The 54,788-nt window shown below is 70.7% G+C and carries 53 protein-coding genes and 1 tRNA gene (2 of these 54 running past the window's edge); 29 read left to right on the plus strand and 25 right to left on the minus strand.

Annotated features, from left to right (window positions below; translation table 11 throughout):
• The 4 genes from ACZ7L4_RS16335 to ACZ7L4_RS16350 form a co-directional block, all read left to right on the plus strand.
• Window positions 1–621 carry the 3' portion of an energy-coupling factor transporter transmembrane component T gene (locus tag ACZ7L4_RS16335; RefSeq protein WP_472103031.1) on the plus strand. Its footprint begins 513 nt before the window's first position, so the window shows 621 of its 1,134 coding nt (coding positions 514–1,134); its start codon lies beyond the left edge, outside the window; its stop codon occupies window positions 619–621.
• Window positions 618–2,258, plus strand: a complete 1,641-nt coding sequence (locus ACZ7L4_RS16340) for an ABC transporter ATP-binding protein (RefSeq protein ID WP_472103033.1) — start codon at window positions 618–620, stop codon at window positions 2,256–2,258. Before ACZ7L4_RS16335 ends, ACZ7L4_RS16340 begins: the two co-directional genes overlap by 4 nt.
• Complete coding sequence (locus ACZ7L4_RS16345) at window positions 2,255–3,100, plus strand: ECF transporter S component (protein WP_472103034.1); 846 nt, start codon at window positions 2,255–2,257, stop codon at window positions 3,098–3,100. Before ACZ7L4_RS16340 ends, ACZ7L4_RS16345 begins: the two co-directional genes overlap by 4 nt.
• A 215-nt stretch (window positions 3,101–3,315) precedes the next feature.
• A complete protein-coding gene (locus ACZ7L4_RS16350) occupies window positions 3,316–3,726 on the plus strand; it encodes an aggregation-promoting factor C-terminal-like domain-containing protein (protein WP_422407075.1) in 411 nt (136 codons plus the stop codon).
• Between the two features lie 180 nt (window positions 3,727–3,906).
• Here the strand turns inward: ACZ7L4_RS16350 and ACZ7L4_RS16355 are convergent, their stop codons facing one another.
• Complete coding sequence (locus tag ACZ7L4_RS16355) at window positions 3,907–5,076, minus strand: steroid 3-ketoacyl-CoA thiolase (RefSeq protein WP_472103036.1); 1,170 nt, start codon at window positions 5,074–5,076, stop codon at window positions 3,907–3,909.
• Between the two features lie 255 nt (window positions 5,077–5,331).
• Between ACZ7L4_RS16355 and ACZ7L4_RS16360 the strand changes: the two genes are divergently transcribed.
• Window positions 5,332–6,576, plus strand: a complete 1,245-nt coding sequence (locus ACZ7L4_RS16360; RefSeq protein WP_472103038.1) for a cytochrome P450 — start codon at window positions 5,332–5,334, stop codon at window positions 6,574–6,576.
• Here the strand turns inward: ACZ7L4_RS16360 and ACZ7L4_RS16365 are convergent.
• A complete protein-coding gene (locus ACZ7L4_RS16365) occupies window positions 6,573–8,600 on the minus strand; it encodes a bifunctional glycosyltransferase 87/phosphatase PAP2 family protein (RefSeq protein WP_472103040.1) in 2,028 nt (675 codons plus the stop codon). The two genes, ACZ7L4_RS16360 and ACZ7L4_RS16365, sit on opposite strands and share 4 nt — an antisense overlap.
• Before the next feature lie 357 nt (window positions 8,601–8,957).
• Here ACZ7L4_RS16365 and ACZ7L4_RS16370 point away from each other — a divergent pair, with 357 nt between their 5' ends.
• A complete protein-coding gene (locus ACZ7L4_RS16370; protein WP_472103042.1) occupies window positions 8,958–10,343 on the plus strand; it encodes an MFS transporter in 1,386 nt (461 codons plus the stop codon).
• Between the two features lie 94 nt (window positions 10,344–10,437).
• Window positions 10,438–11,124, plus strand: coding sequence for an O-methyltransferase (locus tag ACZ7L4_RS16375; RefSeq protein WP_472103044.1), 687 nt, complete (start codon window positions 10,438–10,440; stop codon window positions 11,122–11,124).
• Here the strand turns inward: ACZ7L4_RS16375 and ACZ7L4_RS16380 are convergent.
• On the minus strand, window positions 11,109–11,525 hold the full coding sequence (locus ACZ7L4_RS16380) for a hypothetical protein (RefSeq protein WP_472103046.1): 417 nt from the start codon (window positions 11,523–11,525) through the stop codon (window positions 11,109–11,111). The two genes, ACZ7L4_RS16375 and ACZ7L4_RS16380, sit on opposite strands and share 16 nt — an antisense overlap.
• A gap of 77 nt (window positions 11,526–11,602) precedes the next feature.
• Between ACZ7L4_RS16380 and ACZ7L4_RS16385 the strand changes: the two genes are divergently transcribed.
• Window positions 11,603–12,037: a DnaJ family domain-containing protein gene (locus ACZ7L4_RS16385; protein WP_472103048.1), complete on the plus strand. Its 435-nt coding sequence runs from the start codon at window positions 11,603–11,605 to the stop codon at window positions 12,035–12,037.
• 25 nt (window positions 12,038–12,062) lie between these two features.
• Window positions 12,063–12,383, plus strand: a complete 321-nt coding sequence (locus ACZ7L4_RS16390; RefSeq protein ID WP_472103050.1) for an antibiotic biosynthesis monooxygenase family protein — start codon at window positions 12,063–12,065, stop codon at window positions 12,381–12,383.
• Window positions 12,384–12,763: 380 nt separating this feature from the next.
• On the opposite strand, the gene ACZ7L4_RS16395 is transcribed toward ACZ7L4_RS16390, so the two are convergent.
• Both ACZ7L4_RS16395 and ACZ7L4_RS16400 read right to left on the minus strand, forming a co-directional pair.
• Window positions 12,764–13,231, minus strand: a complete 468-nt coding sequence (locus ACZ7L4_RS16395) for a hypothetical protein (RefSeq protein ID WP_472103052.1) — start codon at window positions 13,229–13,231, stop codon at window positions 12,764–12,766.
• A 5-nt stretch (window positions 13,232–13,236) separates the two neighbouring features.
• Window positions 13,237–13,878: a hypothetical protein gene (locus ACZ7L4_RS16400; protein WP_472103054.1), complete on the minus strand. Its 642-nt coding sequence runs from the start codon at window positions 13,876–13,878 to the stop codon at window positions 13,237–13,239.
• Between the two features lie 126 nt (window positions 13,879–14,004).
• Between ACZ7L4_RS16400 and ACZ7L4_RS16405 the strand changes: the two genes are divergently transcribed.
• On the plus strand, window positions 14,005–14,559 hold the full coding sequence (locus tag ACZ7L4_RS16405; protein WP_472103056.1) for a GNAT family N-acetyltransferase: 555 nt from the start codon (window positions 14,005–14,007) through the stop codon (window positions 14,557–14,559).
• On the opposite strand, the gene ACZ7L4_RS16410 is transcribed toward ACZ7L4_RS16405, so the two are convergent.
• Window positions 14,486–16,558, minus strand: coding sequence for a DHA2 family efflux MFS transporter permease subunit (locus ACZ7L4_RS16410; protein ID WP_472103058.1), 2,073 nt, complete (start codon window positions 16,556–16,558; stop codon window positions 14,486–14,488). The two genes, ACZ7L4_RS16405 and ACZ7L4_RS16410, sit on opposite strands and share 74 nt — an antisense overlap.
• Window positions 16,559–16,815: 257 nt before the next feature.
• Between ACZ7L4_RS16410 and ACZ7L4_RS16415 the strand changes: the two genes are divergently transcribed.
• Window positions 16,816–17,646 carry a peptidoglycan-binding domain-containing protein gene (locus ACZ7L4_RS16415; protein WP_472103060.1) on the plus strand — a complete coding sequence of 277 codons (831 nt, stop codon included), beginning with the start codon at window positions 16,816–16,818 and terminating at the stop codon, window positions 17,644–17,646.
• Window positions 17,647–17,728: 82 nt separating this feature from the next.
• Here ACZ7L4_RS16415 and ACZ7L4_RS16420 read toward each other — a convergent pair whose 3' ends face one another.
• Window positions 17,729–18,406, minus strand: coding sequence for an HAD-IA family hydrolase (locus ACZ7L4_RS16420; RefSeq protein WP_472103062.1), 678 nt, complete (start codon window positions 18,404–18,406; stop codon window positions 17,729–17,731).
• A 164-nt stretch (window positions 18,407–18,570) separates the two neighbouring features.
• Window positions 18,571–19,317, minus strand: coding sequence for a DUF4142 domain-containing protein (locus ACZ7L4_RS16425; RefSeq protein ID WP_472103064.1), 747 nt, complete (start codon window positions 19,315–19,317; stop codon window positions 18,571–18,573).
• 247 nt (window positions 19,318–19,564) lie between these two features.
• Between ACZ7L4_RS16425 and ACZ7L4_RS16430 the strand changes: the two genes are divergently transcribed.
• The 4 genes from ACZ7L4_RS16430 (at window position 19,565) to ACZ7L4_RS16445 (ending at window position 24,825) form a co-directional block, all read left to right on the plus strand.
• A complete protein-coding gene (locus ACZ7L4_RS16430) occupies window positions 19,565–20,236 on the plus strand; it encodes an HNH endonuclease family protein (protein ID WP_472103066.1) in 672 nt (223 codons plus the stop codon).
• Window positions 20,237–20,342: 106 nt separating this feature from the next.
• Window positions 20,343–21,977, plus strand: coding sequence for an alkaline phosphatase D family protein (locus ACZ7L4_RS16435; protein ID WP_472103068.1), 1,635 nt, complete (start codon window positions 20,343–20,345; stop codon window positions 21,975–21,977).
• A gap of 373 nt (window positions 21,978–22,350) precedes the next feature.
• Entirely contained in the window at window positions 22,351–24,270 is a 1,920-nt protein-coding gene (locus ACZ7L4_RS16440; RefSeq protein ID WP_472103070.1) for an FAD/NAD(P)-binding protein, read from the plus strand.
• Between the two features lie 96 nt (window positions 24,271–24,366).
• Window positions 24,367–24,825 (plus strand): DoxX family protein, encoded by a 459-nt coding sequence (locus ACZ7L4_RS16445; protein ID WP_472103072.1) that lies wholly within the window; start codon window positions 24,367–24,369, stop codon window positions 24,823–24,825.
• Window positions 24,826–24,917: 92 nt separating this feature from the next.
• Here ACZ7L4_RS16445 and ACZ7L4_RS16450 read toward each other — a convergent pair whose 3' ends face one another.
• Entirely contained in the window at window positions 24,918–25,433 is a 516-nt protein-coding gene (locus ACZ7L4_RS16450) for a superoxide dismutase family protein (protein ID WP_472103074.1), read from the minus strand.
• A gap of 256 nt (window positions 25,434–25,689) precedes the next feature.
• Between ACZ7L4_RS16450 and ACZ7L4_RS16455 the strand changes: the two genes are divergently transcribed.
• On the plus strand, window positions 25,690–26,322 hold the full coding sequence (locus ACZ7L4_RS16455; RefSeq protein ID WP_472103076.1) for a DedA family protein: 633 nt from the start codon (window positions 25,690–25,692) through the stop codon (window positions 26,320–26,322).
• Here ACZ7L4_RS16455 and ACZ7L4_RS16460 read toward each other — a convergent pair.
• A complete protein-coding gene (locus ACZ7L4_RS16460; protein WP_472103078.1) occupies window positions 26,310–26,561 on the minus strand; it encodes a DUF2277 domain-containing protein in 252 nt (83 codons plus the stop codon). The two genes, ACZ7L4_RS16455 and ACZ7L4_RS16460, sit on opposite strands and share 13 nt — an antisense overlap.
• A gap of 132 nt (window positions 26,562–26,693) precedes the next feature.
• Between ACZ7L4_RS16460 and ACZ7L4_RS16465 the strand changes: the two genes are divergently transcribed.
• Complete coding sequence (locus tag ACZ7L4_RS16465) at window positions 26,694–27,086, plus strand: hypothetical protein (RefSeq protein ID WP_472104036.1); 393 nt, start codon at window positions 26,694–26,696, stop codon at window positions 27,084–27,086.
• A 24-nt stretch (window positions 27,087–27,110) separates the two neighbouring features.
• Here ACZ7L4_RS16465 and ACZ7L4_RS16470 read toward each other — a convergent pair.
• Window positions 27,111–27,182 (minus strand) — tRNA-Val (locus tag ACZ7L4_RS16470).
• Window positions 27,183–27,352: 170 nt separating this feature from the next.
• Between ACZ7L4_RS16470 and ACZ7L4_RS16475 the strand changes: the two genes are divergently transcribed.
• From ACZ7L4_RS16475 to ACZ7L4_RS16485, 3 genes are all read left to right on the plus strand, one after another.
• On the plus strand, window positions 27,353–28,783 hold the full coding sequence (locus ACZ7L4_RS16475; protein WP_472103080.1) for a hypothetical protein: 1,431 nt from the start codon (window positions 27,353–27,355) through the stop codon (window positions 28,781–28,783).
• A gap of 92 nt (window positions 28,784–28,875) precedes the next feature.
• Window positions 28,876–29,388 (plus strand): DUF4383 domain-containing protein, encoded by a 513-nt coding sequence (locus ACZ7L4_RS16480; protein ID WP_472103082.1) that lies wholly within the window; start codon window positions 28,876–28,878, stop codon window positions 29,386–29,388.
• 15 nt (window positions 29,389–29,403) lie between these two features.
• Window positions 29,404–29,616 (plus strand): FmdB family zinc ribbon protein, encoded by a 213-nt coding sequence (locus tag ACZ7L4_RS16485; RefSeq protein WP_472103084.1) that lies wholly within the window; start codon window positions 29,404–29,406, stop codon window positions 29,614–29,616.
• Window positions 29,617–29,780: 164 nt separating this feature from the next.
• Here the strand turns inward: ACZ7L4_RS16485 and ACZ7L4_RS16490 are convergent, their stop codons facing one another.
• From ACZ7L4_RS16490 to ACZ7L4_RS16500, 3 genes are read right to left on the minus strand one after another with little or no spacing between them, the layout of a single operon-like run.
• Window positions 29,781–30,584 (minus strand): HAD family hydrolase, encoded by an 804-nt coding sequence (locus tag ACZ7L4_RS16490; protein WP_472103086.1) that lies wholly within the window; start codon window positions 30,582–30,584, stop codon window positions 29,781–29,783.
• Window positions 30,581–33,070, minus strand: coding sequence for a phosphoribosyltransferase (locus tag ACZ7L4_RS16495; RefSeq protein ID WP_472103088.1), 2,490 nt, complete (start codon window positions 33,068–33,070; stop codon window positions 30,581–30,583). The genes ACZ7L4_RS16490 and ACZ7L4_RS16495 overlap by 4 nt, the downstream gene beginning before the upstream one ends.
• A complete protein-coding gene (locus ACZ7L4_RS16500; protein ID WP_472103090.1) occupies window positions 33,067–34,239 on the minus strand; it encodes an HpcH/HpaI aldolase/citrate lyase family protein in 1,173 nt (390 codons plus the stop codon). Before ACZ7L4_RS16500 ends, ACZ7L4_RS16495 begins: the two co-directional genes overlap by 4 nt.
• A 220-nt stretch (window positions 34,240–34,459) precedes the next feature.
• Between ACZ7L4_RS16500 and ACZ7L4_RS16505 the strand changes: the two genes are divergently transcribed.
• Window positions 34,460–35,320 carry a TerD family protein gene (locus ACZ7L4_RS16505; protein ID WP_472103092.1) on the plus strand — a complete coding sequence of 287 codons (861 nt, stop codon included), beginning with the start codon at window positions 34,460–34,462 and terminating at the stop codon, window positions 35,318–35,320.
• Here the strand turns inward: ACZ7L4_RS16505 and ACZ7L4_RS16510 are convergent.
• From ACZ7L4_RS16510 to ACZ7L4_RS16535, 6 genes are all read right to left on the minus strand, one after another.
• Window positions 35,307–36,050, minus strand: coding sequence for a TerD family protein (locus ACZ7L4_RS16510; protein WP_450809618.1), 744 nt, complete (start codon window positions 36,048–36,050; stop codon window positions 35,307–35,309). The genes ACZ7L4_RS16505 and ACZ7L4_RS16510 overlap by 14 nt on opposite strands.
• Window positions 36,051–36,163: 113 nt before the next feature.
• Window positions 36,164–37,309 carry a DUF475 domain-containing protein gene (locus tag ACZ7L4_RS16515; RefSeq protein ID WP_472103094.1) on the minus strand — a complete coding sequence of 382 codons (1,146 nt, stop codon included), beginning with the start codon at window positions 37,307–37,309 and terminating at the stop codon, window positions 36,164–36,166.
• Between the two features lie 70 nt (window positions 37,310–37,379).
• Window positions 37,380–37,955 carry a TerD family protein gene (locus ACZ7L4_RS16520; RefSeq protein WP_399233232.1) on the minus strand — a complete coding sequence of 192 codons (576 nt, stop codon included), beginning with the start codon at window positions 37,953–37,955 and terminating at the stop codon, window positions 37,380–37,382.
• A gap of 104 nt (window positions 37,956–38,059) precedes the next feature.
• Window positions 38,060–38,635, minus strand: coding sequence for a TerD family protein (locus ACZ7L4_RS16525; RefSeq protein ID WP_472103096.1), 576 nt, complete (start codon window positions 38,633–38,635; stop codon window positions 38,060–38,062).
• A gap of 131 nt (window positions 38,636–38,766) precedes the next feature.
• On the minus strand, window positions 38,767–39,225 hold the full coding sequence (locus ACZ7L4_RS16530) for a peroxiredoxin (RefSeq protein WP_266720040.1): 459 nt from the start codon (window positions 39,223–39,225) through the stop codon (window positions 38,767–38,769).
• Between the two features lie 173 nt (window positions 39,226–39,398).
• Window positions 39,399–39,830: a DUF3052 domain-containing protein gene (locus ACZ7L4_RS16535; RefSeq protein ID WP_266720038.1), complete on the minus strand. Its 432-nt coding sequence runs from the start codon at window positions 39,828–39,830 to the stop codon at window positions 39,399–39,401.
• 433 nt (window positions 39,831–40,263) lie between these two features.
• Between ACZ7L4_RS16535 and aceE the strand changes: the two genes are divergently transcribed.
• Window positions 40,264–43,011: a pyruvate dehydrogenase (acetyl-transferring), homodimeric type gene (gene aceE / locus ACZ7L4_RS16540; RefSeq protein ID WP_472103098.1), complete on the plus strand. Its 2,748-nt coding sequence runs from the start codon at window positions 40,264–40,266 to the stop codon at window positions 43,009–43,011.
• Window positions 43,012–43,096: 85 nt separating this feature from the next.
• Here the strand turns inward: aceE and ACZ7L4_RS16545 are convergent, their stop codons facing one another.
• The 3 genes from ACZ7L4_RS16545 to ACZ7L4_RS16555 form a co-directional block, all read right to left on the minus strand.
• Window positions 43,097–43,408: a small hydrophobic protein gene (locus ACZ7L4_RS16545; protein ID WP_450809614.1), complete on the minus strand. Its 312-nt coding sequence runs from the start codon at window positions 43,406–43,408 to the stop codon at window positions 43,097–43,099.
• 105 nt (window positions 43,409–43,513) lie between these two features.
• A complete protein-coding gene (locus ACZ7L4_RS16550; protein ID WP_472103100.1) occupies window positions 43,514–43,888 on the minus strand; it encodes a peptidase inhibitor family I36 protein in 375 nt (124 codons plus the stop codon).
• A gap of 214 nt (window positions 43,889–44,102) precedes the next feature.
• A complete protein-coding gene (locus tag ACZ7L4_RS16555) occupies window positions 44,103–45,713 on the minus strand; it encodes an MFS transporter (protein ID WP_472103102.1) in 1,611 nt (536 codons plus the stop codon).
• Between the two features lie 101 nt (window positions 45,714–45,814).
• On the opposite strand from ACZ7L4_RS16555, the gene ACZ7L4_RS16560 reads away from it, so the two are divergent.
• From ACZ7L4_RS16560 to ACZ7L4_RS16590, 7 genes are all read left to right on the plus strand, one after another.
• Complete coding sequence (locus tag ACZ7L4_RS16560; RefSeq protein WP_472103104.1) at window positions 45,815–46,465, plus strand: TetR/AcrR family transcriptional regulator; 651 nt, start codon at window positions 45,815–45,817, stop codon at window positions 46,463–46,465.
• A 137-nt stretch (window positions 46,466–46,602) separates the two neighbouring features.
• On the plus strand, window positions 46,603–47,814 hold the full coding sequence (locus ACZ7L4_RS16565) for an alpha/beta hydrolase (protein ID WP_472103106.1): 1,212 nt from the start codon (window positions 46,603–46,605) through the stop codon (window positions 47,812–47,814).
• Window positions 47,815–47,890: 76 nt separating this feature from the next.
• The gene (locus ACZ7L4_RS16570; RefSeq protein WP_472103108.1) at window positions 47,891–48,766 is read left to right on the plus strand and encodes a DUF4429 domain-containing protein; all 876 of its coding nucleotides are present in this window, start codon (window positions 47,891–47,893) and stop codon (window positions 48,764–48,766) included.
• An 81-nt stretch (window positions 48,767–48,847) separates the two neighbouring features.
• Window positions 48,848–50,224, plus strand: coding sequence for a sensor histidine kinase (locus ACZ7L4_RS16575; protein ID WP_472103109.1), 1,377 nt, complete (start codon window positions 48,848–48,850; stop codon window positions 50,222–50,224).
• Window positions 50,225–50,239: 15 nt separating this feature from the next.
• Window positions 50,240–50,917: a response regulator gene (locus tag ACZ7L4_RS16580; protein ID WP_472103111.1), complete on the plus strand. Its 678-nt coding sequence runs from the start codon at window positions 50,240–50,242 to the stop codon at window positions 50,915–50,917.
• A 153-nt stretch (window positions 50,918–51,070) separates the two neighbouring features.
• Window positions 51,071–52,201: an alpha/beta hydrolase gene (locus tag ACZ7L4_RS16585; protein ID WP_472103113.1), complete on the plus strand. Its 1,131-nt coding sequence runs from the start codon at window positions 51,071–51,073 to the stop codon at window positions 52,199–52,201.
• Entirely contained in the window at window positions 52,198–53,427 is a 1,230-nt protein-coding gene (locus ACZ7L4_RS16590) for an acyltransferase family protein (protein ID WP_472103115.1), read from the plus strand. The genes ACZ7L4_RS16585 and ACZ7L4_RS16590 overlap by 4 nt, the downstream gene beginning before the upstream one ends.
• Window positions 53,428–53,482: 55 nt before the next feature.
• Here ACZ7L4_RS16590 and ACZ7L4_RS16595 read toward each other — a convergent pair whose 3' ends face one another.
• Together ACZ7L4_RS16595 and ACZ7L4_RS16600 are read right to left on the minus strand one after the other, a co-directional pair.
• A complete protein-coding gene (locus ACZ7L4_RS16595; RefSeq protein WP_472103117.1) occupies window positions 53,483–54,529 on the minus strand; it encodes an aldo/keto reductase in 1,047 nt (348 codons plus the stop codon).
• A gap of 5 nt (window positions 54,530–54,534) precedes the next feature.
• Window positions 54,535–54,788 carry the 3' portion of a MerR family transcriptional regulator gene (locus ACZ7L4_RS16600; protein ID WP_450809604.1) on the minus strand. The gene runs 220 nt beyond the window's last position, so 254 of the gene's 474 nt are visible here — the last part of the coding sequence; its start codon lies beyond the right edge, outside the window — the gene reads right to left on this strand; it ends in the stop codon at window positions 54,535–54,537.

Below are 54,788 nucleotides of genomic sequence, written 5' to 3' on the forward strand. Positions count from 1 at the left end.
ACGTTCGCCCCGAACCTGGTCGCGGACGTCCGCAGGCTGCGGGCGGCGCGACGGCTTCGCGGCCGCCCGGACAGCGGTCTGCGCGGGCTGCTCCAGGTCGGCCTGCCGGTCCTGGAGGGCGCGCTGGAGCGCTCGGTCTCGCTGGCCGCCGCCATGGACGCGCGCGGCTACGGCCGCACCGCCGAGGTCCCACGCGCGGTCCGCCGCGCGACGGCCGCGCTCACCCTTGGCGGCCTGATCGGGGTGTGCGCGGGAACGTACGGACTGCTGGCGTCCGCCGGCTCCGGCTACGGACTTCCGGTGCTCCTTGCCGGGGTCGCCGCCGCGCTCGGCGGGCTGTGGCTCGGCGGCCGCCGCACGGTCCGCACCCGCTACCGGCCCGATGTGTGGGGCGTCCGGGCCTGGCTGGTCGCGGCGTCGGGGGCGACGGCCGCGGCGACGATGATCTGGGCCGGAACGCAGAACCCGGCGGCCCTGCAACCCCCCGTGGTCCCGCTCGCGGCGCCGGAACTGCCGCTGTGGCCCGCGTCCGGCATCCTGCTCGGCCTGCTCCCGGCCTTCCTCGCACCTGTTCCCGACAAGCCCGTTCCCGACAAGCCGACGGAGGCGTCGTCGTCATGATCCGCTTCGAGGACGTCTCCGTGACGTACGACGGCGCGCAGGCGCCCACGGTCCGCGGCATCCACCTCCACGTGCCCGAGGGCGAGTTGATGCTGCTCGCCGGCCCGTCGGGGGTCGGCAAGTCGACGCTCCTCGGTGCGGTGAGCGGGCTCGTGCCGCACTTCACCGGGGGCACGCTGGCCGGGCGGGTCACGGTGGCAGGCCGCGACACCCGTACGCACAAGCCGCGCGAACTCGCCGACGTCGTCGGCACGGTGGGCCAGGACCCGCTCGCGCACTTCGTGACGGACACGGTGGAGGACGAACTCGCCTACGGCATGGAGTCGTTGGGCCTGACGCCGCCGGTCATGCGCCGCCGCGTGGAGGAGGCCCTCGACCTCCTCGGCCTCGCGGACCTGCGCGACCGCCCGATCTCGACGCTCTCGGGCGGCCAGCAGCAACGCGTCGCGATCGGCTCCGTCCTCACCCCGCACCCCCAGGTCCTCGTCCTCGACGAACCGACGTCCGCCCTCGACCCGGCAGCGGCGGAGGAGGTCCTCTCGGTCCTGCAACGCCTGGTCCACGACCTGGGCACGACGGTCCTGATGGCCGAACACCGCCTGGAGCGCGTCATCCAGTACGCGGACCAGGTGGCACTGCTGCCGGCCCCGGGCGAGCCCCTCCAGGTGGGCACCCCGTCCGAGATCATGGCGATCTCCCCCGTGTACCCCCCGGTGGTAGGCCTGGGCCGGGTGGCGGGCTGGGACCCGCTGCCCCTGACAGTGAGAAATGCACGTAGGGCAGCGGGAGCTCTCAAGGAGCGGCTCCGACAAGGCCAGGTCCGGCAAAATCAAGCCCCTGCGGCGATTGAGCAGCGGGGCCCGGGGCAGCGCCCCGCGACCGCAACCCCTCTGGCCGCAACGAAAAACCTGGCCATACGCAGAGGCCGCATCGAAGCCCTCCGCCACATCAACCTCACGGTCACCCCCGGCGAGGTACTCGCCCTCATGGGCCGCAACGGCGCAGGAAAATCCACCCTCCTCTCCACCCTGGTCGGAATGATCAAGCCGACCTCCGGCACGGTCACGGTCGGCGGAGCCACCCCGCACAAGACCACCCCCCGCGACCTCATCCGCAAAGTCGGCCTCGTCCCCCAGGAACCCCGGGACCTGCTCTGCGCGGACACGGTGGCGGCCGAGTGCACCGCCGCGGACAAGGACGCGGGCGCCGCCCCCGGCACCTGCCGCGCCCTGCTCACCGACCTGCTCCCCGGAATCGCCGACGACACCCACCCCCGGGACCTCTCGGAGGGCCAGCGCCTCACGCTCGCGCTGGCCATCGTGCTGACGGCGGCCCCGCCGCTGCTGCTCCTCGACGAACCGACCCGCGGCCTCGACTACGCGGCGAAGTCCCGCCTCGTCGCGATCCTGCGCGACCTCGCGGCCGAGGGCCACGCCATCGTCATGGCGACGCACGACGTGGAACTGGCGGCGGAGCTGACCCACCGCGTGGCGATCCTCGCGGACGGCGAGATCGTGGCGGACGGCCCCACCCCCGACATCGTCACGTCGTCCCCGTCCTTCGCCCCGCAGGTCGCGAAGATCCTGGCGCCGCAGCGCTGGCTCACGGTCTCCGAGGTACGGGAGGCGCTGGCATGACGGCGGCCACGACGCCACCGGCCGCCACGGGCCGAGCGAACCCGGTACGCCTCGGCCCCCGCTCCATCGCCGCGCTGCTCCTGGTCAGCGCCGTGGGCGTGGTCGGCATCGGCTGGCCGCTGATCACCGGCCCGGGGTCCCAGGTGAACGCGCACGCGGCGGACGCACCGTGGCTGTTCGCGGCGCTGCTCGTGCTGCTGGTCGCCGTGGTCGCGGCGACGATCTCGGAGTCCGGGATGGGCCCCAAGGCGGTGGCGATGCTCGGCGTGCTGGCCGCCGCGGGCGCGGCGCTGCGGCCCATCGGCGCGGGGACGGCCGGCCTGGAGCCGATGTTCTTCCTGATGGTCCTGAGCGGGCGGGTCCTCGGTCCCGGCTTCGGCTTCGTCCTGGGGTCCCTCAGCATGTTCACCTCGGCGCTGCTGACCGGGGGCGTGGGGCCCTGGATGCCGTTCCAGATGCTGTCGATGGGCTGGTTCACGATGGGCGCGGGGCTGCTGCCGGGCGTCCGGTCGCTGCGCGGCCGGGCCGAACGCGTGATGCTCGCGGCCTACGGCTTCCTGGCGGCGTTCGCGTACGGAACGATCATGAATCTGGCGGGCTGGCCGTTCATGAACGCGCTGGCCTCGTCCGTGGCGTACCAGCCGGATGCCGCCCTGCACGAGAACCTGGCCCGCTTCCTCGCCTACTGCGCGGCCACCTCGCTCGGCTGGGACCTGGGGCGGGCCGCGCTCACCGTCGTCCTGACGCTGGTCGTCGGCGGCGCCGTGCTCAAGGCGCTGCGGCGGGCCACGCGGCGGGCCGCCTTCGAGGCCCAGGTCACATTCGACGACCCGCGGGCGTGAGGCCACCCACATGACCCACGTCACGTACTAAGCGGGACCGTAGTCCTGCGGCGCACCCGCCTTAGGCCACACAACGGACATTTAGCCCACACGCCACCACATCCGACTTTCCTTAGTAAACACCGACATTGCTTAAGCCCCCGGTGTTTGTTTCTGTGGAGCAACCGCAAGGCGCCAAGCCCTGCATCCCCCTGCCTCCCACGGAAGGTTCCGTTTTGACCGCCACGCTCCTGCGCCGCATCGCCACTCCGAAGAAGGCCATCGCCGGCGTCACCCTCGCCGCCGCCACGACCGGTTTCCTCTTCGCATCGGCTCCGGCCCAGGCCGCGTCGACGTCGGGTTCGGCGAAGGCCATCGCCCAGCAGAAGATCTCGAACTCGGCGGAGTTCAGCTGCTTCGACAAGATCGTGTCCCACGAGAGCGGCTGGAACCCGAACGCGACGAACGCGTCCACCGGTGCGTACGGCCTGGTCCAGGCGCTTCCGGCCAACAAGATGGCGTCGTCCGGCTCCGACTGGAAGACGAACCCCGAGACCCAGATCGACTGGGGCGTCAAGTACATGAACGACCGCTACGGCAGCGCCTGCGGCGCGTGGTCCCACTGGCAGTCCAACGGCTGGTACTGATCGCCTCCGGCGCTCAACCGGTCACATCCCCTGCGGCGCTTCCCATCAAGCCCCCGCGGCGATTGAGCGGTGGGGTCCGGGGCAAAGCCCCGAGTCGTCAACCCCGTGTGGGTTGCGGTCTCGGGGCTCCGCCCCGGACCCCGCTGCTCAATCGCCGCAGGGGCTTGATTTGCTGCACCGCTACAGCCGCTGGATGATCGTGCCGGTCGAGAGCGCGCCGCCCGCGCACATCGTGATCAGCGCGAACTCCTTGTCGCGGCGCTCCAGTTCATGCAGCGCCGACGTGATCAGCCGCGCCCCCGTCGCCCCGACGGGATGACCGAGGGCGATCGCGCCGCCGTTCACGTTGACCTTCTCCAGGTCCTGCTCGAAGACCTGCGCCCAGCTCAACACCACCGAAGCGAACGCCTCGTTGATCTCGACGACGTCGATGTCCTTCAAGGCCATCCCCGCCTTGCCGAGCACCGCCCGCGTCGCGTCGACCGGCCCGTCCAGGTGATAGTGCGGGTCCGCCCCCACCAGCGCCTGCGCCACGATCCGCGCCCTCGGCCTCAGCTTCAGCGCCCGCGCCATCCGCTTCGACGCCCACATGATCGCGGACGCCCCGTCGGAGATCTGCGAGGAGTTGCCCGCCGTGTGCACGGCCGTCGGCATCACCGGCTTGAGCTTCGCGAGGCCCTCCATGCTCGTGTCGCGCAGCCCCTCGTCACGGTCGACGAGCCGCCACATCCCCTGCCTCGCGGCCTGCTCCTCCTCCGTGGTGGGCACCTGCACCGCGAACGTCTCGCGTTTGAACCGCTCCTCGGCCCACGCGGTGGCGGCCCGCTCCTGGGATATGAGCCCGAGCGAGTCCACGTTCTCCCGGCTCAACTCCCGCCTGCGCGCGATGCGTTCGGCGGCCTCGAACTGGTTCGGAAGATCCACGTTCCACTCGTCCGGGAACGGCTTGCCGGGCCCGTGCTTCGACCCCGAGCCGAGCGGCACCCGTGACATCGCCTCGACGCCACAGCTGATCCCCACGTCGATGACGCCCGCCGCGATCATGTTGGCGGTCATGTGCGAGGCCTGCTGGGAGGAGCCGCACTGGCAGTCGACCGTCGTCGCGGCCGTTTCGTACGGCAGACCCATCGTGAGCCACGCCGTGCGCGCCGGGTTCATGGACTGCTCGCCCGCGTGCGTGACCGTGCCGCCCACGATCTGCTCGACGCAGTCCGGCTGGATGCCGGTGCGGCCGAGGAGTTCGCGATAGGTCTCGCCCAGCAGATAGGCGGGATGCAGATTGGCCAGCGCGCCGCCGCGCTTGCCGATCGGGGTGCGTACGGCTTCGACGATGACGGGCTCGGCTGCCATGACCTACGTCCTCTCCAGGATTCCCGGACCAGCGCGACCAGAACTGGACGAACCACACGACGGACCCCGTGCGCACGAAACTAGAACGCGTACCAGTTCTGCTTGCAGTCTCATCGCCCTTACCCCCGGTACGCAAGGGGCGTGCACGCACATCGCACCGAACCGACACGACCGGGGGCCTTGCTACTTCTAGAACCCGTTATTACCTTCACAGCCACAACTGACGGATCGTCAGACCACCACGGGAGTGACTCCATGCCGTGCCCCGCGCTGCCCGACGGGTTCGACTTCACCGATCCCGACCTCCTCCAACACCGCATACCGCACCCGGAGTTCGCCGAGCTCAGGCAGGCCGAACCGGTCCGCTGGATCGAGCAGGAACACGGCATCTCCGGCTTCGACGACTCCGGCTACTGGGCCGTGACCCGACACGCGGACGTCAAATACGTCTCCACTCACCCGGAGATCTACTCGTCCAACATCAATACCGCCGTGATCCGCTTCAACTCCTCGATCGAGCGCGACCAGATCGACGTACAGAAGATGATCATGCTCAACATGGACCCGCCCGAGCACACCCGGGTGCGCCAGATAGTGCAGCGCGGGTTCACGCCGCGCGCCATCCGGTCCCTGGAGGAGAAGCTCAGGAACCGCGCCCGCGACATCGTCGACGCGGCGGTCCAACAGGCGGGCCCAGACGGCGCGTTCGACTTCGTCACCAATGTCGCCGTCGAGCTGCCGCTGCAGGCCATCGCCGAGCTCATCGGCATCGAGCAGAAGGACCGCTCCAAGGTCTTCGACTGGTCCAACAAGATGGTCGCGTACGACGACCCGGAGTACGCGATCACCGAGGAGATCGGCGCCGAGGCCGCCATGGAGATCGTCGGCTACGCGATGAACCTCGCGGCCGACCGGAAGAAGTGCCCGGCCAAGGACATCGTGACGCAGCTGGTCGCGGCCGAGGACGAGGGCAACCTGTCCTCCGACGAGTTCGGCTTCTTCGTGATCCTGCTCGCCGTCGCCGGCAACGAGACGACCCGCAACGCCATCACCCACGGCATGCACGCCTTCCTCACCCACCCCGACCAGTGGGAGCTCTACAAGCGGGAGCGCCCGAGCACCACGGCCGAGGAGATCGTGCGCTGGGCGACCCCCGTCGTCTCCTTCCAGCGGACCGCCACGCAGGACACCGAGCTCGGCGGACAGAAGATCAAGGCGGGCGACCGGGTCGGCCTCTTCTACTCCTCCGCCAACCACGACCCCGAGGTCTTCGAGAACCCGGACACCTTCGACATCACCCGCGACCCGAACCCGCACCTCGGCTTCGGCGGCGGCGGCCCGCACTTCTGCCTCGGCAAGTCCCTGGCCATCCTGGAGATCGACCTGATCTTCAACGCCCTGGCCGACGCGGTCCCGGACCTGCGCTTGGCGGGCGACCCCCGCCGCCTGCGCGCGGCATGGCTGAACGGAGTGAAGGAGCTCCAGGTGGCAACCGCTTAGAGCCCCTGCGGCGATTGAGCAGCGGGGTCCGGGGCAGCGCCCCGCGACCGCAACACCGGCCCCGCCAAAGAGGCCCGCGGCCCCGACAACACATACGTAAGGCCAAACCCGACACCAACGACCACCGCACCCCCCACCGCGTCCAACACCCAATGGTTCCCCGTCGCCACGATCGCGGACACCGTGAACAGGGGGTGGAGAAGGCCGAGCGCCTTCATCCACCACCTCGGGGCGAGGGCCACGATCACGACGCCGCACCACAACGACCAGCCGAAGTGCAGCGACGGCATCGCCGCGTACTGGTTGGTGACCGCGGTCAGCGTCCCGTAGTCCGGCTGGGAGAAGTCCTGCACGCCGTGGACCGTGTCGATGAAGCCCAGCGTGGGCATCAGGCGCGGCGGCGCGAGCGGGTACAGCCAGAAGCCGACGAGGGCCAGAACCGTCGCGAAACCGAGGGAGGCGCGCGCCCACCGGTAGTCCGCGGGGCGGCGCGCGTAGAGGACCGCGAGGACGGTCAGCGGCACCACAAAGTGAAAGGACGTGTAGTAAAAATCGAAGAAATTGCGGAGCCATCCGACCGATACGACCGCATGGTTCGCCCAGTGCTCGATGTCGATGTGCAGGAACTTCTCCACTGAGTGCACCTGCGCCCCGTGCTCCTCGGCCCGCTCCCTGCCGCCCGCCGCGACGATCCTGACCTGCTGGTACGCGGAGTATCCGACGCGGATCAGGAGCAGTTCGAGCAGCAGGTTGGGACGGGCGAGCGCGCGCCGCCACACCGGCAGCAGCGGCACCCACTCCCAGCGCGCGGGGGCCGGCTCCGTATAAATGGTGGGCCGCACGGCGCCGAAGGCCGGATCCGCGCGCCGCAGGAAGGGGACGGCGCAGGCCGCCGCGAGCACGGCGACCAGCACGAGGTTGTCCCGCAGCGGCGCGAGCACCGGCAGCTTCGGCAGTATCGCGGAGGCCGGAAGCGTCATGACCAGGACCACGGCGACCGGCCACACCGCCCGGTCCGCGGTCTTGGACCCCACGCGGCCGACGACGGCGAGCAGCACCCACAGGAGCTGGTGCTGCCAGGTCGTCGGGGACACCGCGACCGCGACACAGCCGGTGATCGCGACGGCGAGCAGCAGCTGCCCGTCGCGCGCGTACGCGATGGAGCGGCGCAGGCCGAGCACGGCCACGGCGGCGCCGAGGGCCAGGAAGAGGGCGATCTCCAGCGGCCCCGAGAGGCCCGATCGCAGCAGCATGCCGTGCAGCGACTGGTTGGCGACGGCGGCCGGATCGGTGGCGAGCCCGGCGCCCGCCACATGATGCACCCAGTACGTCCACGAGTCCTGCGGCATGGCGAGCCAGGCGACGCCCGTGCCCGCGGCGAAGGCGGTCCCCGTCGCGACGGCGGCGCGTCCGCGGCCCGTGAACCAGAGGAGCGGGGCGAACAGCAGCACCGTCGGCTGGAGCGCGGCGGCGACGCCGATCAGCGCGCCGGACGCCACCTGCCCGCGTACCGCGAAGCAGCCGAGCAGCACGAGCAGGACCGGCAGGATGCTGGTCTGGCCGAGCGTGAACGCGTTGCGCACCGGCAGCGACAGCATGAGCAGGCTGATCGCGACGGGCGCCGCGAACTGCGCCGTACGCCGGGAGACGGGCCGCGGCAGGGCGTGCGCGGCGACCACGCCGAGCGCGACGACGAGTGCCAGCGAGCCGAACGTCCAGCCCCAGCCGAGCGCTTGCTCCGCCGCGCGCGCGAGCGGCTTGAGGACGAGCCCGGCGAACGGGGGCCCGGTGAACCGGTCGGGCGCGTCGTACAGCGAGCCGCTGACGTGCAGCACCCCTTCGGGGCCGATCCAGGTCTCCAGATCGGTGAGGCGCTCACCCGGAGGAGCGCTCAGCACCGCCACGAGTTGACGCGCGCCGAGCACGCCCGCGATCAGCCACAGGCCGGCGCGCAGCACGCCGAGCCGCCCCGTCACCGGATCCGTGGATCCCGGCGCCACTCCTCCGTGCTCCGCGTTCGCCACGCCTTTCGGACCTCCCGCTCAACTCGGCCGGTTCACCGACATACACCGCACTCCCGGTAAGACGCAGGCAACTGCTCCTTCACCTGTCTGTCCACCGGGATTTGACGGATAGGCAGTGTCTTCGGCCACTTTGTCCCGGCCTTCACACGTGCGGTTCCGCGACATAGATCACAAGAATTTGCATCAGCACCGTGTGAAGGCTTCGACGTTTTCCCAGGCCGGAGGGGGTTTCCTTACGGGGAGAAGTTAGCTGAACACTACCCGTTACGGGCGCGGGCGCCCCTATGGTCGATGCGTCGGCCGTTCCGCGTGAACGGCCGTTGCTCTTGTCCCCGACGAAAGGAAGGCGAAGGACCCGTGTCCAGCGCTACTTCCATCGCCCCCAGTACCGGCGGGTCCTTCGCCCCCACGAAGGACCGCACCTCATCCGAGCCCACCACCACCGACCCCGCGCTGGTCAAGCGCGCGGTCAAGGCGGCAGCCCTCGGCAACGCGATGGAGTGGTTCGACTTCGGCGTCTACGGCTACCTGACCGCGACGCTCGGACACGTCTTCTTCCCTGCGGCCTCGAGCACGGCACAGGTCCTTTCCACGCTCGGCACCTTCGCCGCCGCCTTCCTCGTGCGCCCCATCGGCGGCGCCTTCTTCGGCCCGCTCGGCGACCGCATCGGCCGCCAGCGCGTCCTCGCCATCACCATGATCATGATGTCGGCGGGCACCTTCGCGATCGGCCTGATCCCGTCGCACGGCGCCATCGGCATCTGGGCGCCGGTGCTGCTGATCGTGGCGCGCATGGTGCAGGGCTTCTCGGCCGGTGGTGAGTACGGCGGCGCGTGCACGTTCATCGCCGAGTACGCGCCGGACAAGCGCCGCGGCTTCTTCGGCTCGTTCCTGGAGCTCGGCACGAACGCCGGTTACGTCGCCGGTGCCGCGCTCGCGACGGTGCTCACGACGACGATGGCCACCGACGACCTCTACAGCTGGGGCTGGCGCATCCCGTTCCTGATCGCGGGCCCGATCGGCCTGGTCGGTCTCTACGTCCGGATGAAGCTCGAGGAGACCCCGGCGTTCAAGAAGCTGGCGGACGAGGCCGAGGCGAAGGAGAAATCCAACCCGAAGCCGAAGCTCAAGGAGATGTTCGTCGGCAACGCCAAGCCGATGTTCCTGTGCATCGCGCTGGTCCTGGTCTTCAACGTGACCGACTACATGCTGCTCTCCTACATGCCGACGTTCCTGAGCGAGGAACTGCACTACGACGCCACGCACGGCACGCTGATCCTCATCGGCGTCATGCTGCTGATGATGGTCGTGCAGCTCCCGATGGGCCTCGCCAACGACCGCTTCGGCCACCGCTGGGTGATCGGCATCGGCTGCGCCGGCTTCCTCGCGCTGTCCGTCCCTGCGATCCTGCTGATCCAGCAGGGCTCCACGTGGGCGATCGCGCTCGGCCTGGCCGCGCTCGGCCTGCTGCTCGTCTCCTTCACCTCGTCGATGCCCTCGACGCTGCCCGCGCTGTTCGACACGAAGGTCCGCTACGGCTCCCTGGCCGTCAGCTTCAACCTGTCCGTCTCGATCTTCGGTGGTACGACGCCGCTGGTCGTGGCCTCGCTCATCGCGGCCACGGGCAACCTGATGATCCCGGCGTACTACATGATGGCCGCGGCCGTCATCGGCGGTATCGCGGTGTGGCGCATGAAGGAGTCGGCGGGCAAGCCGCTGCCGGGCTCGCCGCCGGCGGTGTGACGCACACGTAGTCCTTGAAGAGGGCGGGTCCGGAGCGGTGAACATCGCTCAGGACCCGCCCTCTTTCGCGTTCCCCCTGCCTACGCTGACGGCCATGACGACTCAACCGGCACAGCCTGAGCCCGAGTCCGCGGCCGCCGTCGACGCCTACCTCGCAGACCTCCTCGCCCCCGCCGACGAGGCCCTGGCCGGGGCCCTCGCCGACAGCGAGGCGGCGGGGCTGCCCGGCATCAACGTCTCGGCCACCAACGGGAAGCTCCTGCACCTCATCGCCCGGATCCAGGGCGCCCGCCGGATCCTGGAGATCGGCACACTCGGCGGCTACAGCACGATCTGGCTGGCCCGCGCGCTGCCCGCCGACGGGGCGCTGATCACCCTGGAGTACAGCGACCGGCACGCCGAGGTGGCCCGCGCCAACATCGCCCGCGCGGGCCTGGACAAGGTGGTCGAGGTCCGGGTGGGCGCGGCGCTCGACTCGCTGCCGCGCCTCGCCGATGAGGGCGGCGACTTCGACCTCGTCTTCATCGACGCGGACAAGGTCAACAACCCGCACTACCTGGAGTGGGCGCTGCGGATGACGCATCCGGGCAGCGTGATCGTCGTCGACAACGTGGTGCGCGGCGGGCGCGTGACGAACGCCGACTCCACGGAGGGCGACGTCGTCGGCACCCGCGCCGCGCTCCAGCTCCTCGCGGACCATCCGAGGCTGGAGGCGACGGCGATCCAGACGGTGGGCGCCAAGGGGCACGACGGGTTCGCGCTGGCCTATGTGAGTTCGTGACAGAAGCCGACGTGCACGCTGCGCGGCCCGCTCCGGTCGGCCACCAGCACCTCGCCGGAGGAGCCGCGCGGCAGCGTCACCACCCCGCCGTACGCGACGGCTTGTCCCATCCCCTGCCGCCCCTGGCCCTGCGGACCGAACCGGACCCGTACCTCCGAGGCGGGGTCGTCCTGCGAGCCGCGCAGCCAGAACAGGACCCAGTCGCCCTCCGGGCCGCACCGGAACTCCAGGTGCACCCGCGACACGAACAGCCAGTCCTCGGGGATCACGAGCCGGCACACGCTCGCGTCGCGGCCGACCCGCAGGACGGATCCCGGCTCGCTGCGGGCCTCGGCCATGGCCATCGCGGCCGTCGCCCCCTCGTCGCCACCGGCCATGGTGGCCATGGTCAGTTCGAGCACAGCGCTACCCCCACCACCGTCGTGCCTTCGTGGCTCGCAGCCTAGAGCGCCTCGATCCGCTCTGGGACACTTGCTTCATGACCGAACGCAAACCGCCCGGAGTCAGCTTCGAGTCATTCGTCGACAAGCAGATCCGCGACGCGGAACGACGCGGCGACTTCTCCTCGCTGCCCGGCGCGGGCAAGCCACTCGAATCCTCGGCCGACTCCACGTACGACGAGAACTGGTGGATCAAGGGAAAGCTGGCCCGCGAGGGCTTCTCCGTCCTGCCGCCCTCGCTCGCGCTGCGCAAGGAGGCCGAGGACACCCTGGCGGCGCTGCCGAAGGCGCCGTCGGAACGGGTGGTGCGCGAGAGGCTCGCGGAGCTCAACGACAAGATCCGCGACATGATGTTCAAGCCGCCGCCGGGCCCGCCGCTCGGCCTGAAGCCGTACACGGCCGACGAGATCGAGGAGATCGTGCGGGAGTGGCGGCAGGCGCGGGAGTCACGGTCGGGGCGCGAGTCGGCCTGAGAGGTCGCTGAGGCACGATGGGCACATGAGCATCGTGAAGATCAACGCACTCACCGTCCCCGAAGAGCAGCGGGAAGTCCTCGAGAAGCGCTTCGGCGCGCGGGCCGGCGCCGTCGAGAGCTCGGACGGGTTCGAGTGGTTCGAGCTGCTGCGCCCCATCGAGGGCACCGACCAGTACCTCGTCTACACCCGCTGGCGCGACGAGGCCGCGTTCCAGGCCTGGATGGAGGGCCCCATGAAGGCCGCCCACCAGGGCCCGCAGACCGGCGACCGCCCCAAGCCGGCCGCGAGCGGCTCCACGGTGTGGTCCTTCGAGGTGGTCCAGCAGGCCGCCCCGAAACAGTAGCGCCTCCGGCGCCTCCAACCGGATCGGTCCGTGACGCCAACGCGGCGTCCCGGAGCCCGGAGCCCGCGGGGAGCACCGCCCACTTTCCCACCCACCCGCCCCCTCCGGGGGCTCCCGCCCCGGACGAGGCGGAGGTCAGCAGAAGCGGGTGGGCGGAAGGGCCGTCCCCGGAAGCGGCGCCAGAGCCCGGGAGCGAGACGGGCCCGCCAGGCACGGCCCGCCAGACACGCGGCGTCGACCGCCAAGCGCGCGGCACCCACTCACCACGAGGCCCGGCACCCGCCCGCCAAGCGCGCAGCTTCCGCCCATCACGGGCGTGGCACCCGCACGTCAGGCACCCCGCGGCGGTTCGCTGCGGGGTGCCTGACGGGGTGCTCAGGTCAGAGTTTCAGGAGCCGTTCCGTCGTCTCCCGGTAGTCCCGGAGGGCCAGGCGGAGGCGTTCCGTGTCCTCCGTCGAGCCCTGCCAGGTCGTGCGCAGGGTGCGGCGGTGGCTCGCGAGGGTTTCGGTGAGGCGGGCCGTCAGGTCCTCCAGGACGTGGTCGGCCTCCTCCACCGAGGCGCGCGGCTCGTCGACGAAGCCGGTGAGCGCGTGCCGCAGCCGGCCCTCGAGTTCCTCGCGCTCGCCCGTGGGGACGAGGTCGCCGCGTCGTTCGCGCACGGGGGTCCCGACAGCCCGCTCAGGACCCGGTGCCAAGCCGCCCCTCTTCTCGGCCTCGGTCGGCCGCTCCGGGTGCAACGCGACCCCCTCGTCGTCCGCGGCACGCCTCGTGGGAGCCGCCGACCTCTCCGGATCCACCGCGATCCCCTTGTCGACCCCGTCCGCCGCGGCACGCTCAATGTCTGTCATCGGGCTCAACTCCCCTTCGCCAGGCGCCCCTTGAACGCGCCGGGGCGCTTGTGTGTCGGCCGGTCGGTGGCGCGGGCGCGGGGCGTCGCGCGGTCCGGGCCGACCAGTTCGTCGAAGAGCGGCCGCGCCTCGACCATCGCCTCGCGCAGCTCCTCCGTCCCGGTCCCGCTCTCCTCCGCGCGGCCCGTGCGGGCATGCGCCGCGCGGTGCACACGCCGGTACCCGTGCACGTGCGCGCCGTGGTGGACGGAGAGCGCGTCGAGCTGCTCCTCGTAGTGGACGCCGTCCGGGAAGCCGCGCTCGTGCGCCAGGTCGGCGAGGAGCGTGTCGGCCTCGGCGACGGCGACGTCCGGGGACTCGACGAAGCGTTCCTGGGCGTCGGCCCAGCGCGCCAGGTACCGCTCGCGGACGACGGGGTCCAGCGGCTGCTCGCGCAGCGCACCGTGCCGCTTCACGCGCTCGGTCAGCTCCCGCTCCGCCGCCCTGGTGTCACCGTCGTGCCGCGCCACGGTCCGCTCGTACTCGGGCCCGAAGCGGCGCCGCAGGCCGCGCCCGCCGCGGGGCGCGGTCCGCGCGGCGAAGATCCCCGCCGCGACGACGACCACGACCCCCACCACGATCAGAGCGATGATCAAGCCTGTGGACATGACTGCCTTCCCTCAACTGTGGCTGTTCCACGCCGGGTTGCCCCGCCCGACGGCCTGAAACAGATCCGAACCGGCCACGCCGAATCCCAGTTGCGCCCAGCCACCCCACCGGCCTCACCATGTCCCATGAACACCACGTCCTGGACCGTCTCCCCCGAGCCGTACGACTCCCCCGCGGCTGCCGCGCTCTGGCGCGCGTACTACACGGAGATGAGCGACCGCTGGTATCTGCTGCACGAGGGGCGCCCGACGGACCCCGCCGAACTCGAGCGCGGGATCGCCGCCGAGTCCGGTTCCGAACTGACGCCTCCGCACGGCCAGTTGCTGCTCGCCCGGTACGCGGGCGAGCCCGCGGGGACGGCGGGCGTACGGATGGTGGACGCGGTCACGGCCGAGCTCACGCGCGTCTACGTGCGCGAGGAGCTGCGCGGCAAGGGCGGCGCCCCGCTCCTCGTGGCCGCGGCCGAGGACGCCGCCCGCGCGCTCGGCGCCGCCGCGATCCGCCTCGACACCCGCGGCGACCTGGTGGAGGCGCGGGCCCTGTACGCGCGGCTCGGTTACGCCGAGACCGCGCCGCACAACGCCGACACGTACGCCGAGCACTGGTTCAGGAAGGAGCTGGCGCCGCCCCGGACCTCGCGTGCGGCCGCTCCTCGTCCGAGCCGCACATCTCCGCGTTGAGGTCGGCGACCAGTTCGACGAGGTCGCGGGGGCGGTCCGGGCCCCACCAGTCGCCGAGCAGTTCGGCGAGGGACTCCTCGCGGGCCCGTCCGAGGCGTTCGGCGACCACGCGGCCCTCGTCGGTGAGGATCAGGTCGGGGCCCTCGCGCACGGCGAGGCGGCGCTCCTCGACCTGTCGGGCCGCGTCGAGGATCACGGGCAGCGGGATCGCCGTGTACTCGGCGAGGACGCCCGGCTCGGCCCACCCGTTGCGATGGGTGCGCAGGACGAGCCAGCTCGCGGCGGGCAGCAGGTCGTAGCCGGCCTTCGCGGTGATCTTCTCGTACACCTCGCGGCGCCCCTCCCGGCTGCCGAGCGTGGACAGGGCGCGCACCGCCTCGTCGTACGAGGAGCGCTCGACGGGGTTGCTGGCGAGCGTCTCGGTGACGTCGGGCGCGGTGACCGAGCCGCGCAGCGGGTCCTCGTGCAGCAGCAGCGCGAGCGCGAAGGCGAGCAGCGTGACCGGGACCGCGTACAGGAAGACGTCCGTGATGGACGTGGAGTAGGCGTGGATCACGGGTGCCCGCACGTCCGGCGGGAGAGCGGCGATGCCGCGCGGGTCGGCGCCGAGCGAGTCAGGGGTGACACCCGGTGGCAGCTGCCGTCCGGTGAGGGCGTCGCCGAGCCTGCTCGCGAGCTGGTTCGCGAAGATCGTGCCGAAGATCGCCACGCCGAACGACGCGCCGATGGACCGGAAGAACGTGGCGCCCGATGTGGCCACGCCCAGGTCCTCGTACGGGACGGCGTTCTGCACGATCAGGACCAGGACCTGCATGACGAGGCCGAGGCCCGCGCCGAAGACGAAGAAGTACAGGCTCATGACGCCGGTGGCCGTGTGCTCGTCCATGTTGTGCAGGAGCAGCAGCCCGATCATGGTGATGGCCGTGCCGGCGACCGGGAAGATCTTCCAGCGTCCGGTGCGGCTGACGACCTGCCCGGACAGCGTGGTCGACAGCAGGATGCCGAAGACCATCGGCAGCATGTGCACACCGGACATGGTGGGCGTGACGCCCTGGACGACCTGCAGGAACGTCGGCAGGTACGTCATCGCGCCGAACATCGCGAAGCCGATGACGAAGCTGATGACCGCCGACAAGGTGAAGGTGCGGACCCGGAACAGGCGCATCGGCAGGACCGGCTCCGCCGCCCTGAACTCGACGAACACGAAGGCGACTCCGAGGACGACGCCGAGGATCGCGAGACCGATGATCTGCGGGGATCCCCACGCCCACGTGGTGCCGCCGAGCGAGGCGACCAGGACGAGGCAGGTGGCGACGGAGGCGACGAGGAACGTGCCGAGGTAGTCGATGCGGTGCTTGCGGGAGCGGACCGGGATGTGCAGGGCCGCGGCGATCACGAGGAGCGCGACGACGCCGATCGGCAGGTTGACGTAGAAGACCCAGCGCCAGCTGAGGTGCTCGGTGAACAGGCCGCCGAGCAGTGGCCCGAGGACGCTCGTCGCGCCGAAGACGGCGCCGAACAGGCCCTGGTACTTGCCGCGTTCACGCGGCGAGACGATGTCGCCGACGATCGCCATGGACAGCACCATCAGGCCGCCGCCGCCGAGTCCCTGCAGGGCCCGGAAGCCGATCAACTGCCCCATGTCCTGCGCGAGTCCGCACAGTGCGGAGCCCACCAGGAAGATGACGATGGCGAGTTGGAAGAGCTTCTTGCGTCCGTACTGGTCGCCGAGTTTCCCCCACAGCGGGGTCGCCGCCGTCGCGGCGAGCATGTACGCGGTGACGACCCAGGACAGATGTTCAAGGCCGCCCAGGTCGCTGACGATCGTCGGCAGCGCGGTCGACACGATCGTCTGGTCGAGCGAGGCCAGCAGCATGCCGAGCAGCAGCGCGCCGATCGACACGAGGACACCGCCCGACTTGGCGTTCTCCCTGGGCGCGGCGGGCGCTCCACGACCGCCGTCCCCGGGCCCCACGGCGTCGACGTCCTGGCTGCTCATGTGGCCACCTCCGAAGCCGGCCCGGCGCGGACGGAGCCGGGTGCTTGGTACTTCCCATCCTGGTAGGTGTGACCAGGTTTGGCCTGTTGAGTCATGCGGCGCACGAAGTTTTTCGCCACGACTGCCGGTCACGGTGTGCACACGGGTGCCGACGAGCGTTTATGGGACCGGCGCTGCGGCCGGGGCCCGGGGGTCTGCATAATGCGCTTCAGCGACCGGGCGGGGGGCCCGGGCGCCCGGCAGGGGGGTAGCGAGCAGTGAGCGATGAACGCCGTACGTGTCCGGAGTGCGGGGCCGCGGAGGGGGCGGACGGGGCGCCGTCCTGCGCCTGCGACCCGGAAGCCTTCGCTCCGCTCCGTGTCCGCCCCTACGTCTCGCTCTCGGAGCCGTCCCAGCCGACGCCACCACGGCCCGCCGACCCGTACGCGTATCCGCCACCGCCTCCGCACACGGCGGACGACGACGCCGACGACGGGCGCGCACCGGACGAGCCGCCCCGGCACGGCCGGATGCTGCTGCTCTCCGCGGTCACGGGCGTGCTGAGCGTGGCGACGCTGGTGACGGTGCTGATCACGTCCCCGGGCGACGACGGGGCGTCCGCATCGGACAACACGGCGGCGACGGCGACAGCGGTGCCGTCCGCCCCGTCCCGCACGGCGTCCCCCACGAGGAGCTCCGCGTCCCCGTCGCCGAAGACCTCACCGTCCGCGACGGCCACACCGACGCCCTCGCGTACGGTCACGACGTCGCCCGCACCGACCTCGAAGAAGCCCGACACGGACGCCAAGAAGCGCGACCGGAGCCCGTCCCCTTCGGCCTCCCGCACGACGTCGTCGGCGCCGGACGACGACGCGACCCTGCGCAGGGGCGACAGCGGCCGCGAGGTCGTCGAACTCCAGTGGCGCCTCAAGCAGTTGAACCTCTACGTCGGCGAGATCACCGGCGACTTCGACAGCCCCACGGAATCCGCACTCAGCACCTACCAACTCTCCCGCGGCATCAGGGACGACGAGCGCGGCGAATACGGCCCGGCAACGCGAACGGCCTTGGAACGGGAGACGGGCGGCAAACGGAGCCGCCGGCATTAGGGGCGCGGGGAACTGCGCGCCCAACCACGACAGGGCGCAATCCGCGACGCCCCAGAACCTCTGTGCCCCAGGGCAAAAAACGTCACCCCACGTGCAGCGCAACCTCACCATCGGCCAAAACCTCAACGCGTACGACCGAAAGATCCGGAACACATACGGTCGCCCCGTGCGCGAGGGCACGCGGCCCAACCCCCACAACCCGCATCCCCGCGGAGCGCCCCGCCGAGATCCCCGCCCCCGAGTCCTCGAACACCACACAGTCCGCCGGATCGACCCCCAGCTCGGCGGCGCCCTTCAGGAACCCCTCGGGATCGGGCTTGCTGGCCCCCACGTTCTCCGCGGTCACCCGCACCGCCGGGTACGCGAGCCCCGCCGCCCCCATCCGCGCCGTCGAGAGCGCGAGGTCGGCCGAGGTGACGAGGGCGTACGGAACACCACTGGCCGCGACCGCGTCGAGGAAGCGGGCCGCGCCGGGGATCTCGACGACGCCCTCCACGTCGACGGTCTCCTCGGCGAGCATGCGCGCGTTGTCCGCGTAGTTCTCCGCCATCGGCCGCTCGGGGAGCAGTTCGGCGAGCGTGGCGTGGGCCTGGCGGCCGTGCGCGACCGAGAGGACGTGCTCGGCGTCGAATCCGTGGGCGGCGGCCCAGCGGCGCCAGATCCGCTCGACGACGGCGTCGGAGTTGACGAGCGTGCCGTCCATGTCGAGGAGGAGTGCGCGCGCCTTGAGAACAGTGGGCACCGTGGGCGAGGCCGTCATCGGCGGGCTCCAGACCTGTGGAGGCGTGAGAAGGACAAGGCGGCCCCGCCCGCTGGTCAGGGTTGAACGGGCGGGTGCCACTTTGTTTCTCCACGATACAAAAACTCCCCCGAAGATCGCCACCCGGCCCCCACGCACCACGCCGCGCCCCTCGTCGCCGCTGCTCAGCGCGTCGTCGGCGGCGACGAGGGGAACGTCTTCGTGTACGGGTTCGGCAGCCCCGGCGGCGCGACCAGCGCGACCTGCGGCGCTCCCGGCTGCGGCACCGGCGGGGTCATCTGCGCCTTCGGGACCCGCGGTGGCCCGGTCTGCTCGGCGAGGGCCTGGTCCATGTTGACGAGACCCGTCTTCTCCAAGACCTCCATGTGGTCGCGCACCACATCGTTGGCCTCGTTCGCCAGCCGCCGTATCTCGGAGTTCTGCGTCGTGGCCCGGATGTTGCTGATGGCAGGGAAGATCTGCCCGTGCGTCACACGCATGATGTTCGACGCCGTGGAGTCGAACTCGGTGCCGCGCTTGGACTCCACGGTCGCCACGAACTGCTGCTGCTGCGCCGTGGGTTGATTGGGCAGCGTGATGCCGAGGTCCTGGGAGATCTTGCGGCAGCTGGCGTCCAGCAGGGAGTGCCCGACGACGAGGTGCTGCCCCGCCGTCTTCATCTCCGGCGTCGTCCCCCGCTTCAGAACCTCCTGACCCAGGGGGAACTCCCACAGGCCCGCCGATCTGACCTTGACCACGAAGTCCCGGTCGGCCTCGGTGAGCGGACCCCAGCGGGTACTGGCAACGACGCGTGTCTGCGTCGTGGTCGTGTTCTGCACGCCGAGCATGGCCGGATAGGCCAGGGCCGAGACGGTCACGATCAACGCGCCGATCACGAAGAGGTTTCCGGCCGTGGAGCGCGAGAGTCGCATGGTGCCTCCAGTCACGAACGAGGGTCACCGGAGAGTACGGACGCGGACCCCGCACCGATCAGCGCTCGACGAAAATCCCCTCGTTCTTTTTCACGCCCACCCCCAGCCAACTCCCGTTTCGCCGGGCCCACTTGTGATCGACCGCCCGGCCCGCCACCATATTGACGCGACCCTGCCACACGCAGCGCCCCACCGCACACAGCACCGGCAGGGCCCCGTAACTCCACCCCACCTCAAGGGAGTTCACATGCGCCGCACCTCACGCTCGCACCGCGCCCGCCGGTTCTACGCGCGTCGAATATCGGTCGCCGGAGCCGCCGTCGGCACCACCGCCCTCGCCCTGCTGCTCACCACCCCGTCCGCGCAGGCCTCACCGCCCACCCCGATCAGCGCGGCCACCGCCCGTACCTACCTCGGCGAGCTGACCGAGAAGGCGGAAGGTTCCTCCGACGGCTACAGCCGCGACAAGTTCCCGCACTGGATCACCCAGTCCGGCGCGTGCAACACCCGCGAGGAAGTCCTCAAGCGCGACGGCAAGGACGTCCAGACCGGCTCCGACTGCGCGGCCACGTCCGGGAGTTGGTACTCGGAGTACGACGGCGAGACCTGGACGGCCTCCTCCGACGTCGACATCGACCACGTCGTCCCGCTGTCCGAGGCATGGAAGTCGGGCGCGAGTGCCTGGACCAACGACGAACGCCAGGGCTTCGCCAACGACCTCACGCGCCCGCAGCTCATCGCCGTCACCGACAACGTCAACCAGTCCAAGGGCGACCAGGACCCGGCCGAGTGGATGCCCTCGCGCTCCGCGTACACCTGCACGTATCTGCGGATGTGGGTCCAGGTGAAGCACCACTACGCGCTCAGCGTCGACCCGGCGGAGAAGTCGGCGATCCAGTCGGGGCTCAGCGGCTGCTGAGGGCTCCGGCCAGGTCGTTTCGTTATCGCCGGAACCGTCCCGCCCGCCTCCGACGTTCCGTACCGTACGGGGCCGGAACGTCGGGGACACGAGTGGAGGCGATCACGTGGCGAGGCTGCGCCTTGGACCACTGCTGCGGTACGTGGACGAGGAGACGGCGACGGTGTGGGTCGAGGCGAGCCGGCCCTGCGTCGCCGAGGTGCGCTGCGCGGACGGCGCGTCGGGCAGCGCACCCACGTTCCAGGTCGACGGGCACCACTACGCGCTGGTCCCGGTCACCGGGCTCACGCCCGGCACGGAGACCGCGTACGAGGTGATCCTCGACGGCGGCGGGGTCTGGCCGCTGCCCGACTCCCCGTTCCCGGCCAGCACCATCCGCACCCCTGCGTACGACGCGGACACCCCGGTCCGCGTCACGTTCGGCTCCTGCCGCTGGGCGGCGCCACCGGCCGACGAGCACGACCCGGTCGGCCCCGACGCCCTCGACACCCTGGCCGCCCGCATCGCCGCGGACCCCGACGGCGAGCGCCCCGACGTCCTCGTCCTCCTCGGCGACCAGGTCTACGCGGACGAGACCTCCCCGGCGACGCAGCAGTGGCTCGCCCGCCGCCGCGACCTCTCGGACCCGCCCGGCACGGAGGTCGCGGACTATCAGGAGTACACGCACCTCTACTACGAGTCGTGGCTGGACCCGGAGGTCCGCTGGCTGCTCTCGACGGTCCCCAGCGCGATGATCTTCGACGACCACGACCTGATCGACGACTGGAACACCAGCGCCGCCTGGCTCGCGGACATGCGCAAGGTGCCCTGGTGGCGCGAACGCCTGCTGAGCGGCCTGATGTCGTACTGGGTGCACCAGCACATCGGCAATCTCTCGCCCGCCGCCCTCGCGACCGACCCGGTGTACGCGGCGGTACGCGCGACCCCCGACGGGACGGACGCCCTCCGGGAGTTCGCGGCCCGCGCGGACGCCGATCCCGCCTCGGTCCGCTGGAGCTACCGCCGCGACTTCGGCCGCGTACGCCTTCTGATGGTGGACACGCGTGCGGCCCGCGTCCTGGACGAACGGCACCGCTCGATGCTGGCCCCCAGCGAGTCGAAGTGGCTGCGCGAACAGGCCCTGGCCGACCACGGCACCTACGACCACCTCCTCATCGGCACGTCGCTGCCCTGGCTGCTCCCCCACCTCATCCACGACGCGGAGGGGTGGAACGCGGCGCTGTGCCGGGGCGAGCGCGGTCCGCGCTGGGCGCGCTTCGGGGAAGACCTCCGACGGCGGGCGGACCTGGAGCACTGGGCGGCGTTCCCGGCGTCGTTCGCGGCGCTCGCCGACCTGGTCGCGGAGGCGGGCTCGGGTTCCTCCGCACCGGCGACCATCTCGGTCCTCTCCGGCGACGTCCACCACGCGTACGTCGCCGAACCGAGCTGGCCCGCGGGCGCGGAGGCACCGAGCGCCCGCGTCCTGCAGCTCACCTGCTCCCCGGTCCACAACTCCGTCCCGGCCTCCATACGCGTCGGCTTCCGCTTCGGCTGGAGCCGGTTCGGCCGGGTCCTCGGCCGCCGCTTCGCCCGCCACGCACGCGCGGGCACACCCCACATCACCTGGACCCGCACGGGCGGCCCCTGGTTCGGCAACCAACTGATGACCCTGACCCTGCGCGCCCGCACAGCAACCCTGTCCCTGGACCAGGCAACCGCATCCCACGGCCTGACCCGCGCGGACGAACGCCGACTGACCTAGCGCACATCAAGCCCCTGCGGCGATTGAGCAGCGGGGCCCGGGGCAGAGCCCCGCGACGTCGGGCGATCGAGGCGCGAGGGTCCGGTCCGGCAAATCAAGCCCCGCCGGCGATTGAGGCGCGGGGCCCGGGGCAGAGCCCCGCGACGTCGGGCGATCGAGGCGCGAAGGTCCGGCCCGGCAAATCAAGCCCCGCCGGCGATTGAGGCGCGGGGCCCGGGGCAGAGCCCCACGACGTGGGAGGACGCTCCCAGTACCCACCGCGCGACCGAGACCGGGTGACCCCGCCCACACCCCCACCCATCCCCGAAGGGAACCGGCATGATGACCCCGTCCCCCACTTCCCCGCAGCCCCACATGCCACGGGAGTCACACCTTGCCCGTCCCCCACCCCGAGCCCACCCTCGCCGTCGTCGGCGCGGGCCCACGCGGCACCAGCGTCCTGGAACGCCTCACCGCGTCGGCGGACGAGCTCCTGCCGCCCGGCATCCGGCTCACGGTCCACCTGATCGACCCGCACCCGCCGGGCGCGGGCGCGGTCTGGCGCACGGACCAGGCGCCGGAACTCCTCATGAACACGGTCGCCTCACAGGTCACCCTGTTCACCGACGACAGCGTCGACTGCTCGGGCCCGATCCGCCCAGGCCCGAGCCTGCACGAGTGGGCCGGGCGGCACGACGTACCGGTGGACCCCGACGCGTACCCGACCCGCACCCAGTACGGGCGCTACCTGCGCTGGGTGTACGCGGAGACGGTGGCCGCGGCGCCCGCGTCCGTCGAGGTCGTCGCGCACGCCACCCGCGCCGTCCGCCTCGACGACGCCGAGGACGGCCGGCAGACCCTCACCCTCGCCGACGGCCGCCGCCTCACCGGCCTGCACGCGGTCGTCCTCACCCAGGGCCACCTGCCCGCCGTCCCCGCCCCGGCCGAGCGCGACCTCACCGAGTACGCCCGGCGGCACGGCCTGCGCCACCTGCCGCCCGCCAACCCGGCCGACCTCGACCTGAGGTGCATCGCCCCCGGCGAACCGGTGCTGCTGCGCGGCCTCGGCCTCAACTTCTTCGACCACATGGCGCTCTTGACGGAGGGCCGCGGCGGCCGCCACATACGCACGGCGGACGGCGGCCTGCGCTACATACCCTCGGGCAACGAGCCCCGCCTGTACGCCGGTTCGCGCCGCGGCATCCCGCACCAGGCACGCGGCGACAACGCCAAGGGCGCGTACGGCCGCCACCAACCCGCCGTACTCACACCGGAGTCGATATCCGGATTCCGCAAACGCGCCGACTCCGGCAACGCCCCCGACTTCCTCGCCGACATCTGGCCGCTGGTCGCGAAGGAGGTCGAAACGGTCTACTACGAAACTCTGCTCAAGACCACCGAGGGCCGCCCCCGCACCCACGAGGCCTTCCGCGAACACTTCCTCCCCACACCCCACCGCTCCCCTCAAGAGGCCACCGTCCTCCGCGAGTTCGGAATCCCCGAACACCAACTGTGGTCCTGGGACCGCGTCTCCCGCCCCGCCTCCGGCCGCACGTACACCTCTCCCGCCACATGGCGCGCCTGGCTTCTCGGCCATCTTCGCGAGGACGCCGCCCACGCCGCGCTCGGCAACGTCGACGGACCCGTGAAAGCCGCCCTCGACGTGCTGCGCGACCTCCGCAACGAACTGCGGCTCGTCGTCGACCACGGCGGCCTGACCGGACCCTCGCGCCGCGACCACCTCGACCGCTGGTACACCCCGCTCAACGCGTTCCTTTCGATCGGTCCGCCCCGGCGTCGTATCGAGGAACTGACCGCGCTGATCGAGGCCGGCGCCCTGACCGTGGTGGGTCCGCGCATGGAGGTGGCGGCACGGGACGGCCGTTTCGTCGCGCACTCACCCGATGTGCCCGGTTCGACCGTGAGGGTCACCACACTCGTCGAGGCCCGACTGCCCGAGCCCGACCTCCGCAGGACCGCCGACGACCTGCTCGAACAGCTCCTGAAGACCGGCGCCGCCCGCCCGCACGCGGTCGAGGGGCACGAGACCGGGGGCCTCGACGTGACGCCCCGTCCGTACCGCCTGATCGACCGTCAAGGACGCGCGCACGCACGGCGGTTCGCCTTCGGAGTGCCGACCGAGGGGGTGCACTGGGTGACCGCCGCCGGGGCCCGCCCGGGCGTCGACTCGGTCACCCTCTCCGACGCCGACGCGGTGGCCCGAGCGGCCCTGAACGCCACTGGTACAGCGGCCGAAGCGGAGGCCGATCATGGCCGGATGTTGAACTTGCAAGCACTAGTTAGGTTCCCCTAATCTGTGGCGCCCCACACCGGTGGCGGCAGCGGCGACGAAGGCGCTCCGTGCGCCGGATTTCTCGGTTACGTCCCCACCGACCGAAGGAGCCCCACCATGACTGGACGTCTGAACAGCGCCCAGCCCTACGCTCTCGGCCTCTTCCGCATCGTCATAGGCCTGCTCTTCACCTGCCACGGCGCCTCCTCGCTCTTCGGCGTCCTCGGTGGCGCGATGGGCAACGGCGGCACCGTCCCGACCGGCACCTGGCCCGGCTGGTACGCGGCCGTGATCCAGCTCGTCGGCGGCGGCCTCGTGCTGCTCGGCCTCGGCACCCGCTTCGCCGCCTTCGTCGCGTCCGGCTCGATGGCCTACGCGTACTTCAAGGTCCACCAGCCCGAGGCGCTGTGGCCGCTCCAGAACGGCGGCGAGGCCTCCGTGCTGTTCTGCTGGGCGATGCTGCTGCTCGTCTTCACCGGCTCCGGCGCGCTCGGCCTCGACCGCCTCTTCGCCGGACGCGGCGAGCGCGTCGAGGACAAGGACACGGCCCCGGCCGGCGAGGCCGTCCCGGCCTGACACCGCGCGCGTACGACGACGGCGGCCCGCTCCCCACGTGCACGCGTGGAGGGCGGGCCGTCGTCGTACGCGCAACCTCAGGAGGCGGGACCTCAGGAGACCGAGGCGAACGGCACCGTGAAGCACGCCACCCGCTCCCCCGACGAGCCCGGCTTGTCGTGGATCACGACGGAGCCCGCGCCGCCCGGCCGCAGCCCCCACTTCTTGTGGACCTGCGCCCCGCCGTCGCCGTCCGCGTCGGCGGTGAAGTCGAGCCAGAGCTCGTTCTCCTCGGTCACCCGCTTCGGGTCCACCACGTTCTGGTAGTGCCCGCCCGCCGCCTCGGGGTCGGCGCCGCACGGCTTCTGGTGGACGTGCGCGCCGTACTCGTGGCCCGGCACGAGCCCTCTCACCCGCAGGCTCACCGTCATGCCCGAATCGGTGCCGTGCTGCGCCACCTGGATCGCCGACGCCGGCGGCACGAGGGCCTTGTCGTACGTGAGCGCCGAGGACGCGACGAACGCGTCGGGCGGCGAGAAGTGCCCCGCCGCCCGCACCCAGTAACTCATCGTCGCGCTCGCGGTGCCGCTGGTCACCGCCAGTACGGACGCCACGAGGGCACCTGTCACGATTTTCGCCTTCATTTCCGCTTCCTCCGATCACTCAGGGTCACCAGACCCGTCCTCATACTGGCTTTTTGGTACGGGACGTGACCGACCCATCACGGCAGGAACACGCGGGAACGTGAGATCCGGAACAACTGTGCCCCTTTCGCCACTTCAGCCACTTCCGAGGCGTACGCTGTACAGCTGTCATGTCAGCCGCTCCTGTCGGGAGGGAACGGCCGGAAAGCACCGGAACGGTCCGTACGGGAGTAGGCGAACAGTGCTGCAGAACGTCCTGGGGTCACTGACCGACAGCTCGTGGATCTACGCGATCGTGGGACTCTCCGTCGTCTTCGACGTGTTCGTGCCGGTGCTGCCCAGCGGCTTCCTCGTGATCGCCGCGGCCACCGCGACCGCGGGCGGCGCGGCCGCCACCGGCGGCGTGCCGCACCCCGACCTCCCGGACCTGCTGGCCCTCACGCTCTGCGCCGCGACGGCCTCCGTCCTGGGCGACCTGGTCGCCTACCGGATCGCCTGGCGCGGCGGCGAGCGCCTGGACCGTGCCCTCGCCCGCTCCCGGCGCCTGAGCACCGCGCAGGAACGTCTCGGCGGGGCGCTCGCGCGCTCCAGCGGCGGGCTGCTCGTGATCATCGCGCGGTTCGCGCCCGCGGGCCGCTCGGTCGTCTCCTTCGCGGCCGGCACGGCGCACCGCCGGGTCCGCGAGTTCCTGCCGTGGTCGGCGGCCGCGGGCGTGGCCTGGGCCGCGTACAGCGTGGCGCTCGGCTATTTCGGCGCGCAGTGGCTGGGCGCGAGCTGGCTCTCCACCATCGTCTCGGTCCTCGCCCTGGTGGGCGCGGGCGCGGTGGCGGCGTACGTGATGCGCAGGCCGGTTCCGGCGGCTCAGGAGGCCTGAGCGGACTCCGGGGACTTCTTCGGCTGCGCGGCCCCGCGCACCTCGAGGCCGTCGAGCAGCTCGGCGGTCGCGCGGGCGACGTCGTCCACCGCCCGTTCGAACACCTCGCGATTGTGCGCGGCCGGCGCCCTGAAGCCGGACACCTTCCGCACGTACTGCAGGGCGGCGGCCCTGATCTCGTCCTCGGTGGCCTCCTCGGGGAGCGCGGGCGGGCGAAGGGTCTTGATGCTGCGGCACATGCCTCCAGTCTGCCGCCACGGGGCGCTCCCCACCCGGCGATCGACCACACGTTCGCGTGAACCACCCGTCGAAGTGGCCGAAGTTGCTCGCACCCCGAATTCGAACAGACGTACCATTGGCGGGTGGCAGCGATCGATGATTCCGACTTCGACTTTCCCGGCGACCTCCTCGCCGGCCAGGCAGAGCTGCATCAGATCAGGGCCGAGCTCCTGGCCCTGCTCAAGCGGCTCCCCTGGTCGGTCGAGCCCCACGACGCCGTCATGGACACGCAGGGCTGGCGCAAGATGGAGCGCGCGGCCTCGCCCGGCTGGAGCGAGGACGATCAGGCGGAGGTCGAGAAACTTCGCAGGCGCGAGCTGGAACTGGCCGTCTTCGTGACGTGCCACCGGTACTGGTCCGAGCTGACGGGCAGCGACGCGGTGCGGGCCCGCGCACGCCTCAAGCACGTGCACGACGAGCCCGAGCCCGAACACGGGCAGTCCGATCCGGAGGGCTCCGGCAACGGCGAAGGCCCCCCGGCCTGATCGCCGGAGGGCCTTCCATCACGGTGGGCGCGGACGGTTTCGAACCGCCGACATTCTGCTTGTAAGGCAGACGCTCTACCCCTGAGCTACGCGCCCGTGATCCCGGCGCGCGGCCAGGACGAGTCGACAGCCTACCTTGCCGATGCCCATGGTCGGCAATCAGGTAATCCCCGGCGAATCTCCGGCGAAAGTCACCCGCCGAACCGCGAACTAATGGACCCGTGTGTTCGTCATTAACCGATGGGAGAATGGACCGGGCAGGGCTGATGACGGCACGGACAGCGCGGGAGAGGTTAGTGACGGCGACGACGACCACGAGGAACCCGCGTCAGTCGCCCGCCCCCGGTACCCGGCGCCCCGAACCGACCTTCGGACGCGCCCTCAAGGACACCCTGACGCTCGTCGGCCTCCCGCTCCCCCTCCTGACGGCGACGCTCGCCGGCGCGTTCAACGCCGGAGGCACCCGGCGGTGGTTCGGGGGCCGCGCCGAATCGCAGCGCGCCCAGGCGCAGGCCGCCAAGGACGACGCGGCCGCAGCCTTCTACGAGCTGGACACCGCCCAGCGGGACCTGCGCATCTCGATAGAGACGATCACCGCGGTCGACGACTCGCCGGCGGCCCGCCGCGCCGTCGACGAGTTCGCGGGCCTCGGCCGCCGGATCGACGAGGTCAGCGGGCAGTACATCACCGCCGTCGACGCCACCGACCTGGACCGGGACGACCTGGAGGCCGCCGCCGCCTCCCGCGCGCACAGCGAACTGACGCAGGCGAAGCAGCAGTTGACGCAGGTCAAGCAGGACCTGGACCGCTTCGCGCAGGGCATCGGACCGCTGCTCGGCAAGGCGGAGACACAGCTGGCGCGGGTCGCCCCGTCCGTGGAGCGCGCCCGGCAGTCCCTGCTCGCGGCGACGACCGCGCTGGACTCCGTACGGCAGGCGCGGCTGAAGGCCGACGACCTGGCGGCGCGGCTCGCCGCCCTCGGCCCCGAGCTGACCAGGCTCAACCAGGGGGCGGGGCAGCACGGCGTGCCGGAGACCCTGGAGCGCGCTGAGCGGGTCGCGCGGGACGCCGAGTCCGTGCGGGCCGAGGCCGAGCGACTGCCCGAGCGGGCGGCCGAGATCGACCGCAGGCTCGTCTCCCTGCGGACCCGCGCCCAGGCGCTGCAGACGCGGGCGGGGCAGGTCGAGCCGGTGCTCAGCGAGCTGCGGCGCCGGTTCACTGCGGCGTGCTGGCAGGACCTGCAGACCGTGCCGGACACGGCCGCGGAGAACGTGCGGCAGGCCGAGTCCAAGCTCGCCGAGGCGCGCTCGGCCCGCGAAAGCCAGGACTGGCCGAACGCGACGGCGCTGCTGTCCACCGTGCGCGCGCTGCTGAACGCGACGGACGAGTCGGTGTCCGCCGCCTCCGACCGCCTGCAGCGGCTGAACGCGGTGTCGAAGGACCCCCGCGCGGAGATCGACCGCACCCGGTTCGCGATCCGGGACGCCCAGCGCCTCGCCATGGCGGGCCGCTCCACGCCCGACCCGCGGCACGCCCGCCCCCTCGACGAGTCGGTGGCCCGCCTCGACCGCGCCGTCGCGGGCCTGGAGGGGCGCCACCCCGACTACTGGCACTTCCTGACGGAGACGGAGGGCGTGCGGCGGACGGTGGCCCGCGTGGTCACCCAGATCCGGGAGGACCGGGGCGGCGGCGTCTGACGTTGGCGTTCCCCGGGTGACGGGCGGATCCTTGAGGTGCGTACGTGCGTCAGGTGCGCACGTTCCGCGTCGTGCAAGGAGGCGAGGCGATCATGTCCACGCACGTACTCCACCCCCGGCCCGGGCGCCATGTCACGCTCGACGAGCATCTGCCCCTCGACCACCGGCTCAGCAAGGTGTACCGCACCGGAGCGGGCTTGATGGGGCTCGTCCTGCTCGCCTTCGGTATCCTCGGGCTCATCGACAAGATCGGCTTCTTCGACACCCGCGGGGACACCGTCGCGGGCCTGAACACGAACGGCGCGCTGAGCGTCCTGTCGATCTGCGTCGGCCTGCTGCTCTTCGTCGGCATGCTGATCGGCGGCAACTTCGCGTCGACGCTCAATATGACCCTGGGCATCCTGTTCATCCTCAGCGGCTTCGTGAACCTGGCCCTGCTGGACACCAGCCTCAACTTCCTGGCGTTCCGCATCCAGAACGTGCTGTTCAGCTTTGTCGTCGGCGTGCTGCTGATGTGCTTCGGGATGTACGGGCGGGTCAGCGGGACGCTGCCGCACGACAACCCGTACTGGCAGGCCAGGCACGCGCCAACTGACCGGCCCTGACCGTACTCTTGGCGCATGCCACGCTACGAGTACCGCTGCCGCAGCTGCACCACGACCTTCGAACTCTCCCGCCCGATGTCCGCCTCCGCGGCCCCGGCCACCTGCCCCGAGGGCCACGAGGACACGGTCAAGCTGCTCTCGACGGTGTCGGTGGCGGGCACGGCCGCGTCCCCGCCTCCGAGCGCCGGGTCCGGCGGCGGGTGCTGCGGGGGCGGCTGCTGCGGCTGAAGCCCACGTGACGGTCGCCCCGCACCGGCGTCACGCCTCGGGGCTCCGCCCCGGACCCCGCTGCTCAATCGCCGCAGGGGCTTAAATGATCCGGTCCCGCCTTGGGCAATCTGCCGCCTTGGGCGGCAGGGTGGGCAAGGCGGCGCCCCGGTGCCGCGCACCCCTCACAGCGACCCCAGGAACCCCCGCAACACCGCCTCCCCCGCCATAACTCCACGTTCAGCCAACACCGTCGTCCCGGGCGACACCCAGCCCACATCCGCCAACTCCCCGTGCCCGGGCCGCCACCCCCGGTCCACCACCCGCAGCAGATCCGCGTCCAGCAACGAATCCCCCGCTCCCAACGTCTGCCCCGCGCCAACCCTGCGCGCGACCTCGGCGACCGCCGCCCCCTTGGTCAACGGCTTCGGCACGGCGTACACCTTCCGCCCCTGAAGCGACACACCCCAACCGACGCCGTCGGCCCACTCCCCGAGCTCCTTGACCCACCCCTCGGGCAGCGCCGCCCGGTCGACGACCAGATACGCGAACAGCTCCTCCGCGACCCGCTCCTTGAGCAGCCACGCCGGATCCGCCGCGCCGACCATCCGCTCCCGGACCTCCGCGAGCGGCGCGCACTCCGAGTCGAGCCGCTCCCCGACCGCCCGCCGCCACTCCGGATCCGACACCCCGTCGACCAGCAGGTGCCCCCCGTTCGCACAGATCGCGTACCTCGGCGCCGCCCCCGGCAGCCGCACCCGCCCGTACTGCTCCCGCGTCCGCGTGGTCGTCGGCACGAACACCGCGCGCCGCCCCAGCTCGACAAGGAGCTCGGCCGCGTCCTCGGTGACGTACGACAGGGGTCTGCCCTCGTACACCTCGACGCAGAGCAGCCGCGGCGCCTCGGCGTCCGGCACGGTCAGGCCGAGCGCGCCGGCGGAGTAGATGAGCGTACGGTCGAGGTCGCTCGCGACGACGGTGGTGGTCACTTGGCCGCCACCGCCTTGCCGTCCGTCCCCGTCGCCCCGCGCGTGAACTTCGGGTGGATCAACCCGACGCAGGTGTACGGGAGTTCACCGACCACCTCGACCGGAACGCCGCGCTGCTCCGCCAGCAACCGCACATGGTCGAGGTCCGCCCCGGCGTCCGCCCGCGCCAGGATCTTCCACGGCACCCGCCGCAGCAGCACCCGCGTCGTCTCGCCGACCCCGGGCTTCACCAGGTTCACGTCGTGGATCCCGTACTCCTCGCTGATCCTCTCGACGGCCGCCCAGCCCTCCCAGGTGGGCTCCCGGTCGGCCCCCTGCAACTCCTTGACCTCGGCGTCGACCGCGTCCGCGACCTCCGCGAACCGCTCCTCCACCGCGTCGAGGAACCGCCCGGAGACATCGGAGCCTGCCAGTTCGGAGTAGAACTTCGCCCCGTGGAAGTCATCGGGCCCGACCAGGTCGGAGCGCAGCACCGTCCGCGAAATCAGTCCGGACACCGTGGAGTTGAGGCAGGCCGAGGGGATGAGGAAGTCCTCCCGCGTCCCGTACGTGCGCACGCACGACCCCGGGTCGGCGAGCACGGCGATCTCCGGGTCGAAGCCCGACACTCCGCCACCGGCCTCGAACTCCCGCACCGCGGCCGCGAGTTCGCGTGTGATGGCACCCTTTCCGGTCCACCCGTCCACGAACACGACGTCCGCCGGGTCGTGGTGCTCGGCGAGCCAGCGCAGCGCGTTCGCGTCGATCCCCCGGCCGCGCACGATGGACACCGCGTAGTGCGGCAGCTCCAGTCCGTGCCGCCGCTGCGCCCAGCGGCGCATCAGCACCCCCACCGGCGTCCCGGCGCGCGCGAGCGACACAAGGACCGGTCGCGGCGAGCGCTCGGCGAGCACCGTCTCGGTGACGACGCCCACCGCGTGGGCTATTCGCCCCGCCGACGCCTCAAGAGCCGCGTGGAACAGCTCCTGGTACTGGGCGCTCGGCTGGTACTCGACGGGCAGCGACTCCGCGTAGTGCGCGCCGCCGCCCTGGATGGCCTCCTCGCGCTCCTCGGTGGGCGCCTCCAGCTGCACGTCCGAGAGGTCCTGCAGCAGCCAACCCACCTCGTCCGGCGCGTACGAGGAGAACGCGGGGCCACGCAGCGGCTCGGGCAACGGCATGGGGGACCTTTCCTGAGGAACGTACGAGGGCACCACGGCCACGACCACGCGCGACGCGTGCTCGGCGACGCGCTCCAACAGCCCGCCGGGGCCTTCGAGTTCGGCCGTGTCGCCCACCGAGTCGAGCACGACGACGACCGTGTCGAAGCCGCCCCCCGCGACGTTGTACGCGAACCGCTCCCCCGGCCCGTCCGCCGGCGCGTCGTGCGCCGGGAAGACGAGGCGGCTGCGGATCGCGTAGCCGGGGTCGTCGACGGCGAGGACGGGCGAGCGGGTCGTGGTGGAGTACGCGACGTCGGCGCCCGCCGCCTCCAGCTCGGTGGCGAGGCGCAACGGGGCGTACATCAGCTCCTCGTTGCCGAGGACGAGGACGCGACCCTCGCCCAGGTGCGGCGCGAGGCGCGCGGCCATGCCGGGCAGCGCCGCTTCGAGACGCTCCCGGTGCTCAGGCGTGAACCCGTGCCGCCCGCCGTCCGGCACGCCATCGGGCCAGCCGAGGTCGTCGAGGCGGATGAGCTCGGCGCGCTCCCGGCGGGGCGTGGGCAGCCGCCCGCCCTCGTGCGCGGCGACGAGCGCCTGCCCCTTCTCCAGCACTCCGTCCGGCAGCCGCACCGTGCCGCGCGCCGCGACCACCAGGTCGACCCGCGCACCCATCTCGCGCGCGAACTCCTCCAGGCGCCCCTGGTCGCCCGGCGAGCGCATGTCGACGAGCGCGACGATGACGTAGTGCTCACGCGCGTGCAGTTCGTGCAGGGCCCGGATGGTGTTCAGGACCGTGTTCCCCGTGGAGAACTCGTCGTCGACGAGGACCAGCGGGCCGTCCCCCGCGAGCAGCCGCGGATCCTCGGGCAGCAGCAGGTGCGAGGTGGCGTGCGAGTGGGACTCCTCGAAGCCGCCCGCGCGGGCCACGCCCTCGACGGGCCTGCGCGTGGAGTGCAGATACGGCGCGAGCGCCAGTCCGTCGGCCACCGAGTGCCCGAGCCCCGTCGCCGTCTCGGCGTAGCCGAGGACGACCGCGCGGCGCGCCGCCTCGTCGCCGAGCAGCTCCCGCACCCGTACGCCGAGGTCCCGGCCCGCGCCCCACACCACGGAGGGGCGCTGCGGGACGTGCTTGCCCAGCACGTTCGACACCAGGAGGTGCGCTCTCTTGGGGTTGCGCCGCAGCGCGAGCCCCAGCAGGCCGGGCAGCCCCCGGTCCCCTGTCAGCTCGACCCCGAGCCGCTCGGCGACCCACTCCCCTGACCACACCACGTTCCCGCTGCCTCTCGTCTCTGCACCCTGCCCGGAAGCCGGGCCCACCTCTGCACGCGCCCCGGAGACGCTCATCCCGGCAACCCTGCCGTCAGCAGCTCCACGAACCCCACGTCCTCCCGCGCCACCCCGAACGCCTCCGCACGCCGCAGCGTCCGCTCGGCCCACGCGCGGTGCGGCTTCACCTCGTTCATCTTGTTCGTGTACGCGGACCGGAGCACACCGCCGCCGCCCCGCTCGGGCCGCAGTATGTCGCAGGCGTCGCTGTACTCCTCGTGGCTGACGACGGAGAGCGCGTGCACGGGCAGCACATGCGTGGGGTGGATGCAGGTCTTGCCGAGCAGCCCGTTGGCCCGGTCCAGCTCGATCTCGCGCAGCAGCCCGTCCATGTCGTGCTGGATGAGCGCCTGGCGCAGGTCGTCGGCCCGGCCCTCCAGGAAGGGGCTGCGGCGCAGCTGCGGCTTGAACATGCGCTCCTGGTGGCGGAAGTACTCCCAGACGGGCCCGGTCACCGTGAACCCCGTGCCGTCCGCCCGGCCCAGCAGGTTGACCACGTCACCGATGACGGAGGCCACGATCTGGACGTCGTACGCCGTCATGTCCGCGGGCCTGCGCAGCCCGTACGCCGAGCAGAAGTCGGTGACGCCGAGGCGCAGCGCGAGGACGCGGTCGCGGTACTTGTCGACGGTCCGGGCGATGCCGGCCAGGGTGTCGCCGCGCGTCTCCAGGTACAGCAGGTCCGGCGACTCCAGGACCGGCATGGCGAAAAGCCGCCGCCCGGAGGCCGCCTCCGCGGCGGTGAGGGCCTCCAGGAACGGAACGCCCCGCTCCTCGGTGAACTTCGGCAGCACGAATCCGGACAGCAGATCCACGGAGCCGCCGAGCCGCGCGACGAGATCGGTGATCTGCTCCGGGTCCCGTACCCGGATGAAGAGCAGGGGCGGTTCGGCGCCCTCTGCGGCCCTGCCCGCGAGGTCGGCGAACTGCCGCACCAGGTTCTCCTCGGCGCCCGGCACCTCGCCGTCGTGTATCGAGTCCTCCAGGCACAGCACCATGGAGACGACGCCGCGTCCGGCCTGCTTGAGCACGTCGTCCGCGAGCTGGGGGCGGGTCGCCGGACTGTAGAGCGTCGCCCCGAGTGCCGCCGCGAGCGCGCGGGGCGGGGAGTCCGCGGTGAAGTCCCGCGGCTCCTCGTGGAACAGGCGCTCCCGCACCTCAGGGGCGATGTGCCCGAAATGACGCATAAGACTCCCCCGTACTGCCGGGCCACCCGAAATGATGTGGCCGGTAATAGTACGTACAAGGGTGTGTCAAAGGTTCCCGTGCGCAATGAAATCCTGGTAACCGGCGCATGTCGTGCGTGACTTTCCGGTCTCGCGCGCGACACGCGATGCCTGCGCACAGAGATGTCGATCTTTGCACCCCGCGTTGTCGGGCCCGATGACGGGGAGGCAGGATGACCGCATGACGCACGCGATGCTCAAGGGGGCGAACGTCCCGCTCGAATCCACGGCGGTGCGCGCCGTGCTCCACTGGTCCCCGGGGCAGGGCGTGCCGACCGTCGACGCCTCGGCGCTGCTGCTCGCGGCGGACGGGCAGGTCCGCTCCGACGAGGACTTCGTCTTCTACAACCAGCCGCGCCACCCCTCGGGGACGGTCTCGCGGCTCGGCCAGAAGCGCGTCGCCGACGGCATGACGGACACCGTCCAGGCGGACCTCTCGGGCGTCCCCGCGGAGATCACCCGGATCCTCGTGACGGCCTCCACCGACCCGGACGCCACCCCCTTCGAGACCGTGCGGTCGCTGCGGCTGTCGCTGTACGACGCCGGGGCCGAGGCCGCCGAGCCGATCGCGTACTTCGACATCAAGCCGGAGACCGGCGCCGAGACCGCACTGATCTGCGGCGAGCTGTACCGGCGCGGTGACGGCTGGCGGCTGCGCGCGGTCGGCGAGGGCTATTCCGACGGCCTGGTGGGCCTCGCCACCGACTTCGGCATCTCGGTCGACGAGTCCGCCGAGCCCGAGGGCGTCCCCGGCACGGAGCCCGAGGCCGAGACGGCGCTCGTCACGCCCGCCCCCGCCGCATCCGCCCCGGCCGCCGAGCCCGCGCCGCCCCTCGCGGCCCCCGGCCCGATGCCCGAGGCCGCGCCGGTCTCCGCGGCCTCGTTCCCGCTGCCGCCCCAGCAGCCGCCCTCGTACGGATATCCGCCCGCGGCCGCCACCCAGCAGCAGCCGCCCGCCTACGGGTACCCGCAGCCGGTGTCGGCGTGGCCCGACCCGGCCTTCAAACTCCCGCCGCAGGGGCCGCAGTTCATCGGCCGGTGACGGACTTGTAGCCGCGGCCCCACTGCAGGCCCCACCCGTACAGCCGGTCGAGCTCGGCCTGGAACCCGTACACGAAGCGCACCTCGCGTCGCACGACGAGGTCGCCCTTCACGTTCTCGATGGAGACCACGGCGCACGAACGGGCCTGTGGCGCCCGCTCATCGAGGCTGATCTCGATCCGGGGCCCGTTGCTCGGGTAGAGCGTCACATGGGCGTGCGTACGGTCGAACGCCGGCGTCTGGTCGTAGATGTAGACGAAGACCAGCAGGCGCTTGATGGAGTCGCGGTGATCGAGATTGACGTAGATCGTCTCACCGGACGCCGAGCCGAACCGGTCGTCACCGCTGAGCTTGACGTACGGCGCCTCGTTGAGCGCCCCGAAGAAGCTGCCGAGCGGCTGCACGACGCCCTTCTGGCCGTCCTTGAGCTCGTACAGGCAGCCGAGGTCGAGGTCCACATTGACCATCGACTGGGTGTGGGCCTGCACCACATCGGGCTTGAACATGCTGAACGGATGCCGCATCAGGCTGTTCCGCTTCGGACCGCCGATGTCCGAAGTGCGCATCCGCCACGACAGATTGACCCGCAGATTGCCGGTGGCCGCGCCCTGTTTGGAGAGCGAGACGACCGGATGCCGCTTGGTGAGTTCGATGGCGTTGGTCGCCGCGCTGCCCGAATCGAACTCGAACTGCGCGGAGTTCCCGCGCCATAGCCTGTCCCAGAAGGACATACCGCCCCCAAGTGCCGCCGTACATGCCGACGGGGCGGCCGCTGAGGACTTGTCCTCGTACAGCCGCCCCGCTCACAGCGTTCCAGGAATGACCCAGGGGTCAAACCCGTGAATCAGACTCCGGATGACACCTCGGTCTTGTCCGAACTCCCGGACTCCCCCTCCGCCGCGGCGAGCCGCTTGTTGCGGCGCACCGAGGACAGGAAGGACCAGGCGATCAGGAAGACGCCGACCAGGCCCGTGATGAGCTCGCTGACCTCGTACTGGATGGTGACCAGAAGGATCGCGGCGAGCGCGCCGATCGCGTAGTGCGCGCCGTGCTCCAGGTACACGTAGTCGTCCAGGGTGCCCTGGCGGACCAGGTAGACCGTGAGCGAACGGACGTACATGGCGCCGATACCGAGGCCGAGGGCCATCATCACGATGTCGTTGGTGATCGCGAAGGCGCTGATGACGCCGTCGAAGGAGAAGGACGCGTCCAGAACCTCGAGGTAGAGGAACATGAAGAACGCGGCCTTGCCGGCGAGCAGCACCGCGGACTGCTGCTTGCCCTCGCGCTTGGCGCGCTCCTCCTCCTCGTGCTCACGCTCCTCCTCTTCCTCGATGCGGTGCTCGAAGAAGCTGGAGAGACCGTTCACGATGAGGTAGGTGACGAGACCGGCGACCCCCGCGAGCAGGACGGTCGCCTGCTTGTCCACATGGACGCCGCCGTGTTGATGCGCGTTGAGCGCGACGGTCAGGGAGGCGACGAGCAGCACGATCAGGGCGATGCAGACCGACAGCATGTCGACCTTGCCGAGCTTGGCCAGCGGGCGCTCCAGCCAGCCCAGCCACTTGATGTCGCGCTCCTCGAAGATGAAGTCGAGGAAGATCATCAGCAGGAACATGCCGCCGAAGGCGGCGATGGACGGGTGCGCGTCCGTGACCAGCTGCTGGTAGCGGTCGGGCTGGTTGAAGGCGAGGTCGACCGCCTCGACCGGGCCCAGCTTGGCGCTGATGGCGACGATCACGACGGGGAAGATGAGCCGCATACCGAAGACGGCGATGACCACGCCGATCGTGAGGAAGATCTTCTGCCAGAAGGCATTCATCTTCTTCAGGATTCCGGCGTTGACCACCGCGTTGTCGAAGGAGAGCGAGACCTCCATGATCGCGAGGATCGCGACGACGCCGAAGGCCTGCCATCCCCCGTAGAACACTGCGGCAATCAAGCCGAGCACGGTGATCGCGAACGACCAGCCGAAGGTTTTCAGAACCACTGGCTACCCCATCATGTGAACGGGTTTCCCCGTGCTGGTTGTACGGGGCTCCCCCGCTCCGCGCACGGCTTTACGAAACATTGACCCCGAAGTCTAGAGCGATGCCCCGGAGCCCGGACGCGTACCCCTGGCCGACCGCCCGGAACTTCCACTCTCCTCCGTATCGGTACACCTCGCCAAAGATCATGGCAGTTTCGGTGGAGGCGTCCTCAGAGAGGTCATAACGGGCGAGCTCCTGGCCGTCTGCCTGGTTCACGACGCGGATGAACGCGTTGCTGACCTGGCCGAAGGTCTGGCTCCGGTTGTCCGCGTCATGGATGGAGACCGGGAAAATGATCTTGTCGCAGTCGGCCGGGACCTTGGAGAGGTCGACCAGGATCGACTCGTCGTCGCCCTCACCCTCGCCGGTGAGGTTGTCCCCGGTGTGCTCGACCGAACCGTCGGGGCTCTTGAGCTGGTTGTAGAAGATGAACCACTCGTCGCCCATGACCCGGCCGCCGCTGCAGAGCAGCGCGCTGGCGTCGAGGTCGAAGTCGGCTCCGGTGGTGGAGCGCGCGTCCCATCCGAGCCCGACCAGGATCTGCGTGAGGTTCGGTGCGGCCTTGGAGAGGGAGACATTGCCTCCCTTGGCGAGTGTGACGCCCATGATCGTGATCCTCCCCGAGGTGTGGTGGTGCTGTGGTCGAGCGCGTCCGGCGCCGCACTGGAAGTGCGGCGCCGGACGGGATGAACGTGCTGCGGTGCTTCGGCTCAGACGTTGACGCCGAAGTCCTGCGCGATGCCGCGCAGGCCCGAGGCGTAGCCCTGGCCGACAGCGCGGAACTTCCACTCCGCCCCGTTGCGGTACAGCTCGCCGAAGACCATGGCGGTCTCGGTCGAGGCGTCCTCGGAGAGGTCGTAACGGGCGATCTCGGTGCCGCCCGCCTGGTTCACGACGCGGATGAACGCGTTGCGCACCTGGCCGAAGGACTGCTGGCGGCTCTCGGCGTCGTAGATCGACACCGGGAACACGATCTTGTCGACATCGGCGGGAACCGAGGCGAGGTCGACCTTGACCTGCTCGTCGTCGCCCTCGCCCTCACCGGTGAGGTTGTCACCGGTGTGCTCGACCGAGCCGTCGGCGCTCTTCAGGTTGTTGAAGAACACGAAGTCCTGGTCGTTGCGGACCTTGCCCTCGGCGTTCGTCAGGATGGCGCTGGCGTCGAGGTCGAAGTCCGTACCCGTGGTGGTACGGACGTCCCACCCGAGGCCCACGACCACGGCCGTGAGGCCAGGGGCCTCCTTGCTCAGCGATACGTTGCCGCCCTTGCTGAGGCTGACTCCCACGAATCCTCCCTATGGTCTCTAGGGGCGGGGAGCCCCCGTGCTGCTCTGGTATCGGATCAACGTCTGGATCCTAGTAACGGGTTCCCGCCCCGGCGAGGGATCCTGCAGGGTGTCGTCCGTCGGTGCTTCGCCTACAGGGCGTCGATCGCCTTGACGTACTCGTTCAGGTCACGCGCGTCCGGCAGGCCGTTGACGACGGTCCAGCGGACCACGCCCTCCTTGTCGATGATGAAGGTGCCGCGCACCGCGCAGCCCTTCTCCTCGTCGAAGACGCCGTACGCGCGCGAGGCCTCGCCGTGCGGCCAGAAGTCGCTCAGGAGCGGGTACTCCAGGCCCTCCTGCTCGGCGAAGACGCGCAGCGAGAACGGCGAGTCGTTCGACACGGCGAGCAGCTGCACGTCGTCGTTGACGAACTTCGGCAACTCGTCCCGCAGCGCGCACAGTTCCCCGGTGCACACGCCGGTGAAGGCGAACGGGTAGAAGAGCAGCACCACGTTCTTCTCGCCCCGGAAGTCCGAGAGCTTCACGGTCTCACCGTGCTGGTTCTTGAGCTCGATCTCCGGAGCCTTGGTGCCGGCCTCGATCGCCATGGTGAAGCTTCCCTTCCGTGGGGCTGTTCGGGTGGCTTCAGCCTAGTTGGCCGCGTACGGGCGCCTCCGCGCAGGTGGGTGCGGGGGCGTGCGGTCGCATGCGTGAGGGCCCCCGCGGGCGCTGTGGCGCACCTGCGGGGGCCCTCATTACCGTTCTCGTTCCGCTGCGGCTGCTATCGCTTCTTGGCTGCCGCCTTCGGCGTGGCCAGACGGCTTGCGGTCCAGTCCTTACCCGCGCTGACGCTCTTGCTCGCGGTCAGGCCCGCCGTGGTGGCGGCCTCGCCGATCTCGCTGGCCTCGACGTACCCGTCGCGGCCGGTCTTCGGCGTCAGAAGCAGGATGGAGCCGCCCTCCTCCATGTAAGCGATGGCGTCCACCAGCGCATCAGTAAGGTCCCCGTCGTCATCCCGGAACCAGAGCACCACGGCGTCAGCCACGTCGTCGTAGTCCTCGTCGACGAGCTCGGAGCCGATGGCCGCCTCGATGGTCTCTCGGAGCTCCTGATCGACGTCGTCGTCGTAGCCGATCTCCTGGACCACCTGGTCGGTCTGGAAACCAAGCCTCACGGCAAGGTTCGTTTCCGCGTGGTCCGCGGTCGCGCTCACGGATTGCCTCCTGATCGTGTTTACGAAGTTGTCTACAGCCTCGCGTACGCGCGAAGCATTGGCCGTAGTCCACACGTGCGCGACGGATCGCGCAAGTACCCGGCCGTCAAGACCGCCGAAACGGTGACTTTCCAGGCCGTGTCACCGCAACTCCTGTCAAGGATCCCCGCTGGCCAGTGATGTATGCCACAGCGATCTGTCAGCTTTGCCCGTCACTGCCCGAGCACCGAGCGCAACCGGGCCCCCGCCGCCCCCACGGAACACCTGAGCGAAATCGGCGTATCGTGGCGGTTTGAGCGCGACGGCTGGTGGGATGCGTACCGGACCTCGAATTACCTCTCGGTAGAGATGACGATTCCGAATTCGAGGTACACGATGGACAACGGCGTACCCGACAGTGGAACAGTGGCATCACCGACAGTGAAGGAACAGCGTGGTTTCCGGATCCGATCGCAACCCGATCATCATTGGCGGTCTCCCCAGCCAGGTCCCGGACTTCGATCCCGAAGAGACCCAGGAGTGGCTCGACTCCCTTGACGCCGCAATCGACGAGCGCGGCCGCGAGCGGGCCCGGTATCTGATGCTCCGACTGATCGAGCGGGCCCGCGAGAAGCGCGTGGCCGTGCCCGAGATGCGCAGCACGGACTACATCAACACGATCGCCACCAAGGACGAGCCCTTCTTCCCCGGCAACGAGGACATCGAGCGCAAGGTCCTCAACGCGACGCGGTGGAACGCGGCGGTGATGGTGTCCCGCGCCCAGCGGCCCGGCATCGGCGTCGGCGGCCACATCGCCACCTTCGCCTCCTCCGCATCGCTGTACGACGTGGGCTTCAACCACTTCTTCCGCGGCAAGGACGAGGGCGACGGCGGCGACCAGGTCTTCTTCCAGGGCCACGCGTCCCCGGGCATCTACGCCCGCGCCTATCTGCTCGACCGGCTCACCGAGGAGCAGCTGGACGGCTTCCGCCAGGAGAAGTCGAAGGCGCCCAACGGTCTGTCCTCGTACCCGCACCCGCGCCTCATGCCGGACTTCTGGGAGTTCCCCACCGTCTCCATGGGTCTCGGCCCGCTCGGCGCGATCTTCCAGGCCCGGATGAACCGCTACATGGAGGCCCGCGGCATCGCCGACACCTCCAAGTCGCAGGTGTGGGCCTTCCTCGGTGACGGCGAGATGGACGAGCCCGAGTCCCTCGGCCAGCTCTCCATCGCCGCCCGCGAAGGCCTCGACAACCTCACCTTCGTCGTCAACTGCAACCTGCAGCGCCTCGACGGCCCGGTGCGCGGCAACGGCAAGATCATCCAGGAGCTCGAGTCCCAGTTCCGCGGCGCCGGCTGGAACGTCATCAAGCTGGTCTGGGACCGCAGTTGGGACCCGCTGCTCGCCCAGGACCGCGACGGCGTCCTGGTCAACAGGCTGAACACGACGCCCGACGGCCAGTTCCAGACGTACGCCACGGAGACCGGCGACTACATCCGCGAGCACTTCTTCGGCGACGACCACCGCCTGCGCGCGATGGTCGAAAACATGTCCGACAAGGAGATCCAGCACCTGGGCCGCGGCGGTCACGACCACAAGAAGATCTACGCCGCGTTCCAGGCGGCCCGGGAGCACAAGGGCCAGCCGACCGTGATCCTCGCGCAGACGGTCAAGGGCTGGACCCTCGGCCCGAACTTCGAGGGCCGCAACGCCACGCACCAGATGAAGAAGCTGACGGTCGACGACCTCAAGGGCTTCCGTGACCGGCTGCACATCCCGATCACCGACGCCCAGCTGGAGTCCGGCGCCCCGCCGTATTACCACCCCGGCCGGGACTCCGAGGAGATCCAGTACATGCACGACCGCCGCAAGGCGCTGGACGGGTACGTCCCGACCCGCGTCGTGCGCGCGAAGCCGCTCCAGCTCCCGGACGACAAGGCGTACGCGGGCGTCAAGAAGGGCTCCGGCCAGCAGTCGATCGCCACCACGATGGCCTTCGTCCGGCTGCTCAAGGACCTCATGCGGGACAAGGAGATCGGCAAGCGCTTCGTGCTGATCGCCCCCGACGAGTACCGCACCTTCGGAATGGACTCGTTCTTCCCGAGCGCGAAGATCTACAACCCGCTCGGCCAGCAGTACGAGTCCGTCGACCGTGAACTCCTGCTCGCCTACAAGGAGTCGGCGACCGGCCAGATGCTGCACGACGGCATCTCGGAGGCGGGCTGCACGGCGTCCCTGATCGCCGCCGGCTCCGCCTACGCGACGCACGGCGAGCCGCTGATCCCGGTCTACGTCTTCTACTCGATGTTCGGTTTCCAGCGCACCGGCGACCAGTTCTGGCAGATGGGCGACCAGCTGGCGCGCGGCTTCGTCCTCGGCGCGACCGCGGGACGCACGACGCTGACCGGCGAGGGCCTCCAGCACGCGGACGGGCACTCGCAGCTGCTCGCCTCGACCAACCCCGCCTGCGTCGCCTACGACCCGGCGTACGCGTACGAGATCGCGTACATCGTCAAGGAGGGCCTGCGCCGGATGTACGGCCCGACGGCCGACGGCAAGGCGGGCGAGGACGTCTTCTACTACCTCACCGTCTACAACGAGCCGATCCAGCACCCCGCCGAGCCGGCCGATGTCGACGTCGAGGGCATCCTCAAGGGCATCCACCGCATCAGCACCGGAACTTCGGGCTCGGTCCCCGCCCAGATCCTGGCCTCGGGCGTCGGCGTCCCGTGGGCGATGGAGGCCCAGCAGATCCTCGCCGACGAGTGGAACGTGCGGGCCGACGTCTGGTCCGCGACGTCGTGGAACGAACTGCGCCGCGATGCGGTGGAAGCAGAGCGCCACAACCTGCTGCACCCGGACGAGGAGCAGCGCACGCCCTACGTGACGCAGAAGCTGTCCGGGGCGGAGGGTCCGTTCGTCGCGGTCTCCGACTGGATGCGTGCCGTCCCCGACCAGATCGCGCGCTGGGTGCCCGGCACGTACCAGTCGCTGGGTGCGGACGGTTTCGGTTTCGCGGACACCCGGGGCGCCGCGCGTCGTTTCTTCCACATCGACGCCCAATCGGTCGTGGTCGGCGTGCTCACGGAACTGGCGCGGGAGGGCAAGATCGACCGCTCGGTCCTCAAGCAGGCGATCGACCGCTACCAGCTGCTCGACGTCTCGGCGGCCGACCCCGGCGCGGCCGGGGGCGACGCCTGAGCGGTTCCTGCCTGACCGATGGCTGCTGAGCGGAGGGCGGCGAGAGCTTCGGCCTCGCCGCCCTCCGGCATGTGCTGGTTCGCGCTCAGAACGCTCCGCCCGCGAGGGGCCCGGCCGCAGAGGCCAGCCAGACCATCGCGAGCAGTGTGTCGATCGCGCCGAGCACGACGGCGACGAGTGCCGGAACCGACTGTGTGCCGGTCCAGCGCCGGCCCATGGCCAGCCAGCCGCAGACGACGGCGGCCGGTCCGAGCACGATCCCCAGGGCGAAGAAGCCGGCGATCGCGCAGATGAGGCCGATGATTCCGAGCGACGCGCGGTCCGGCCCGGTCCGTGACCCTGTGCGGCCACGTGAGCGGGGGTGCTTGCGCGTGGTGTGTCCGAAGCCCGCCATCATCACTCCCTGAGTTCTTCCGGGTTGTTCCGGACTCGGGCAGTGCTTCGGGTACCCCCGCTTTCCGTGCTCTATCGCGCGCGCCGCTCCGCGGTCCCCCGCCGGGGTCTATTGCTCCCAGACCTTGAACGCCCGCGCCCGGTACGGGGATTCGGGCTCCCACGTCCCGCTGCCGGGATACGTCTGGAACTCACCCGTCTCCGCGCACACCGCGGACTGGTAGGTGGTGACGGGACGGCCGGTGCGATTGGCGAGGGACGCCGCGCTGCTCCCCTCCGGCAGCGCGACGCAACTCTCGATGTTGATGTCGGCCAGTTCATAGGCGTGCCGGGACCCCTTGAACCCGCTCTTGCCCCAGAGGCAGAGCTCCCCCGCCGAGCAGTTGCCCAGGGATGGTGGCGCCGCCGCGGTGGCGAGGCTCGGAGTGAGCGCCGCCGCGGCGAGTGCGGTGGCGGCGGCAGCCGTGGTCATGAACGTACGCATGTGCTTCAACCCCCGTGTCGTGTCGACCAGTTGCGTTCGCGACTGATCGCGTGCCAGCCACTCTGGCCCGGAGGATCCGGTTCCGGGAAGGGCTACCGAGGGACGTCACCCTGATAAGCGAAAGCCCCCGGAAGGTTCCCGGGGGCTTCCCTCGCACGAGCGGTTTCGCGCGGCGCGGGAGCGGTTTCGCGCGATCAGGGCCGGCGGCCGGCCGTCAGATGTGCGCAGCGCCCGCGCCCGCCTCCGCGTTCTCTCCGCGCTTGGTCAGCAGCGCGACGAGGATGGCGACGACGGCGACACCGGCGGCGACCAGACAGGCCATGCTCATGCCCGACATGAAGGTGTCCTGCGCGACGCCCGTGATCTTCTCGGCGAGCGCCGGCGGGGCGCCCGGGGGCACCGGTGCGACACCGACCTGGACCGCCTCCGACGCCTGACCCAGCTGGCCGTGCGTCAGCGGCGGGAGCCCGGCGCCCGTCCAGTTCCCGGCGAGATCGCTGTCGACCTTGGACGCCATGACGGCGCCGAGCACGGCGGTGCCGAGGCTGCCGCCGATCTGCATCGCGGCCTGCTGGAGCCCGCCCGCCACGCCGGACAGCTCCAACGGGGCGTTGCCCACGATGACTTCCGTCGCTCCGACCATCACGGGGGCGAGGCCGAGGCCGAGCAGGGCGAACCAGAGGGACATGACGCCGCTGCCCGTCCCCGGTTCCAGCGTGGACATCCCGTACATGGCGGCGGCGGTGAGCGTCATGCCGCCGGCCAGCGGTATTCGGGGGCCGACCTTCGTGATCATCGCTCCCGCCAGCGGGGAGCCGACGATCATCATGCCGGTCAGCGGCAGCAGGTGCATGCCGCTGTCGACCGGGCTCATGCCGTGCACGTTCTGGAGGTAGAACGTGACGAAGAACAGGCCTCCCATGAACGCGATGGCCATGAGCACCATCAGCACCACACCGGCCGACAACGGCACGGAGCGGAACAGAGCGAGCGGGATGAGCGGTTCGGCGACGCGGGTCTCCCAGAGCGCGAACACCACGAAGCACAGCACGGAAGCGGCGATGAACGTCCAGGTCATGCCGTCGCCCCAGCCCCAGGTCGGCGCCTTGATGAGCGCCCAGACCAGGCAGAACATCGCGCCGGAGAGCAGCACGATGCCGAGGACGTCGAAGGACCGCGGCGCGTTCTCGGCGCGGTGGTCAAGGAGGATGAAGAGCCCCAGGCCAAGGGCGAGCACGCCGATGGGGACGTTGATGAAGAAGACCGACTGCCAGCTGACGTGCTCGACGAGCAGCCCGCCGACGATCGGGCCGCCGGCGGTCGAGGCGCCGATGACCATGCCCCAGATGCCGATCGCCATGTTCAGCTTCTCGGCGGGGAACGTGGCGCGCAGCAGGCCGAGCGCGGCGGGCATCAGGAGCGCCCCGAACAGGCCCTGGAGCACGCGGAAGGTGATGACGAGGGCGATGCTGTCGGACAGCCCGATGGCCCCGGACGCGGCGGCGAAGCCGACGACACCGATGAGGAAGGTCTGCCGGTGGCCGAATCGGTCACCGAGCTTGCCCGCGGTGATCAGCGTGACCGCGAGGGCGAGGAAGTAGCCGTTGGTGATCCACTGGACGTCGGCGAAGGTCGCGCCGAGGTCCTGCTTGATGGTCGGGTTGGCGATGGCGACGATGGTGCCGTCGAGGGCGACCATCATGACGCCGATCGCGACGGAGAAAAGTGTCAACCAGGGGTGACCGCGCAGCCCCTTGGCCTGTGTCGGGACGTGCTCGGGCTCCGGAACCCGGTCCGCCTTGTCGACAGTGGTCTGACTAGTCATGTGTTCGAGGCTAGTGACAGCCGCTGACAGTTGACGAAGCATTTAACAAGTCAGTGACTGTCACTTCGCTCACACTATGGTGAGCTGCACAAACGGCAAGAATGAGGACCATGACGGATCGAATCAACCTGCGTGAACTCAAGAAGCAACGCACACGAAACGCCTTGCTGCGCACCGCACTTGAGCTCTTCACGACGCAGGGGTTCGACCGGACGACCGTCGACGAGATCGCCGAGATCTGCGAGGTGTCCCAGCGCACGTTCTTCCGGTATTTCGCGAGCAAGGAGGACGTCGCGCTCGCGGTGCAGCACACCGTGGAGTCCCGCTTCGTCGCCGCGCTGCGTGAACGCCCCTCGGAGGAAAGCCCGTTCGAGGCGCTGCGGCTGACCGTGCTCGGCACGTGGGACGCGATGAGCCGCGTCGTGGAGGAGCTCATCCCGCTCGAACTCCACATGCGCACCTACCAGATGATCGAGTCCACCCCCTCCCTGCTCGCCGTCCATCTGCGCCGCTCCATCGAGCTGGAGGAGGAACTCGCGCGCGTGGTCGCCGAACGCGAGGGACTCGACGTGGACAGCGACCCGCGCCCGCGCGTGGCCGTCGCCGCGTTCGGTGGCGTGATGCGGATGACCGGCCGCCTGTGGGGCGCCGGGGCGGACGTGAGCATCGAATCGATCCGTGCGCTCACCGAGTCGTATCTCGACCACTTGAGACCGTCCCTGGCCGGTCAATGGCGCCACGACCAGGGCTGATCGCGTTTTCTTACCCCTACGTAGCGTGAGACCAGGCGCAGCGGCGATGTCCGGTTCTACCCAAATACACCACACGAAACGTGATCCGCCTCACCTCATTCACGGTGCCGCGTGCGCTTCTCCTAGGGTGTCCCGCAGTGACTTCCTTCGATACCTCTCCCCAACTCAACGTCTGGCGCGCACTGCTCGCGCTGGTCGTCGTGTTCGTCATGCTGGCCACCACCGGCTGGACCGCGGTGCGCCATCAGCGAGGCGTCACATCTCCGCTCCAGACCGCGCTCACCGCTTGGGAGCACGGCCGGATCAACGGACATGCCCTGCCCGCGCACGACGGCTCCCCCACCCGCCTCGCGCATTTCTTCGGCTCGCTGAGCGCGCACCAGCGCGGCGAGCTCGCCGCCCGGTATCCGCTCGCGGTCGGCAACATGAACGGCGCTCCGGTAGAGCTGCGTTATCGCGCCAACCGCGTCGCGCTCGACCAGGCCCGCCAGGTCGAGCACAGACGCATGTACGACAACCGGCTGTCGTCGGTCGGTCACGCCGACGCGAAGAAGCGCATGAACAGGTTCGCGTCCCTGGCGAAGCCCGACCGCAAGATCCTCTCCTTCGACCCCCTGGGCGCCGGCCGGGTCGCCGAGGTCTTCGGTGACCTCGACAAGGCCCAGCGGGTGTCCGTCGTGGTGCCCGGTGTCGACACGAACGTGCTCACCTTCGAGCGCACGTCCCGCCAGTACTCGGCGCCCGTCGGCATGGCGCGCTCCCTGTACGGCGCCGAGCGCGCCGCCAGTCCGCACACGCGGACCGCGGTCGTCGCGTGGGCCGACTACACCGCGCCGGCCGGTCTGGGTGTGGACGCCGCCACGGCGATGCGCGCCGAGGACGGGGCGGTGCGGCTCAACGCCATGCTGCGCGGGTTGCCCGGACGGTCCTCCGTCGCCCTGTACTGCCACAGCTACGGCTCGGTGGTGTGCGGCGTCGCGGCGCACCGCATGCCGGAGCGGGTCAGCGACATCGCGGTGGCGGGCAGTCCCGGTATGCGCGCTCAGAGCGCCGCGGGCCTCGACACGCACGCGCGCGTGTGGGCCACCCGCGACAGGGACGACTGGATCCAGGACATTCCCTACATGGAGGTGGGCGGTCTCGGTCACGGAGCCGATCCCGTCTCCTCCGCCTTCGGCGCGCGCGTCATGGCGGCAGGGGATTCCAAGGGCCACACCGGTTACTTCGTGCCGGGCACCGAGAGCCTCGCCAACTTCGCCGACATCGGCACCGGCGCGTACAAGACAGTGCACTGCGCCGGCGGAGGTCAGGGCTGTCTGGACGGTTTCTCCGGGAACGTCTCCGCCTGACGCGCGTAGAAAGTGGTGAAACCGCGGTCTGCCACGACAGGCGACGGAGACGCGCGCTCCGCCTACGATGAGCCACATGGGTGACGTACTGGCCGGATTTCATGCCGCCTGGGAGTTCGAGTCCGACTCCGTGCTCATCCGCTTCGAACGGGGGATCCGCACGCCGAAGCTCTTTCAGGCGCTTGGCGAACGCCGCATCCCTCTGGAAGCGGTCGCGGCGGTGTCCCTGACGCCTGGCAAACGCGGGACCGTCGTGCTGCACGCGGTCCCGCGGCCGGGCGCCGACCCCTTGATGGACGCTGCCGCGGGCCAGCTCAGGGAGGGCAGCGACCCGTACCGTCTCGTGCTGCCCGCCGAGCGGGAGACGCTCGGCGAGTACTACGCGGACGAGCTGCGGGCGAAGCTGTCCGACCACGCGGACGAGCGTCCGGAGAGTTATCTGGTGGCTCCGCCCGAGGCGCCCCGCCAGTTCAAGGCCTACGACGGGAAGGCCACCTTCGACGGGGACTCGGTGGCCTTCCGCTGGTTCTGGACCGGGGCGTCCTCCGCGAAATGGAAGGCCGGGGACAAGCGGTTCCCGGTCTCGGACCTGAGCGGCGTCGAATGGCGCTCGCCCGAACTCTTCGAGGGCCATCTGCGGCTGCTGCCCCGTGACGCTTCCGGGGAACAGCCGGGCCAGGCCGACCAGGACCCGGCCGCGGTCGTCTTCGGCCTCGGCTACGGTCCGGTGCACGAGTCCCTGCCGTTCGCCGCCTCGGTCCTGGCGGCCGTGCGCGCGTCCGGCCCCGCGCCGCCGCAGGGCGGCACGCTGTGCACCGAGTCGGCGCCCGGAAGGCGGGACCCCGCGGACATCGCCGACCGCATCCGGCACCTGGGCGAGCTGCACCAGGCGGGTCTGGTGACCGACGCGGAGTTCACCTCGAAGAAGGCCGAGCTGCTCGCCGAGCTGTGACCTCATACCTGGGTAGGGGGTGCGGTTGAGCACTCCGGTATGACGGCGCGATCGGGCCTTGCTGTCTACGCTGATCTGGCCATGAGCACTGCACCGACATCCCCAGAGGAATCGCCCCGCCCGCCGGAGAAAGGCTCCGGCCGGGAGGGCTCTCGGCGTACGACCGCGGCGGTGCGGCGGCTGGGCGACCGGCTGACCGCGGCCGGGGCGACGCTGACCGTGGCTCTGGGCGACGACCGGTCGGAACCCCTGTTGGCGCACGCGCCCCGCCGTTGGATGCGGCTGCTGCCCTATCTGATCGCCCTTGGCTTCACCGCATCGCTGATCCCTGTCACGACCCAGGTCCTGTCGAACGACTACGGGGTCGGTGGTGGTCTCGCCGCGGCGATCGGCGTGGCACAGTCCGCTCCCCTGGTCCTCGCGGTGAGCCGGCCGCTGACCGCCTGGTACATCATGATCACCGCGGCCGTGCTGGGCACGATCCCGGTCTTCCAGGGCGACGCGCACCGTGCCTCCCCGTGGACGGCCATGGTGATCGTCGGATACCTGGTGCTGTGCATCGCGCTGGCCCTGCGGGAGAGCCGTCGCACTCTCATCAAGATCTGGCTGGTCACCGTCGCCGCCAGCATCGTGTTCGGCATCTTCCGCGACAGCACCAGCCAGGACACGGGAGTGCTCCTCATCGTCCTGAGCGGTGGGGTGCTGCTCCTGGGCGCGCTGCTGCGCGAGCGCGGCGAGACCAGACGCAAGCTCGTCGCGCAGGAGACGATCAGCGAGGCCGAGCGGACCCGCAGGACGCTGCTCGAGGAGCGGGCCCGGATCGCGCGCGAACTGCACGATGTCGTCGCCCACCACATGTCGGTGATCACCGTGCAGGCCGACTCCGCGCCGTACCGTCTGCAAGGCCTGCCCGGCGAGGCGCGCAAGGAGTTCGAGTCGATCGCCGCGGGTGCGCGGGCGTCGCTGACCGAGATGCGGCGGCTGCTCGCGGTCCTGCGCAGCGAGGAATCGCGGAGCGATCTGGTTCCGCAGCCCGGCCTCGCACACCTGCCCCAGCTGGTCGAGGCGACCGTGCGCGGCGGCGTGCCGGCCGACCTGTCCTATCCGGAGCTGGCGCTCGTCAGGGAGCTGACCCAACTGTCCCCGGCGGTGGACCTCTCCGCGTACCGCATCGTGCAGGAGGCGCTGGCGAACGTGGTGCGGCACGCTCCGGGCGCACAGACACAGATCTCGATCAGCCTCGACGACGACGCCCTGCTGGTGGTCGTGGTCAACGGCCCGGCGGCGGAGCCGGTGTCGCCCGTCGAATCGAGCGCCGGTACCGGACACGGACTGATAGGGATGAACGAGCGCGTACGGTTGGTCGGCGGCACGCTGGACGTGGGCCCGCTGCCCGACGGAGGTTTCCGCGTCGCGGCCCGGCTCCCGTTGGCCGAGCCCGACTCCCCAACGGAATAAAGGAATTCGGCACGCATGACCATTCGCGTGATCATCGTCGACGACCAGAGCATGGTGCGGGCCGGTTTCGCCGCGCTGCTGAACGCGCAGAGCGACATCGACGTCGTGGGCGAGGCCCCGGACGGCAAGGAGGGCGTCCAGGTGAGCCGCTCCACGCATCCCGATGTCGTCCTCATGGATGTGCGGATGCCCGAGATGGACGGACTGGCCGCCGCTCAGGAACTCCTGAACCCACCGCCCGGCGTGGTGCACCGGCCGAAGGTGCTGATGCTCACCACGTTCGACGTCGACGACTATGTGTATGCCGCGCTGCGGGCGGGCGCGTCCGGATTCCTGCTCAAGGACGCGCCACCGGCCGATCTGATCGCGGCGGTGCGCGTGATCGCCTCGGGTGAGGCGCTGCTCGCTCCGACGGTCACCAAGCGGCTCATCGAGGACTTCGTCAAGACCCGCCCCGCGCACCGCAAGAGCCACTCTCCGCTGCTCAAAAGCCTGACGCCGCGTGAGGCCGAGGTGCTCGAGCTGATCGCGCGGGGCCTGTCCAACCAGGAGATCGCGCAGAAGCTGGTGCTGGCGGAGCAGACGGTGAAGACCCACATCGGCCGCGTGCTGGCGAAGTTGAACCTGCGTGACCGCGCGCAGGCCGTGATCTTCGCGTACGAATCGGGGCTCGTCGCGCCCGGCGGACAGTGAACCTTCCCTGCTGAGGCGCCCGACCCCCTACTGGGGTATCAGGTCGGAGTACCCAGGTATCAAGGGCTAGTTGGCTCCGCAGTGTGACGTCCCCACCGCGTCCGTCCTCCTACCTTCCCCTCGTCACACCACTGGACGAAGGGGAGACGGGCGATGGGCCTGAGCTCTTGGAAACAACGCGGCCGTCGCGCCGTGGCAGCCGCCGCGCTCACGGCGATCGCCGTGTCCGGCACGGCGGGTTGGGCATCGGGCCAGGAACAGCGCCCACTCACCGGTCCTCCCCCGGGCACCGCTTCGTGGCGTGCGGACGAGTCGCTGGGCCGCGCACTGCCTGACCCCGCGACGACGAAGCCCGCTCAAGTCGCCTCCTTCTTCCGCGGGTTGAGCGAGGACGAGCGGCACGAACTCGTCGCGCGGCACCCGTCGGTCGTCGGCAATCTGGACGGCGCCCCGATCGCCCTGCGGTACGAGGCGAACGCGCTGGCGCTGAAGGCCGAGCGGGCCCGGGCCCGCGCCGACGCCAAGGACCGGACGCTCACCGAGCGACAGCGGACCTCGGCGCGTGCACTCGCCGACCGCTGTGCCCAACTGCTCGCGCAGGACCGCCGGATACTCGCCTTCGACCCCCGCGGGCGCGGCCAGGTCGCGGAGGTCCACGGGGACTTGAGGACGGCTCGGCATGTCTCCGTGATCGTGCCGGGCTCCGACATCGACCTGGGCACGTTCGACCGGGCCAAGGATGTGTACGGGACGCCGACCGGGATGGCGCGCTCTCTGTACCGGGCGACGGACGGGCGGACGGCCGTGGTGGCGTGGGTCGGATACACCACTCCGGTGGGCCTTGGCCCGGACGCGGCGACAGGCCGACTGGCCGAGGCGGGAGCCCCCAGGCTGGCCCGCTTCGTGCAGGGGCTCACCGCCGCCGGCACCCCGCGGCCGACCGTGTTCTGTCACAGCTACGGGTCGGTGGTGTGCGGCATCGCCGCGCCCCGGCTTGCCGCAGCGGACCTCGTGGCCCTCGGTTCGCCCGGACTGCATGCCGATTCGGTGGCCGCACTGCACACCCGCGCCCGGGTGTGGGCGGCCAGGGACGACAGCGACTGGATCGGCAAGGTGCCGAACGTCGAGCTGTTCGGTCTTGGGCACGGCACCGACCCGACTGACCCGTCCTTCGGAGCCCGCCGGGTGCCCGCCGAGCGGGCGCAGGGACATACGGGCTACTTCGCGCCGGGCACGGACTCGCTGCGCGCCTTCGCCGACATCGCCACCGGAGCTGCGTCATGACCGCCACCTCTCTCCGCGCTTCCCTGTCCTCTGCCGTCGCCTCGATCGACGCGAAGACACCGGCCCACCGGGATCGAGCGGTGGACGGGCTGCGGGCGTTGGCCCTGCTCGCCGTGCCGACCGGACACTGGCTGCTCGCCGGGTTCACGCTCGATCCGCAGAGCGCCCTGCACAACGCGAGCCCGCTGAGCAGTTTCGGCTTCTTCGCGCCCCTCAGTTGGGTGCTGCAGATGCTCGGGGTCTTCTTCCTCGTCGGCGGTTACGCGTCGGTCCTGTCGTTCCGGCGGGCGCGGGAGCGCGGCACGTCGACGGCCGGCTGGCTGCGCGGCAGGCTCGCCCGGCTGGGCCGGCCGGTGCTCGGCGTGACCGCGGTGTGGGCCGCGATGGCCCCCTTGCTGTACGCCCTCGGGGTGCCCTTGGCGACGTTGCGCACGGCTTCCACCCTGGTGATACAGCCCCTGTGGTTCGTCGGCATCTACACAGTGATCACCGCGCTCACACCGTGGTGCGTCAAGGCCGCGCACCGGCTCGGCGCCTGGTCCGCGGTCCCACTGATCGGATCGGTCGCCGTCGTCGACTTCCTCCGGTACGGCCCCTTCTCCTCGTCCATGCCCTCGTGGCTGAGCCTCCTCAATCTCCTTCCGGGCTGGATGTTCGCGTATCAACTGGGCGTCTGCTGGGGCGAGAAGAGGCTCGGGAAGCGGGGGGCCTGGGCGCTGCTCGTCGGTGGCACGGCTCTGTTCGCGGCCCTGCTGCTGCTCTTCCACTACCCGGCGTCGATGGTCGGGGTGCCGGGCGAGGCGCGGACGAACTCGCACCCGCCGTCGCTGCTGGTCCTCGCCCTTGCGGCCGCACAGAGCGGCGCCGCGATCCTGGTGCGGGACCGTCTCGGCAGGCTGCTGCGCCGCCCGGCCCTGTGGGCGCCGGTCGTGGTCATCAACCTGTCGGCGATGACCATCCTGTGCTGGCACCAGACGGCGCTGCTCGCGGCGGCGATACCCGGCTCCTTCGCCGGAGCGATACCGGGCCTCACGACGGCCCCGGACACGCTCGCCTGGATAGCGATCCGCCTCGCGTGGCTCCCGCTGTTCGCGGGGCTGCTCGTCCTGATCGGCCGCTATGCGCGGGGCTTCGAGTCGCCGTGGGAGCGGGTGAGTCGGGGGCGCCGGGCGCTGGCGGGGCTGCTCGCGGCCGGGTTCGCGGTGTTCGCGCTGGGGTTGGCGTGAGCGGCGCGGGGCCCCGCCCTGGCGGGACGGGGCCATCGGCCACGGGCTGCCCCGGCTACTCGCGGCCGGCCGATGTGGCGGTCATGTCCGCGTACCGGTCCCCCGAGACCTTGGAGGCGATCGGCTCGAGGAGTGACCGCTCCTCGTCGGTGAGCACGATGCGGGTCGCCCCGGTGTTCTCCTCGACACGCGTGCGCTTGCGGGTGCCGGGGATCGGGACGACACCGAGGCCGAAGACCCCTGCCTGCTGCTGCACCCAGGCCAGGGCGATCTGGCCGAGTGAGGCGCCGTGGGCGTCGGCGATCCGCCGGATCGGGTCCAGCAGGGCCGCGTTGGCGGCGGCGTTGTCGCCGGTGAACCGGGGTTGTTGGCGGCGGAAGTCGTCGTCGGCGAGTTCCTTGTCGGCGGAGACGAAGGCACCGGTGAGGAAGCCACGGCCGAGCGGGGAGTACGGGACGAGCGCGACGCCGAGTTCCGCGGCGGTGGGCACGACCGAGCGTTCGATGTCGCGGCTGAACAGCGACCACTCGGACTGGACGGCCGCGATCGGATGGACGGCGTGGGCGGCGCGCAGTTCGGCGGCGGTGACCTCGCTCAGACCGAGGTGCTTGACCTTGCCGGCGGCGACGAGTTCGGCCATCGCGCCGACCGACTCCTCGATCGGCACCTTCGGGTCGCGGCGGTGCATGTAGTACAGGTCGACCGAGTCGACGCCCAGGCGCTGGAGGCTGGCGTCGATGCAGGTCCTGATGTAGGCGGGGTCGTTGCGGATGACGCGCTTGTACGGGTCGCCCGGATCGGACCCGATGGCGAACTTGGTCGCCAGGACGATCTCGTCCCGGTGTGCCTTGACGAAAGGAGAGAGGAACTTCTCGTTCTCACCGGCACCGTAGGCGTCGGCGGTGTCGTACAAGGTGACGCCGAGCTCAAGGGCCCGCTCCAGGGTGGCCCTGGCCTCGTCACTGTCCGTCGGTCCATAGGCCCAGCTCATACCCATGCAGCCGAGGCCCTGAATGCCCACCACGGGCCCGTTGTTTCCCAACTCAACAGTGGAAATGCGCCGTTGCTCGCCCGCCCGCGGCGTCCGCTCGGTGCTGCTCATGCGGTTCACGCCCTCTCCGGCGCCGGTCGGGCGCCCGCATAGAAGTCGATCTTGTAGTCCAGCACGGCCAAGGTGTCCTGCAGCTCCGCCACCCGGTTCAGGACGTCTCGGCGGGTCGCTTCGAGCAGCTCCCTGCGCTCGTCGAAGGTCTGCTCGCCCCGGCGCACGAGCTCGGCGTAGCGCACCATGTCGGCCACCGGCATCCCGGTGAGCCGGAGCTTGCCGACGAGCGCCAGCCAGTCCAGGTCCCTGTTGCTGT

It is taken from the genome of Streptomyces sp. NPDC107575 (genome assembly GCF_055657265.1).

What these genes read in the sequence shown, in the direction of transcription:
- ACZ7L4_RS16340 (WP_472103033.1), top strand. Translation starts at nt 618, where the DNA reads ATGATCCGCTTCGAGGACGTCTCCGTGACGTACGACGGCGCGCAGGCG.
- ACZ7L4_RS16345 (WP_472103034.1), top strand. Translation starts at nt 2,255, where the DNA reads ATGACGGCGGCCACGACGCCACCGGCCGCCACGGGCCGAGCGAACCCG.
- ACZ7L4_RS16355 (WP_472103036.1), bottom strand. Translation starts at nt 5,076, where the DNA reads ATGGCAGCCGAGCCCGTCATCGTCGAAGCCGTACGCACCCCGATCGGC.
- ACZ7L4_RS16360 (WP_472103038.1), top strand. Translation starts at nt 5,332, where the DNA reads ATGCCGTGCCCCGCGCTGCCCGACGGGTTCGACTTCACCGATCCCGAC.
- ACZ7L4_RS16375 (WP_472103044.1), top strand. Translation starts at nt 10,438, where the DNA reads ATGACGACTCAACCGGCACAGCCTGAGCCCGAGTCCGCGGCCGCCGTC.
- ACZ7L4_RS16385 (WP_472103048.1), top strand. Translation starts at nt 11,603, where the DNA reads ATGACCGAACGCAAACCGCCCGGAGTCAGCTTCGAGTCATTCGTCGAC.
- ACZ7L4_RS16390 (WP_472103050.1), top strand. Translation starts at nt 12,063, where the DNA reads ATGAGCATCGTGAAGATCAACGCACTCACCGTCCCCGAAGAGCAGCGG.
- ACZ7L4_RS16395 (WP_472103052.1), bottom strand. Translation starts at nt 13,231, where the DNA reads ATGACAGACATTGAGCGTGCCGCGGCGGACGGGGTCGACAAGGGGATC.
- ACZ7L4_RS16400 (WP_472103054.1), bottom strand. Translation starts at nt 13,878, where the DNA reads ATGTCCACAGGCTTGATCATCGCTCTGATCGTGGTGGGGGTCGTGGTC.
- ACZ7L4_RS16405 (WP_472103056.1), top strand. Translation starts at nt 14,005, where the DNA reads ATGAACACCACGTCCTGGACCGTCTCCCCCGAGCCGTACGACTCCCCC.
- ACZ7L4_RS16410 (WP_472103058.1), bottom strand. Translation starts at nt 16,558, where the DNA reads ATGAGCAGCCAGGACGTCGACGCCGTGGGGCCCGGGGACGGCGGTCGT.
- ACZ7L4_RS16420 (WP_472103062.1), bottom strand. Translation starts at nt 18,406, where the DNA reads ATGACGGCCTCGCCCACGGTGCCCACTGTTCTCAAGGCGCGCGCACTC.
- ACZ7L4_RS16425 (WP_472103064.1), bottom strand. Translation starts at nt 19,317, where the DNA reads ATGCGACTCTCGCGCTCCACGGCCGGAAACCTCTTCGTGATCGGCGCG.
- ACZ7L4_RS16430 (WP_472103066.1), top strand. Translation starts at nt 19,565, where the DNA reads ATGCGCCGCACCTCACGCTCGCACCGCGCCCGCCGGTTCTACGCGCGT.
- ACZ7L4_RS16445 (WP_472103072.1), top strand. Translation starts at nt 24,367, where the DNA reads ATGACTGGACGTCTGAACAGCGCCCAGCCCTACGCTCTCGGCCTCTTC.
- ACZ7L4_RS16460 (WP_472103078.1), bottom strand. Translation starts at nt 26,561, where the DNA reads ATGTGCCGCAGCATCAAGACCCTTCGCCCGCCCGCGCTCCCCGAGGAG.
- ACZ7L4_RS16475 (WP_472103080.1), top strand. Translation starts at nt 27,353, where the DNA reads ATGACGGCACGGACAGCGCGGGAGAGGTTAGTGACGGCGACGACGACC.
- ACZ7L4_RS16480 (WP_472103082.1), top strand. Translation starts at nt 28,876, where the DNA reads ATGTCCACGCACGTACTCCACCCCCGGCCCGGGCGCCATGTCACGCTC.
- ACZ7L4_RS16485 (WP_472103084.1), top strand. Translation starts at nt 29,404, where the DNA reads ATGCCACGCTACGAGTACCGCTGCCGCAGCTGCACCACGACCTTCGAA.
- ACZ7L4_RS16495 (WP_472103088.1), bottom strand. Translation starts at nt 33,070, where the DNA reads ATGAGCGTCTCCGGGGCGCGTGCAGAGGTGGGCCCGGCTTCCGGGCAG.
- ACZ7L4_RS16500 (WP_472103090.1), bottom strand. Translation starts at nt 34,239, where the DNA reads ATGCGTCATTTCGGGCACATCGCCCCTGAGGTGCGGGAGCGCCTGTTC.
- ACZ7L4_RS16505 (WP_472103092.1), top strand. Translation starts at nt 34,460, where the DNA reads ATGACGCACGCGATGCTCAAGGGGGCGAACGTCCCGCTCGAATCCACG.
- ACZ7L4_RS16510 (WP_450809618.1), bottom strand. Translation starts at nt 36,050, where the DNA reads ATGTCCTTCTGGGACAGGCTATGGCGCGGGAACTCCGCGCAGTTCGAG.
- ACZ7L4_RS16520 (WP_399233232.1), bottom strand. Translation starts at nt 37,955, where the DNA reads ATGGGCGTCACACTCGCCAAGGGAGGCAATGTCTCCCTCTCCAAGGCC.
- ACZ7L4_RS16530 (WP_266720040.1), bottom strand. Translation starts at nt 39,225, where the DNA reads ATGGCGATCGAGGCCGGCACCAAGGCTCCGGAGATCGAGCTCAAGAAC.
- ACZ7L4_RS16545 (WP_450809614.1), bottom strand. Translation starts at nt 43,408, where the DNA reads ATGATGGCGGGCTTCGGACACACCACGCGCAAGCACCCCCGCTCACGT.
- ACZ7L4_RS16550 (WP_472103100.1), bottom strand. Translation starts at nt 43,888, where the DNA reads ATGCGTACGTTCATGACCACGGCTGCCGCCGCCACCGCACTCGCCGCG.
- ACZ7L4_RS16555 (WP_472103102.1), bottom strand. Translation starts at nt 45,713, where the DNA reads ATGACTAGTCAGACCACTGTCGACAAGGCGGACCGGGTTCCGGAGCCC.
- ACZ7L4_RS16560 (WP_472103104.1), top strand. Translation starts at nt 45,815, where the DNA reads ATGAGGACCATGACGGATCGAATCAACCTGCGTGAACTCAAGAAGCAA.
- ACZ7L4_RS16570 (WP_472103108.1), top strand. Translation starts at nt 47,891, where the DNA reads ATGGGTGACGTACTGGCCGGATTTCATGCCGCCTGGGAGTTCGAGTCC.
- ACZ7L4_RS16575 (WP_472103109.1), top strand. Translation starts at nt 48,848, where the DNA reads ATGAGCACTGCACCGACATCCCCAGAGGAATCGCCCCGCCCGCCGGAG.
- ACZ7L4_RS16580 (WP_472103111.1), top strand. Translation starts at nt 50,240, where the DNA reads ATGACCATTCGCGTGATCATCGTCGACGACCAGAGCATGGTGCGGGCC.
- ACZ7L4_RS16585 (WP_472103113.1), top strand. Translation starts at nt 51,071, where the DNA reads ATGGGCCTGAGCTCTTGGAAACAACGCGGCCGTCGCGCCGTGGCAGCC.
- ACZ7L4_RS16590 (WP_472103115.1), top strand. Translation starts at nt 52,198, where the DNA reads ATGACCGCCACCTCTCTCCGCGCTTCCCTGTCCTCTGCCGTCGCCTCG.
- ACZ7L4_RS16595 (WP_472103117.1), bottom strand. Translation starts at nt 54,529, where the DNA reads ATGAGCAGCACCGAGCGGACGCCGCGGGCGGGCGAGCAACGGCGCATT.